At 54.1% G+C, this 57,671-nt stretch carries 48 protein-coding genes; 19 read left to right on the top strand and 29 right to left on the bottom strand.

Translation table 11 applies throughout. From position 1 onward, the window contains the following. The first annotated feature begins 29 nt into the window (after positions 1-29). The 5 genes from ACFO6X_RS13815 to ACFO6X_RS13795 all read left to right on the top strand — a co-directional run bounded on the left by ACFO6X_RS13815 (position 30) and on the right by ACFO6X_RS13795 (position 8,244). Positions 30-896, top strand: a complete 867-nt coding sequence (locus ACFO6X_RS13815) for a phosphate/phosphite/phosphonate ABC transporter substrate-binding protein (protein ID WP_382434045.1) — start codon at positions 30-32, stop codon at positions 894-896. 6 nt (positions 897-902) lie between these two features. Next, positions 903-3,206, top strand: coding sequence for a PAS domain-containing sensor histidine kinase (locus ACFO6X_RS13810; RefSeq protein WP_382434043.1), 2,304 nt, complete (start codon positions 903-905; stop codon positions 3,204-3,206). Beyond that, positions 3,206-3,994, top strand: a complete 789-nt coding sequence (locus ACFO6X_RS13805) for a phytochelatin synthase family protein (RefSeq protein ID WP_382434041.1) — start codon at positions 3,206-3,208, stop codon at positions 3,992-3,994. The genes ACFO6X_RS13810 and ACFO6X_RS13805 overlap by 1 nt, the downstream gene beginning before the upstream one ends. Before the next feature lie 261 nt (positions 3,995-4,255). Then, positions 4,256-5,416 carry an ABC transporter substrate-binding protein gene (locus ACFO6X_RS13800; RefSeq protein WP_382434039.1) on the top strand — a complete coding sequence of 387 codons (1,161 nt, stop codon included), beginning with the start codon at positions 4,256-4,258 and terminating at the stop codon, positions 5,414-5,416. Between the two features lie 17 nt (positions 5,417-5,433). Next, a complete protein-coding gene (locus tag ACFO6X_RS13795; protein ID WP_382434037.1) occupies positions 5,434-8,244 on the top strand; it encodes an EAL domain-containing protein in 2,811 nt (936 codons plus the stop codon). 6 nt (positions 8,245-8,250) lie between these two features. On the opposite strand, the gene ACFO6X_RS13790 is transcribed toward ACFO6X_RS13795, so the two are convergent. The 5 genes from ACFO6X_RS13790 to ACFO6X_RS13770 form a co-directional block, all read right to left on the bottom strand. Further along, entirely contained in the window at positions 8,251-8,502 is a 252-nt protein-coding gene (locus tag ACFO6X_RS13790; RefSeq protein ID WP_382434035.1) for a hypothetical protein, read from the bottom strand. 28 nt (positions 8,503-8,530) lie between these two features. Then, positions 8,531-9,400, bottom strand: a complete 870-nt coding sequence (locus tag ACFO6X_RS13785; RefSeq protein WP_382434033.1) for a DNA/RNA non-specific endonuclease — start codon at positions 9,398-9,400, stop codon at positions 8,531-8,533. Positions 9,401-9,462: 62 nt separating this feature from the next. Further along, positions 9,463-12,021: a chemotaxis protein CheW gene (locus tag ACFO6X_RS13780; RefSeq protein ID WP_382434031.1), complete on the bottom strand. Its 2,559-nt coding sequence runs from the start codon at positions 12,019-12,021 to the stop codon at positions 9,463-9,465. 66 nt (positions 12,022-12,087) lie between these two features. Then, entirely contained in the window at positions 12,088-14,970 is a 2,883-nt protein-coding gene (locus ACFO6X_RS13775) for a sensor domain-containing protein (RefSeq protein WP_382434029.1), read from the bottom strand. 60 nt (positions 14,971-15,030) lie between these two features. After that, positions 15,031-15,564, bottom strand: coding sequence for a methylated-DNA--[protein]-cysteine S-methyltransferase (locus ACFO6X_RS13770; RefSeq protein WP_382434027.1), 534 nt, complete (start codon positions 15,562-15,564; stop codon positions 15,031-15,033). Positions 15,565-15,690: 126 nt separating this feature from the next. Between ACFO6X_RS13770 and ACFO6X_RS13765 the strand changes: the two genes are divergently transcribed. From ACFO6X_RS13765 to ACFO6X_RS13755, 3 genes are all read left to right on the top strand, one after another. Then, complete coding sequence (locus tag ACFO6X_RS13765; RefSeq protein WP_382434025.1) at positions 15,691-17,079, top strand: phosphomannomutase/phosphoglucomutase; 1,389 nt, start codon at positions 15,691-15,693, stop codon at positions 17,077-17,079. A gap of 21 nt (positions 17,080-17,100) precedes the next feature. Then, positions 17,101-18,408 (top strand): 3-deoxy-D-manno-octulosonic acid transferase, encoded by a 1,308-nt coding sequence (locus ACFO6X_RS13760; protein ID WP_382434114.1) that lies wholly within the window; start codon positions 17,101-17,103, stop codon positions 18,406-18,408. Between the two features lie 85 nt (positions 18,409-18,493). Further along, positions 18,494-18,736 (top strand): hypothetical protein, encoded by a 243-nt coding sequence (locus ACFO6X_RS13755; RefSeq protein ID WP_382434023.1) that lies wholly within the window; start codon positions 18,494-18,496, stop codon positions 18,734-18,736. Positions 18,737-18,774: 38 nt separating this feature from the next. On the opposite strand, the gene ACFO6X_RS13750 is transcribed toward ACFO6X_RS13755, so the two are convergent. The 18 genes from ACFO6X_RS13750 to ACFO6X_RS13665 all read right to left on the bottom strand — a co-directional run bounded on the left by ACFO6X_RS13750 (position 18,775) and on the right by ACFO6X_RS13665 (position 38,546). After that, positions 18,775-19,506: a type II secretion system protein gene (locus ACFO6X_RS13750; RefSeq protein ID WP_382434021.1), complete on the bottom strand. Its 732-nt coding sequence runs from the start codon at positions 19,504-19,506 to the stop codon at positions 18,775-18,777. 14 nt (positions 19,507-19,520) lie between these two features. Next, on the bottom strand, positions 19,521-20,837 hold the full coding sequence (locus ACFO6X_RS13745) for a type II secretion system protein (RefSeq protein ID WP_382434019.1): 1,317 nt from the start codon (positions 20,835-20,837) through the stop codon (positions 19,521-19,523). Then, positions 20,834-22,054 (bottom strand): type II secretion system protein, encoded by a 1,221-nt coding sequence (locus tag ACFO6X_RS13740; RefSeq protein ID WP_382434017.1) that lies wholly within the window; start codon positions 22,052-22,054, stop codon positions 20,834-20,836. Before ACFO6X_RS13740 ends, ACFO6X_RS13745 begins: the two co-directional genes overlap by 4 nt. Further along, positions 22,051-24,054, bottom strand: coding sequence for a hypothetical protein (locus tag ACFO6X_RS13735; protein ID WP_382434015.1), 2,004 nt, complete (start codon positions 24,052-24,054; stop codon positions 22,051-22,053). The genes ACFO6X_RS13740 and ACFO6X_RS13735 overlap by 4 nt, the downstream gene beginning before the upstream one ends. A 231-nt stretch (positions 24,055-24,285) precedes the next feature. After that, on the bottom strand, positions 24,286-25,068 hold the full coding sequence (locus ACFO6X_RS13730; RefSeq protein WP_382434013.1) for a type II secretion system protein: 783 nt from the start codon (positions 25,066-25,068) through the stop codon (positions 24,286-24,288). Then, positions 25,065-25,616, bottom strand: coding sequence for a hypothetical protein (locus ACFO6X_RS13725; protein WP_382434011.1), 552 nt, complete (start codon positions 25,614-25,616; stop codon positions 25,065-25,067). Before ACFO6X_RS13725 ends, ACFO6X_RS13730 begins: the two co-directional genes overlap by 4 nt. A gap of 3 nt (positions 25,617-25,619) precedes the next feature. After that, the gene (locus ACFO6X_RS13720) at positions 25,620-26,885 is read right to left on the bottom strand and encodes a type II secretion system F family protein (protein ID WP_382434009.1); all 1,266 of its coding nucleotides are present in this window, start codon (positions 26,883-26,885) and stop codon (positions 25,620-25,622) included. 23 nt (positions 26,886-26,908) lie between these two features. After that, complete coding sequence (locus ACFO6X_RS13715; protein WP_382434007.1) at positions 26,909-28,651, bottom strand: GspE/PulE family protein; 1,743 nt, start codon at positions 28,649-28,651, stop codon at positions 26,909-26,911. Continuing rightward, a complete protein-coding gene (locus tag ACFO6X_RS13710; protein ID WP_382434005.1) occupies positions 28,635-30,116 on the bottom strand; it encodes an ExeA family protein in 1,482 nt (493 codons plus the stop codon). The genes ACFO6X_RS13715 and ACFO6X_RS13710 overlap by 17 nt, the downstream gene beginning before the upstream one ends. Beyond that, positions 30,106-30,951 (bottom strand): tetratricopeptide repeat protein, encoded by an 846-nt coding sequence (locus ACFO6X_RS13705; RefSeq protein ID WP_382434003.1) that lies wholly within the window; start codon positions 30,949-30,951, stop codon positions 30,106-30,108. The genes ACFO6X_RS13710 and ACFO6X_RS13705 overlap by 11 nt, the downstream gene beginning before the upstream one ends. Then, on the bottom strand, positions 30,948-32,705 hold the full coding sequence (gene mshL / locus ACFO6X_RS13700) for a pilus (MSHA type) biogenesis protein MshL (RefSeq protein ID WP_382434001.1): 1,758 nt from the start codon (positions 32,703-32,705) through the stop codon (positions 30,948-30,950). The genes ACFO6X_RS13705 and mshL overlap by 4 nt, the downstream gene beginning before the upstream one ends. Positions 32,706-32,870: 165 nt before the next feature. Then, positions 32,871-33,470, bottom strand: coding sequence for a hypothetical protein (locus ACFO6X_RS13695; protein WP_382433999.1), 600 nt, complete (start codon positions 33,468-33,470; stop codon positions 32,871-32,873). Next, complete coding sequence (locus ACFO6X_RS13690) at positions 33,467-34,054, bottom strand: hypothetical protein (protein ID WP_382433997.1); 588 nt, start codon at positions 34,052-34,054, stop codon at positions 33,467-33,469. Before ACFO6X_RS13690 ends, ACFO6X_RS13695 begins: the two co-directional genes overlap by 4 nt. 4 nt (positions 34,055-34,058) lie before the next feature. Next, positions 34,059-35,348 carry a hypothetical protein gene (locus tag ACFO6X_RS13685; RefSeq protein WP_382433995.1) on the bottom strand — a complete coding sequence of 430 codons (1,290 nt, stop codon included), beginning with the start codon at positions 35,346-35,348 and terminating at the stop codon, positions 34,059-34,061. Next, on the bottom strand, positions 35,345-35,848 hold the full coding sequence (locus ACFO6X_RS13680; RefSeq protein WP_382433993.1) for a hypothetical protein: 504 nt from the start codon (positions 35,846-35,848) through the stop codon (positions 35,345-35,347). The genes ACFO6X_RS13685 and ACFO6X_RS13680 overlap by 4 nt, the downstream gene beginning before the upstream one ends. Then, positions 35,849-36,775 (bottom strand): type II secretion system protein, encoded by a 927-nt coding sequence (locus ACFO6X_RS13675; RefSeq protein ID WP_382433991.1) that lies wholly within the window; start codon positions 36,773-36,775, stop codon positions 35,849-35,851. A gap of 39 nt (positions 36,776-36,814) precedes the next feature. Beyond that, entirely contained in the window at positions 36,815-37,678 is an 864-nt protein-coding gene (locus tag ACFO6X_RS13670; protein ID WP_382433989.1) for a type II secretion system protein, read from the bottom strand. 22 nt (positions 37,679-37,700) lie between these two features. Next, positions 37,701-38,546, bottom strand: coding sequence for a type II secretion system protein (locus ACFO6X_RS13665; RefSeq protein WP_382433987.1), 846 nt, complete (start codon positions 38,544-38,546; stop codon positions 37,701-37,703). Between the two features lie 457 nt (positions 38,547-39,003). Here ACFO6X_RS13665 and ACFO6X_RS13660 point away from each other — a divergent pair, with 457 nt between their 5' ends. Beyond that, positions 39,004-42,342, top strand: coding sequence for an AAA family ATPase (locus tag ACFO6X_RS13660; protein WP_382433985.1), 3,339 nt, complete (start codon positions 39,004-39,006; stop codon positions 42,340-42,342). A gap of 19 nt (positions 42,343-42,361) precedes the next feature. Here ACFO6X_RS13660 and ACFO6X_RS13655 read toward each other — a convergent pair whose 3' ends face one another. The 4 genes from ACFO6X_RS13655 to ACFO6X_RS13640 are packed head-to-tail and all read right to left on the bottom strand — an operon-like array spanning position 42,362 to position 45,514. Next, positions 42,362-43,693 (bottom strand): TolC family outer membrane protein, encoded by a 1,332-nt coding sequence (locus tag ACFO6X_RS13655; RefSeq protein WP_382433983.1) that lies wholly within the window; start codon positions 43,691-43,693, stop codon positions 42,362-42,364. A 19-nt stretch (positions 43,694-43,712) separates the two neighbouring features. Beyond that, positions 43,713-44,054: a rhodanese-like domain-containing protein gene (locus tag ACFO6X_RS13650; RefSeq protein WP_382433981.1), complete on the bottom strand. Its 342-nt coding sequence runs from the start codon at positions 44,052-44,054 to the stop codon at positions 43,713-43,715. Positions 44,055-44,077: 23 nt separating this feature from the next. Beyond that, positions 44,078-44,791, bottom strand: a complete 714-nt coding sequence (locus ACFO6X_RS13645) for a protein-L-isoaspartate O-methyltransferase family protein (protein WP_382433979.1) — start codon at positions 44,789-44,791, stop codon at positions 44,078-44,080. A gap of 30 nt (positions 44,792-44,821) precedes the next feature. Further along, positions 44,822-45,514 (bottom strand): TetR/AcrR family transcriptional regulator, encoded by a 693-nt coding sequence (locus ACFO6X_RS13640; protein WP_382433977.1) that lies wholly within the window; start codon positions 45,512-45,514, stop codon positions 44,822-44,824. Between the two features lie 86 nt (positions 45,515-45,600). Here ACFO6X_RS13640 and msrA point away from each other — a divergent pair, with 86 nt between their 5' ends. The 10 genes from msrA to ACFO6X_RS13590 all read left to right on the top strand — a co-directional run bounded on the left by msrA (position 45,601) and on the right by ACFO6X_RS13590 (position 55,609). Then, entirely contained in the window at positions 45,601-46,137 is a 537-nt protein-coding gene (gene msrA / locus ACFO6X_RS13635) for a peptide-methionine (S)-S-oxide reductase MsrA (protein WP_382433975.1), read from the top strand. Positions 46,138-46,264: 127 nt separating this feature from the next. Then, positions 46,265-46,465: a hypothetical protein gene (locus ACFO6X_RS13630; RefSeq protein ID WP_382434112.1), complete on the top strand. Its 201-nt coding sequence runs from the start codon at positions 46,265-46,267 to the stop codon at positions 46,463-46,465. Between the two features lie 2 nt (positions 46,466-46,467). Further along, positions 46,468-46,866 carry a hypothetical protein gene (locus ACFO6X_RS13625; RefSeq protein ID WP_382433973.1) on the top strand — a complete coding sequence of 133 codons (399 nt, stop codon included), beginning with the start codon at positions 46,468-46,470 and terminating at the stop codon, positions 46,864-46,866. A 194-nt stretch (positions 46,867-47,060) separates the two neighbouring features. Continuing rightward, positions 47,061-49,121 (top strand): TonB-dependent receptor domain-containing protein, encoded by a 2,061-nt coding sequence (locus ACFO6X_RS13620; RefSeq protein ID WP_382433971.1) that lies wholly within the window; start codon positions 47,061-47,063, stop codon positions 49,119-49,121. 121 nt (positions 49,122-49,242) lie between these two features. Continuing rightward, positions 49,243-50,400, top strand: a complete 1,158-nt coding sequence (locus ACFO6X_RS13615; RefSeq protein ID WP_382433969.1) for an imelysin family protein — start codon at positions 49,243-49,245, stop codon at positions 50,398-50,400. A 35-nt stretch (positions 50,401-50,435) separates the two neighbouring features. After that, positions 50,436-51,902 (top strand): di-heme oxidoreductase family protein, encoded by a 1,467-nt coding sequence (locus ACFO6X_RS13610; protein ID WP_382433967.1) that lies wholly within the window; start codon positions 50,436-50,438, stop codon positions 51,900-51,902. After that, positions 51,899-52,966 carry an imelysin family protein gene (locus ACFO6X_RS13605; RefSeq protein WP_382433965.1) on the top strand — a complete coding sequence of 356 codons (1,068 nt, stop codon included), beginning with the start codon at positions 51,899-51,901 and terminating at the stop codon, positions 52,964-52,966. Before ACFO6X_RS13610 ends, ACFO6X_RS13605 begins: the two co-directional genes overlap by 4 nt. After that, positions 52,950-54,059, top strand: coding sequence for a DUF1513 domain-containing protein (locus ACFO6X_RS13600; protein ID WP_382433963.1), 1,110 nt, complete (start codon positions 52,950-52,952; stop codon positions 54,057-54,059). The genes ACFO6X_RS13605 and ACFO6X_RS13600 overlap by 17 nt, the downstream gene beginning before the upstream one ends. A 153-nt stretch (positions 54,060-54,212) precedes the next feature. Continuing rightward, positions 54,213-54,725, top strand: a complete 513-nt coding sequence (locus ACFO6X_RS13595) for a GNAT family N-acetyltransferase (protein WP_382434110.1) — start codon at positions 54,213-54,215, stop codon at positions 54,723-54,725. Between the two features lie 98 nt (positions 54,726-54,823). Next, positions 54,824-55,609, top strand: coding sequence for a MetQ/NlpA family ABC transporter substrate-binding protein (locus ACFO6X_RS13590; protein WP_382433961.1), 786 nt, complete (start codon positions 54,824-54,826; stop codon positions 55,607-55,609). A 23-nt stretch (positions 55,610-55,632) separates the two neighbouring features. Here the strand turns inward: ACFO6X_RS13590 and ACFO6X_RS13585 are convergent, their stop codons facing one another. Next, positions 55,633-56,298: a methionine ABC transporter permease gene (locus ACFO6X_RS13585; RefSeq protein WP_382433959.1), complete on the bottom strand. Its 666-nt coding sequence runs from the start codon at positions 56,296-56,298 to the stop codon at positions 55,633-55,635. Positions 56,299-56,302: 4 nt separating this feature from the next. Next, positions 56,303-57,346 (bottom strand): methionine ABC transporter ATP-binding protein, encoded by a 1,044-nt coding sequence (locus ACFO6X_RS13580; protein ID WP_382433957.1) that lies wholly within the window; start codon positions 57,344-57,346, stop codon positions 56,303-56,305. Between the last annotated feature and the right edge of the window lie 325 nt (positions 57,347-57,671).

The following is a 57,671-nucleotide window of genomic DNA, read 5'->3' as shown; positions in this document are numbered from 1 at the left end:
TGCCTGTAGTGAAGAAAAGGCCAAAGCTTATGCAACATTTTTTGATCTCTCGTCGGCATTGGGGTGTGGGGCTGCTGGCCTCTGTCATGTGGGTAGGGGCGGCTTGGGCCCAATCTCCCAGCCACACGGCGTATCGTTTTTCACCAGTCAACCAGTATGGTATTCAGCTCACGGCTTCCTACTGGAATCCCATCATCGCGTATGTGTCAGAAAAAAGCGGTGTCAAGCTCGAACTCAAGATCGGGCGCACCTCTGCAGATACCACTGCTTATGTGCTGGCGCAGGAGGTCGAATTCGTCTTCAGCAACCATCTTTTCAGTCCAGAGCGTGAACAATTGGGCTGGAAGGTGTTGAGCCGGCGCCAAACTCCCCCTATTCATGGTCAGATCATTGTGCCTGCCGATTCACCCATCACCAAACTGGCACAGTTACAGGGCCAAGAGGTAGCCTTTCCAGGGCCAGAAGCCTTGGTGGCGTACAAATTTCCTGCGGCGCAGTTGATGGCCCAGAAAGTCAATGCCAAATTTGTCTTTGGAGGCAATATGGATGGTGCTTTGGCACAGCTTTTTAGCGGCAAAGTGGCTGCAGTGGGTGCCAACTCACAGTTGGCCGAGGGTTACGCTCGGCGTGAAGGAAAAAAATACCGTGTGCTGTGGTCGTCTCCCCCTTTGCACGACTTGGCCCTGATGGCATCTTCCAAGGTGCCAGACAAAACACAAAAGGCGGTGGCACAGGCTTTTACTGGCATGCACAAAGACCCAGTGGGGCGCGAGATTTTGCAAAAAGTCTCTGAGCAGGTCGGTCTCAGTGATCAAGCGTATTTCATACCATCAGACGGCAGCGAATACGCGCCCTACCGCGATTTTTATCGTACCGCTCCGGCTGCACTGCGCTGAAATTTCATGGCATGGTTGTCGCCGTTGTTGCCCCGGTCTTTGGTCGGGCGGGTGTTCATGCTCTACACCATCACGCTGGCAGGGTTTGTGTTGGCGGGGTTGGGCCTGTTCTACCACTACCAATTGGTGGTGCAGCTCGAGCATGAACAAACCTTGGCCGACAGCCTGGGGCGCATGATCGCTCCGACCATCCTCGACAGTGCGGTGATTGGTGACTACGACACCATTTTGCGCACCTTGCAGAGTGCCGTAGAACATTCTGATTTGGCATCGGCACGTTTCATTGATTTGGCTGGTGGCATGGTACATGCCCCCCACAACAACCGGCCCGACACCCAGCCGCCTACTTGGTTGCGCAATCAGGTGGCGGCACGCTTGTACGACAACAACACCGCCATCCAAGTGGGCGGTAAAGACTATGGCATTTTGCGTCTGAGTTTTGATGCTGATGCCATTGCGGGGCGTTTGTGGGAGCAGATGCGTTTTGCACTGGTGCTGGGGCTGGTCGCCATTGGGGGGGGGTTGGCGCTCATCCGTTATCCCTTGGTGCGTTGGTTGGGCAATCTGAGCCGTATCCAAAGTATTGAGCAGGCCGTGCAAAGTGGCGATGCTTCCCAAGCATGGCGGGCTGCCGAAGATGCACCCTCTGAATTCCGCGAAACCTTTGCTGTGCTAGGCCGTGCCGCTGCCAGCTTACAGTCGCAGCGGGTGCAGGCAGCCGTCACCCTAGGGTCGATTGCCGATGGCGTTCTCACCCTGAACGTGCAAAAACAGGTGGTGTTGGTCAATCCTGCGGCTTGCGAGATCTTGGGGCTGCCGATTCAAACCGTACTGGGCGAGACCATCAGCACATTATTTCCAGCCCTACTGCCAACCCAAGAACAGCCGGTGTCGTCGTGGACAGGCCGCCGCTATACCCTGCACAATTCCCATAAGCAATGCACTGTGGTGCTAGATACCACCCTATCGCAGATTTGTGCGCCCGATGGCCAAGTAGCTGGTTACGTGTTGGCTTGTAGAGATGTGAGTGAGCAACACGCACTGGATCAGCGCCTACATACAGAACTGGCCGCACGGGAGCGGGCGATGGTCTCATTGCGTACGGTGCTAGAGGAGTTGAGCAGTGAAACCGCTGCGACCCATATCACCGCAGACACCGACGACCTGGCTGCCATATCCGCCATGATTTCGGCTTTGGTGGAGCGTTTGCGTACCCGCAATGAGCAGCTCAATGCCATTTTTGCCCTGAGCCCAGATGGCTTTGTCTCTTTTGATGCACAGTGTCGGGCCAACTATGTCAGTCCGGGTTTTATTCGCCTGACGGGTGTGAGCAAAGTGCAGGTGCTAGGCGCCAGCGAAGGGGATATAGAGGCACTGCTGCACCGGCAGTGCAGCCAGAACCTGCCGTGGCGCAGCTTTGAGGCATTGCGCCAAGACTTACAACACCAGAGCGAACAAGGCCATGGGCCCAGACACGACCGCATCGAGTTGTTGCGCCCGGTTCGGCGTGTGCTTGAAATTGGGTTGCATGAAAGTGCTTCAGACGTGATCTCACAGGTGTTGTCATTGCGCGATGTGACACATGAGTCAGAGGTCGAGCAGATGAAGAGTGAGTTTCTCAGCACGGCTGCCCATGAGCTGCGCACGCCCATGACCAGCATCTTTGGTTTCATGGAGTTGATGCAGATGCGGCCCATGACACCTGAGCAATACCAACCCTTGCTCGCCACCATGCGCCGTCAGGCTGAACTCATGATTGCTATCCTCAACGAGTTGCTGGATTTATCACGGATCGAAGCCCGTAGGGGCAAAGACTTTATCTTAGAGACCTTGGATCTGCGTTGGCTGGTACAAGATCTGCTGCATGACTTTAAGCCACCTAACGGGCGCACACCGGCAACGCTGACACTAGAGATGGAGCCAGCTTGGGTACAGGTTGACCGCAACAAGATATCGCAGGCCGTCCTGAATGTGTTGTCCAATGCCTATAAATACTCACCTGCTGGAGGGGCGGTGTTGGTGCGTTTGGTGCGGCAAGGAGATGCCAATGCCCTAATGGTGGGTATCGAGGTACAAGATCATGGCATAGGCCTAAGCCCTGCACAGTTGGCTCGGGTGAGTGAGCGGTTTTATCGAGCCGATGAGTCAGGCACGATTCCTGGCACAGGATTGGGCATGAGTATCGTCAAAGAAATTATCGAATTGTTGGGCGGTTATCTGGCCTTGGCCAGTACACAGGGCAGTGGAACCACCGTGACCTTGTGGCTGCCTCAAAGCCATGCCCCATCAGAACCAACCCCTATACCCTGATGAAAAATATTGCTTCTTGGTTTGAGCCAGTACGCTGGTGCAGTGGTCTGCTGACAGTGGCCGCCGTAGTGGCTCTGCCCCAGCCATTGATGGCACGGGAGTTGATTGCACCACCTGCCACGGTGGTGGCAGCCGGGCAACCGCTAGAAATTCCCAATCGTCTGTTTGCGTTGTCACACCCGATTGGGCAGCAGCGCCTGCTCCAGAGCGATTATCGCCAAGCCTATTGGCCGCTGGCAACCTACTTTGAAACCCAGCGCAACCAAGCCTATTGCTCGGTAGCTACCTCTGTCATGGCGCTCAATGCCTTGGGGGTGCCTCGTCCGGCCACTGTGTTGTATCCAGATTTTCCTTTCTTCACACAGGAAGACTTCTTTGCCAATGTAGACCGGCGTATCGCCGACCCCGAGGTGGTGGCTAGAAAAGGAATGACACTGGAACAGTTAGAGGCTGTTCTAGGCCACTATACAGTGACAGTCGAGAAAGTGGTTGCCGATACATTGGATGCCAGTCAGTTGCGTGAGCTGCTCAAAAAACATTTGCGCGAGCAAGACCGTTTTGTGCTTCTCAACTTCAACCGTCGTTTGATTGGTCAAGCGGGAGGCGGCCATTGGTCGCCGTTGGCCGCATACCATGAAGCGAGTGATTCGGTGCTGTTGATGGATGTGGCACGGTACAAATATCCACCAGTTTGGGTGCCACTGGTTGATTTGTTGCAAGGCGCACAAAACCATGACAGCGTCAGTGGGAAGGCACGGGGATTGCTGATCGTCACTAAGAAAAATTGATGCAATATGAATGCAGACTGTGTCCTGTTCTGATGCAATCAATGTAACTTACATAATTTTTAAGACAAGTAAAAATAATTACCTTTCAAAAACATTTGATCAGATAACCATGCTTGTAAAATGGTAAATTAAGCTATACACACAGAACACATGAATCTGAATCCAAGAAGACTTGGAGCCTTTCAAATGTCAGCATGGACGCATGTCTTCACGTTGTTCTGGCTTTTATGGCTCCCATATTCAGCATGGGCTGCAGAACCTTTGCTCATTGCCCACGTTGCCCCTTCTAGTGGGCGCTTTGCTTTGCACGCCGAAGCCGACCGGCGAGGCGTAGAGATGGCCGTCGAAGAATTCAATACCCGTGGCGGTGTGCTGGGTCGTGAAATCATTCTCATCTCCCGCGACCCCACCTTAGATGCGCAACAAGCAGCACAGGTAGCCAAGACTCTCATTCGTGACAACCAAATTGGCTTGATGATAGGCGCCATTGCTTCTAACGTAGCAGCCAGCATGTCAGAAGTGTGCCAACAACATGGCGTGCTCTTCATCAATACCAATTCATCAGCCCCCTCCGAGGCGGTAGAAAATGCCCACCGCACCAAATTCGTCTTCGACGCCAACGGAGCCAATTTCAATCGGGCACTGTTTCGCCATGCTTTAGCCCAACGTGCATCACGCCGCGTACTCTTATTGATCGAAGACAATGAAGCTGGGCATAGCAATGCAACGGCAATGCGCCCTTACATCAGCCGCTATGGTGGTCAAGTAGTGGCAGAAATCCTAGCCCCTGAGAACCTCACAGACCCTCTAGGCATTTTGAAACAAGTTGCCGCAGTGTCTGCTGATGTGGTGGCTGTTGTCATCAGCGGTGGCAATCAAATCAAACTTTTTTCTCAAATTGATCCCGAAATATTTGAGCGCCAACTTTGGTTGATTGGTGAAGTAGATTGGGAAGAGCTCTATCCGGCACCAGGAACTGCCCGTCCTTTGTTTGGCACAACTTGGGCTTGGAATCTTGACACCCCAGGAACCTCTGATTTTGTAGCACGCTACCGTAAGCGGTATGCACACACCAAATTGAATTACCCAGGTGATGTCACCCATGCAGCGTACTTGGCAACCAAGGCACTATTACAGGCGATCATACGGGCTGGCACTACCGACAACCATGCAGTCATTGCCCAGTTAGAGCAATACCAAGCAACGGCCAAAGAACGCATGCAGCACCACACTGCCAAGATGAACCCGCGCAGTCACCATGTGCAGCAAACCATTTATATTGCCCGCTGGAATCCACACATTTCGGCACCAGAACAGCGTATTGAGATCGTAGCCATTGTGCCCCCAGAAGAAGCAGAGTACGAGCTAGAACGCCAGACTAAATTGGAATCTCTGGCACAGACCCCTCGCCACCGTCCTTAATAAAAAACTGTACCACCATGCCCAGCATTGGTTTAATTCCACGTATTGCCTTGCTGGTGGTGTTGGTCGAACTGGTTTCGTTCAGCGTCTTGGTCTGGTATTACACAGATCGGTTCAGCCATTCTGCTGATCAACGTTTGCGCGATGGCCTGCAACAGGTAGTACGCATGATAGAGAGTGAAGAAATCTCTATCAGTGCGGTAGCTCGCCAAAATCTAATGGGTGATTTATTAGGGGCACCTTATATCGATGGATTGGTGATTGGTGGCAATCGCCGCGTGATCGTATCGCACGATCCACGCCATTTGGGGCGCCAAGTATCAGAATTACCAACTTACGACAATCGTTGGTTCCAGACTAATGAACTTAGGCAAGGAATATTTGTAGCAGATCAAGATCGGCTGACTTGGGTTCAGCCCTTTAAGCACCATGCAGATGGTAGCCCCTTGTACACCATAGTATTAACAATTAGCACAGTAGAAATTCAGGCTGAAAAACAAGCAATTTTTCGTTGGGGTTTGGCAGTATCCACACTGTTTATTTTGCTTAGCTCAGCTTGTTTGGTATTGGTAGCTCAACGGATTGTGGCACGCCGTGTAGAAGCTTCGCTGCGTATGTTAGAACAGGTGGCACATGGGCAACTAGATGCCAGAATTGATGTATTGTCCAACGATGAACTGGGGCAGTTGCAGCATGGAATCAATGCCATGACCCAAAAATTGGGGCTGTTGCTGCAACAACAAGTCCAAGATGCCAAACAACAGCAAGCGCATAAAGAACTATTGCAATCCGTCCTAGAGCATGCACCGTTTCGGGTTTTTTGGAAAGATCGTGATTTACGCTACCAAGGGTGCAATAGTTTATTTGCCGCAGATGCTGGATATACCCAACCACATGAGTTGACAGGGCGTCATGAAGACGAATTGCACTGGCGCCACGAGCTTAATCAAGAGTTAGCACAAGAACAGAATTTGCTGGCAGCAGGTGTTCCCTTGCTAGAACATGAAATCAACCTGACATTGGCCAATGGTCAAAAGATGGTTGCCAATGTTTCCAAAGTGCCACTGCGCAATGCGCAGCAGGAGGTTGTGGGTTTGCTAGGACTGTACAGTGATATCACTGCCCGAAAGCAGACAGAAAGTGAATTGCGGCTATATGCCAGCATCTTCTCGTACAGTGCAGAGGCGCAATTGATATGCGATCCTGAACGGCGCATCCTCGCAGTAAACCGTGCATTTACTCAATTGACAGGATATACATTAGAAGATGTACGGGGTAAAAATCCAGGAATACTTTCGTCAGGACAAAATACACCAGATACTTATAAAGCCATGTGGGCTGATCTGAACCATAGTGACCATTGGCAAGGAGAAATTGTAGATCGTCGCAAAGATGGCTCTGTGTATCCTAAGTGGCTATCCATCTCCGTAGTGCGTGATTCAGAAGGAAATTTAACGCACTATGTAGGTGGATTTATGGATATTTCTGAACGCAAAAAAGCAGAGAATCACATTGCCTATCTCGCCCACCATGATACGCTCACTGGATTGCAAAATCGCTACAGCCTGCTGAACAAGCTTGAACAGGCCTTAGCCACAGCACGTCGGGCTGGTCGCATGCTGGCTGTCATGTTTATTGACCTAGATCGATTTAAAACGATCAATGATACGCTCGGCCACGCATGTGGTGATGCCTTGCTGCAACAGGTGGCCGACCGTCTACGTGCCAATGTGCGAGACAGCGATATTGTGGCCCGTTTTGGTGGTGATGAATTTGTGGTGGTTCTCAGTGATGTAGAAGATGCAGCCGCTACCTCGCGGGTAGCCAATAAACTTCTCGAAATTTTACGTGTTCCCTATCTCATCAGTCCTCATGAGTTGCATTCCAGTCCGAGTATCGGGATTGCGTTATTTCCTTCTGATGGAAATGAACCTGATATTTTGATGAAGAATGCCGATGTGGCGATGTACCATGCTAAGCGTGAAGGGCGCAACAACACCCAATTTTTTACTGCTGCACTGAATGAATCTACGGCAGAGCGGTTGGAATTAGAGCGTGAATTACGTTTAGCGATTGACAATGGTTTGCTTCAATTGCATTATCAACCTCAAATTTGTGCAGCCGATGGCAAAGTACATGGTGTAGAAGCATTGGTTCGCTGGGCACATCCAACTTTAGGGGCAGTTTCTCCTGCCAAGTTTATTCCAATCGCTGAAGAATCAGGATTAATTTTGCCATTGGGAAGCTGGGTGCTCGATACTGCCTGCCGCCAGGCTGCACGCTGGAAGGCCGAAGGAATTGAAGGGCTGACAGTAGCCGTCAATTTATCGGCACACCAGTTGCGCCAGCCAGAGTTGATCGAACAGGTGCAAACTATACTATGCCGCTATGCACTGCACGGATCAGATCTAGAGTTAGAGATTACCGAATCAGTCGCTATGGAAGATCCCCAGTACGCTATCAAACAGTTGCAAGCTTTGCGGGGTTTGGATGTGCAGCTTTCTATTGATGATTTTGGTACAGGGTATTCATCGTTGGCATACCTCAAACTGCTGCCTATTCAAACCCTCAAATTAGACCGTGCCTTTGTGCGCGACATTGAAACCGACCCCAATGATGCTGCGATTAGTACCGCAACGTTGGCATTGGCGCATAGCCTAGGTTTACAGGTGGTCGCTGAGGGGGTAGAAAACGAAGCACAGCGCAGCTTTTTGGCTGCACATGGCTGTGACCGTTTACAGGGCTATTTGTTTAGCCGCCCTGAACCAGCTGAAGTATTGAGCCAACGCTGGAAACAAGAGGCCATTGCAGTAAAAACGGGAGTGTGAAAAATCTCAAATAAATGGATTTTTTACTACTTTGGCAGCTTTTTCTTCTATAGATTTTGGAAGTTTTTTTTCTTTTTCCAAAATTTTAACGATGCGCCCAGCTAGAATTCGTAAATCATTAGCCAGTGCCAGCCCATTTTGATCTTTGGTTAATACTAAATCGCCTGTGATAGCCACCCTGTCTAGGCGGTTCTCAATTTCGAAACCGCCAATGCGAATGACATCTTTCTCATTGCTGTAAGGCTTGAATTCTTGCATGGTAACCTTGTTCCAAAAAGTACGTTGTTTATTTTTGGATTACACGCTGAATAAAATCTCGTACACCGTGTAGTAAATCTTTGAGTTGATACTCATCTTCAGGGGGTTGGTTTTTGTTCTGTGAATTACCGCCGCGCTGTGACACTGGTTTTGGAAGATTCATTCCGCTTTCACGTACTTTGCTTGGCAAAGTGGGCAATACATTGATGCCAACCATTTTTTCAAGATCCGCCATGCTGATCATGGCATAGTCTTTGGTGTCATCATTGGTGATCAGATAGGCGCCTGCCCGTTGCTGTTTGGGGCTGTAGATTGCTTTCCAAAGGTGGGTTGGTACCAACACATTACCGATTTTCCGAATGTCGTTACCCACAAAAGCGGGGCCACTGATCACATAGAGTTCACCTTCCTCTATAGCCAGCTGCCGTGCAGCCGCTTCAATGCCTGCCCATACCCCCGCATTGTTGGCATGGACTTGAGGAACCATATTGGCTAACGAGAAAGAGTCCCTCTGAGACTCACGGGTAGGCATGTCTGCATTGGGTGCCAGATGGCCCCGGTCATAACCGCTGCGTTGGTAATCTTCTAACTCTGCACGGTCTGAGGGGGGCAGCGCCGACTCGGCACGAAACGAATCCTTGCGCGATAGCTTCTTTGCCAATGCCAAATTGTCGCGTGTTAAGTGCTCTGCCGCATAGAGAGGTGTTCGGCTGACGCCCGAATGCAGCACAGCGAATGAAATAAAACACAGTTCTTGGGTGCGTGGCTTGAGCTTGGCCTGGACGAGCACGGGCGGCTGTCCCCCCACAAAATGTTCAGGACAAGCGGTGGAAGCCGCCAAGGCCGACCCCGACACCACCAGCAGCGCCAGTGCCAAGCCACTAGAGGAAATAGACATAAACATAGGCCCACATTGTGCCCCTTGGCGTGCAATAGTGGGTGTCTTTCTGCACACAAGGGCTATGCGGCCAAGACGTCTATGGTTCCTGTAGCATGGCGATAAAGCAGGGCCATCAGTTGGCTCACATCCAAGCATTGGATCAGCATTTGTCCCGGATGGGCTTTGATCAAGTGGGTGATCAGTTTGCCAGCCACACCAGATAATGCAGGTGCTTTGACAATGCGTTGGTGTGCAAATGTGCCAACACCATGCAATTCACTGACCAGCAAACCAACGCATTGCTGACCATGCTCCAACACAATGACTTGGCTTTGTTGCGTCCAGACAGAGGCTTGCCCAGAGAGCAGGTGGCCCAAATCAAACACCCAGACATACCCAGAGATACTGCCTTGGGCTTTGCGTGCCAAGGTGCCTACGCAATAGGGCCGTCGTCCAGCAGATACCGGGGCAATGGCGCTGGCCGGTAATGCTTCCAGTACGGTTTTGGCCTCCAGTGCCATGAGCGAGGAACCCACAAAAAATGTGGCCATCTCTACCCCTTCGGTGGCAGGCACTTCGGTCAGCAATGCGGCCCGTTGTCGGTGTACTGCATCGACCGCTGTGCTTTGCAAGGCACCCAGACGCTCAAAAGACACTGCCAGCACGTCCTCGCGATAGCCATCGCTGCGTTTGAATTCGCGATAACCCGATGATGCCGAACAACCAACGATGCAATAGTGCCCATCCATGACCATCACCCGCGACAGGCTTTGTCCGCGCTCAAGTTGCAAGAGGTCTGGGGGCAAACCCAAGCTACTGCCCGTTGGATAACTGGCGTGGGTGCTGGAAAGAACGTGCCCTTGGCGGTTGATGAAGGCGGCTTGAATCCCCGGCTTGTCTAATGTGCTGCCATGCAGCATGGCAACAAATTCTTGAGGTGCGTTAAACACAATCCCAATACCCCCCACCACTGCTGCATGGGAGCCTGGCGCCCGAATGGCCGCATGGTAGGTATAGGTAGCTTGCCCATCACACAGTGCCGAAACATGCCACGGGCTGACATGGTAGGCTTGGGTGTTGGGCAGCGCCAGCACTGCGGACAGTGCTTCTGCTTCAATCTGCATGTCGAGCACACTGCTGCCATCGGCCAAATGGGGGCGGCTGGCCGCCACAATACGGCCTTGCCGGTCGTACACCACTAAGCGGGCATAAACGGTATAGAGAGCATGGATGTGCTCAAGTATGGCCGTGATGCGTGCCAAGGCGTCTTTTCCGGGCTGTGGATGGGCCAGCAAAGTGCCTAATTCTGGGGTCTGCGCCCACCACCGGCAGTCGTTGGCCCGCTCGTAAAGGTTGCGATCCAGCAGATCCACCAGCAAATGGGTTAGCAATTCACTGTCGCGGGTACGGGAGCTGAGCACCGTGCCATACAAATCACGGATAGATTGGTTGAAAACTTCATTGGTTCGGGCGCCAGTTTGACCAATCTGTTCTAGTACGGCCTTGAGTTTTTGCTCACTGCCCCGTTCGGTGGCTGTCATGACCTGACCGTTCCACACCACACGCCGGATGGTTTGTGCTGCCAATACAATTTCATTCAGCGGCGGGCAAAACGTTTGAGCATGGGCCAACAATCCCAGTGCGACCGATGGTTCAAGGCGGTCGATGGTCTGGCTTGGTTGGGTGGAGAAAGCCAACTCAATAGGAACCATGACTTGTCCTGCCCAACCTTGGGGCCCAGGATAGCCTTGGTAGCCTTGGGCTACCGCTGTTTGCACCAGATAGGTGCGGCCACCACACACCATTGGTTTTGGCGCACCACTATGGTTCACAGGGACAGGGGCACCCACCGGAATCCATAAAGGGTCGCTGCTGGCAATCACCCGTTGCTGGGCATCTAGTAGCAAGGCAATGCTGTGGTGATCTTGGTGTTGATGGGCTTGAAAGATACCTTCCATCTCGCTACCAAAGGCAAAGCTCAGGCAAAGCACGCCCACGGCTTCTCCGTTGCGGGGATCTAACATCCGATGGGAATACAGCAGTGCATGGGTTTTGCTGGGACGCAAATTGCTTGCCCGAAAAGTCTCGATGTAACCTCGGCCTTGCAAGGTCTGGGCAATCAACGGGTCGTGACTGCCTTCGATGCGGGAGTCGGCATCTGTGTGAACTAGCACGGTGCCTTGTGCATCAAGCAGCAAAATCTCGTCATATACCGTGTATTTGTTGCGATATTCCTGCAAACGCTCAAGAACGGGTTCTGGGTCGGTGTCAATACCGGCCACAAATCTGCACAAGTTCTGATCGGTAGCCAAGAAGCCCACATCGGCAGTGCGCTCGTACAGGTTGCGCACCACAATATCAATCACATGGCGCGCACTGGTGCCAATCTCGGCCATCACTTCCTGAATGGATTCTTGTACCAGTGAAGTCACCAGTTCGCTCTCGAGCCGCTGGAAACCTTCACGGGTGGCACTCATCATGGGCAATAGGCTTCGGGCTTCCTCAGGGCAGTTCATTTTGGCGGAAGCCTCAATCAGCCGCCACATCAGGTTGAGTTCGCGCAGTGCATTTTCACAACGTGCAACATCGCGCATGAAGGGGATGAAGGTGTCCGTGTGGACAGTGGCACTTGAGGACATGGCGGACTTCGCTTTCTGGACAGGGCTGTGAAACAGAATGCAAAAGCTGGGCCATGTCTCAGCGTGTCATGGTTGTTGCCAAGGCAGTGGCGCTTGCCAGCGCCCCACCCATTCAATGAACTCCTCTATAGGCATGGCTTGGGCAATGCAATACCCTTGTGCGAGATTGCAACCCATTTGCAGCAACATGCTGCCTTGGGCTACCGTCTCTACACCCTCGGCAATCACGCGGTAGTCGAATGACCGTGCCAATCCAATGACACCCTGCACGATAGCCAGATCACCAGCATCATCGGCCATGCCTCGCACGAAGCTTTGGTCGATCTTGATGGTCTCTAGGGGCAAACGGCGCAGGTAGGTCAGGGAGGAGTAGCCTGTGCCAAAATCATCCAATGCAGTACATACGCCCATTTCCCGCAGCTGTAAGAGGGTTTGTGCCACAGGCTCTAGGTTGTAAAGGGCGGCCGTCTCAGTGATTTCGATGCGTAAGCTGCCTTTGGGGAGTTGGGGATAACAGGCCATCCGCTGGGCCAACCAATCAGCAAAGTCTGCCTGCTGCAAATGCGGTGCCGCAATATTGATACTCACGGGCAGCAGCAAGCCGTGGTTGTGCAGTGTCACCGCCATATCGAGCGCGGTGTCTACCACCCAGGCACCAAATATGGTTTCTAAGGCGGTGCCTTGCATTTGCGGCAAAAAACTGCCAGGGGCCAACAGTCCCTTTTCAGGATGATTCCAGCGCACCAAGGCTTCGGCACCAATCACCGTGCCTTGGCGCATATCAACCTTGGGTTGCAGGTAGAGCACAAACTGGTGTTGGGTCAGGGCTGTGTGTAGGCGAGCGGTATGGGCCAGCACTTGCTGTGCCGCGCGTTCAGAAGCTGCATCAAACTGAAAGAAGCGATTGCGCCCCGCTTGTTTGGCGTGGTACATCGCCTGATCGGCATGGCGCAGCAAGGTGTCGGCATCGGCATCATCTTGTGGATACAAGGTGTAGCCAATGCTGGCGGTGACGGTGACTGATTCATGGCCAAGACTGTACGGTGCAGCCAGACCTTCCATGACATGGTGTAGGGTTTGTTCACAATCGATGCTGCTGTGTAGACCGGGCAGCAAAATAATGAACTCATCTCCTCCCAATCGGGCCACACAATCGGTGGCACGCAATGCATGGGTGAGGCGATTGGCAGCCACCACCAATAAGTGGTCTCCTGCTTCGTGTCCGTGTTGGTCATTGACGGGTTTAAAGCCGTCCAGATCCAGGTAGGCTACTCCAAGGAGGGTGCCCAAGGTGCGGGCCTGTTCCATGGCTTGCGTGAGGCAACGAGCTAACAACACACGGTTGGGCAGGCCCGTGAGTGCATCGTGGTGTGCCAGCCGGTGCAGTTGTTGTTCGTGTTCGTGTTGGGGCGTGACGTCCATCGACACCCCCAACATCCGCACGGGATGACCACTGACATCGTGGGCCACACTTTTACCGAGGTTGCGAATCCAGCGCATACCACCACTGTGTTGGGGGACACGCCAGGTGGCATCAAAGTGCGTGACCGAATGTCGGGTATGCCGATCCAGTTCTCGTGCAATTTTGGGTACATCTTCAGCCACCGTGCATTGCTGCCACGGCACTGGTTCACTGGCCCCTTCTTCATTGGGATGCAGTCCCCGCATGGCCCGCCAGCGGACGTCACCTTGGATGAGGCCGGTTTGCATGTCCCAATCCCAACGCCCTAGGGAGGCAGCCGCCATAGTGAGTGAGAGCAGTGCCTCGCGCTCACGTACCTGTGCCTCGGCCCGTTTGGATGCATCAATGTCTTGCATAACCCCACGGATACGCACTACCCGGCCCTCTTCCACGACAGGCTCACCCAGCGCACGCATCCAAACCAAGCGGCCATCAGCCCTGACGATCTCAATTTCTAAATTCCACTCCACCCGCTGGCGGATGCACTGGCGCAGCGCATTGCGAAACGTGTCGTGCCAAGTAGGCGCCACATGGCGCTGGACATAATCGCGCGGCAGTGGACTGCCCGGCGGCAAACCATGAATTTCGTAACAAACGTCTGACCAGTACACGGGCCCACGACCCGGCAAGTCCTCCCAGACGCCCAAACGTGCTAAACGTCCGGCTTGTTGCAACAGACTATTGCTGGCTTGCAACTCCTCGTAGATGCGTTGCTCACGCGTGATGTCGTGAAACACAAAGACAAAACATTCTTCATCGGCAGTAGGCACCGGGTAGGCCGACATTAGACCATGCACTTTGGTGCCATCAGGGCGCTGTGCCACCATGGGTAATTTGTCTACCTTGCCGTGGCGCTGATAGAGCTGCATCAACCGGGAGCGTTCATGGGGAGTGGCCCATATTTTCAGTGCTGCCGAGGTGTGCCCCACGATGGACTCGCGGGGCAGGCCCATTAAAGTGCAAAACGCTGGATTGACTTCTACAAAGCAGCCATCGGCCACGCGGGCCATCCCTGCTGGATCTGGCAGGGCTTGGTAGATCGTGTTGTATTTGGCCTCTGAGGCCCGCAGTGCTTCTTCTGTGGCACGCTGTTCGGTAACGTCGGTGATGATGCCAACAATACGCAGTGCCCGGCCCCGGTGTTCTTGTGCGGTGGTACAACCACGCACCCGCACCCAGCGCCAGCTACCAACGGTGTTGCGCACCCTGAATTCGACTTCGTAGTTTTTGGTCTTTCCGCTCAGCACAGGCCGCAGCTGTGCTGCTGTGACAGCCATATCGTCAGGATGTTGCAGGCTGCGCCAATAGGCCGTACGCTGGCGCTCGGGCAACTCCAACAAACCATAAGGACGGTAGAAATCACCATGAAATGAAAGCTGGTGGTTACGCAAGTCCCAAGTCCAGCGTCCGCCGCCAGTGGCCTCCAAGGTGGTCAGCAGTTCTTGCTCACGCTGGCTCAGAGCCTGGAGCGGATCCATCGCGTTCATGTGTCAGTGTTCCTGTGTGTCGGCGTGGAGTATCGTTGCACCAGCGCCGTCTGTCGCTGGTCAAAGAGCAGGGGTTAACCCGATTGACATGCTTTGGCACTGTGCAGATTCGAGCTGCAACAAAGCAGACTTGCGTTCTAACCCACCGGCATAGCCAGTCAGGCTGCCATCTTGGCCCAGCACTCTATGGCAAGGAATGATCACGCTGATCGGATTGCGGCCTACGGCAGCCGCCACGGCACGCACTGCAGAGGGTTTACCCAAATGCTTGGCCAGCGCCGAATAGCTGCATGTTTGGCCGTAACGGATGTGGCGCAACGCCTGCCACACCGATTGTTGGAAGGGCGTGCCACTGGAACAATCCAGCGGCAGGTCAAATGTGGTTCGTTGGCCTTCCCAATAGGTTTGTAATTGTTCCAAGGTAGCATGCACATACGGGTTGTCGGCATGGTGTGGCCACGCATCTAGACATGTTGGCATGTGGCGCTGACCGACAAACCACAGACCACACAAACCCTGCGGTGATGCAGCCAAGGCCAGCTCCCCCCACGGGCTGTGGGCACGGTACTGAACGGTGTTGGGATGAAAGGGCATGTGTTTCCTACAAAGGATGGAATACAAAAAGACTTATAGCAAGGGATGTAGGCATTTTCCTGACAATGGCCTGCCGCCTACAATGCCGCCGACTTTTTCTTTTCCCTTTCCTGAAAGTTCCAACCTGTGCAGCCCTCTCCCTCTATCTTCAAGGCTTATGACGTTCGCGGTATCGTGCCTGCCACATTAAACGAAGAGGTGGCACGGGGGCTGGGCCGGGCCTTTGGCACTGCGGCGCGGGCCGAAGGGCAAACCACCGTTGCCGTAGGGCGTGATGGTCGTTTGTCTGGGCCTGCATTGAGTGCTGCCTTGATTGCCGGTTTGATCGACGTGGGCATTGACGTGATTGACGTGGGCATGGTCACTACACCGCTGCTGTATTTTGCGGCCCACACCTTGTGCCAGTCGGGTATTCAAGTCACAGGCAGCCACAACCCTAAAGATTACAACGGCTTCAAAATGGTGCTGGCGGGGCGGGCCATTCATGGTGAAGAAATTCAAGCATTGCGCCACACCATGGAGACGGAAAGCTGGCAATTGGTTCCGGGCGGACAGGTGCGTCAAGCAGACGTTCTGGCTGCTTACCAAGCGCGTATTTGCAATGATGTGCATTTGGCCCGTCCAATGAAGATCGTGGTCGACTGTGGCAACGGGATTGCTGGTGCTTCGGCTCCAGCGATTTTTCGGGCATTGGGTTGCGAAGTGATTGAGCTGTTCTCCGAAGTAGACGGCAATTTTCCTAACCACCACCCTGACCCGAGCAAGCCCGAAAATCTGCGCGATCTGATCGCCGCTTTGCACACCAGTGGTGCTGAATTGGGATTGGCCTTTGATGGCGATGGAGACCGCTTAGGCATCGTCACCAAAGATGGACAGAACATCTTTCCCGATCGCCAAATGATGTTGTTTGCACAAGACGTGCTCAGCCGTGTGCCAGGGGGACATATCGTGTTCGATGTCAAATGCACACAGCGGCTGGCACCGGCCATTGTGGCCGCAGGCGGCATACCAGTGATGTACAAGACAGGCCATTCACTGATCAAGGCAGAAATGAAGCAACTCGCGGCCCCGCTGGGTGGCGAGATGAGCGGCCATATCTTCTTTAAGGAGCGTTGGTTTGGGTTTGATGATGGCACCTATGCCGGTTGCCGCTTGCTGGAAATCCTGAGCCGCCATGTCGATCCCAGTGCTGTGCTCAATGCCCTGCCCTGCAGCCACTCCACCCCCGAACTGAATGTGCCCTGTGTTGAAGGGGAGCCGCACCGCCTCAGTGCCCAATTACAGGCTTTGGCCGCCCAAACTTTCGCTGCTCCAGCCCAAGTGAGCACGATTGATGGTTTGCGGGTGGATTGGCCAGATGGTTTTGGGCTGATTCGGGCCAGCAACACCACACCAGTACTGGTTTTGCGTTTTGAGGGACAAACCCCCGAGGCTCTACAGCGTATTGAAGCGACCATGTTAGCCCTGCTGCAGCGTGTTAAGCCAGATGCCCAGCTGGGCCATGCTGCACACTGATTGCGTTGACGCCTGATGCTGATGCCCTCCTTGGCCCGTGCTCTCTATAGCACCCTGATCTATTTGGCACAACCTTTACTACGGTACAAGTTGCGCCGTCGGGCTGTGGCCGAGCCAGGGTATGGGCTGGCTGTGGAAGAACGGTTCGGGCATTACGGAAATCACCATAGCGCAGCAACACCCGAACAAGATGCTAAGGCTGGTTGGATTTGGATTCATGCGGTATCACTGGGTGAAACCCGTGCGGCCGCTATCTTGTTGACGGCGCTGCGCCAACAGCGGCCCCATTTGCGCTTGCTGCTAACGCACAGTACCGCCACAGGCCGCACTGAAGGCCAGAAGCTGCTGCAACCCGGAGATCGGCAGGTTTGGCTGCCTTGGGACACGCCGGGGGCTGTCCAGCGTTTTTTGCGCCGATTCAGACCAATGTTGGGTATTTTGCTGGAAACAGAAATTTGGCCTAACCTGATCGCCATGTGCCAGCAGCACCATGTGCCCTTGGTACTGGCCAATGCCAGATTGAATGAAAAGTCGTACCAACAAGCACGGCGCCTCGGTTGGCTAGCCCGTCCAGCCTATGCAGGACTGACCGCAGTTTATGCCCAGAGTGATGCGGATGCCAAACGCTTGTGTGCACTGGGCGCTCCCGTGCAAGGGGTGTTTGGCAACCTGAAATTTGATGCCATACCCGATGCAGCGCAAATCACCCAAGGCCGACTTTGGCGTAGCCATATCAACAAACCAGTATTGCTGTTAGCCAGCAGCCGTGAAGGAGAAGAGGAGCTGTGGTTGCAGGCATGGCAAACATGGGCGGCACAGGCTCAAACCCACCGCAATGTGCAGTGGCTCATTGTGCCCCGCCATCCACAACGTTTTGATGCAGTGGCCACTGTGCTGGAGCAGGCAGGATTGCGCGTGTCACGGCGTAGCCAGTGGAAAGACTATCCTGAGCCTGCAGATGTCTGGATAGGAGACACCATTGGCGAAATGGCTTTCTACTACAGCTTGGCTACGGTGGCATTGCTGGGGGGGAGTTTTGCCCCCTTGGGTGGACAGAATCTGATTGAAGCGGTAGCCTGTGGCTGTCCTCTTGTGTTGGGCCCGCATACTTTCAACTTTGCCGAGGCGGCCACACTGGCACTCAGGCAAGAAGTGGCCCGCCCTGCTGCCGATATGGCACAAGCCATTGCGATTGCTGAGACTTGGATTCAGGAGGGGGCTTTGTTGGAAAAAGCGCAAGCGGCTGCCCTCTTGCTCAGCCAAGAACACCGGGGTGCCGCCCAAGCAACCGCAACCGCGGTGGAGTCGGTACTGTCCAAAGTAGGTTGATCAAAATCACTTTCAGATTAGAAATGCGTCCCATTAACGATTTGAAACTGGAAAAACCCCATCATCTGCCCGATGATGCCCCGCCATGCTGAAAGAAAACATTCACTTCAACACCATCAACAGTGCCTATCCCCACATTGGCGATAAGCTAGAGATGTTCTGGGGCCATTTGGATTTTGTTCGCTATGTGGACAGACTCATCTACGACACCCGCGATGGAGGCCGTAAGGGGTTTCCGCCCGCGGTGTTTATGGCCTTGCACCATCTGTCTGAAGACCATCTTGATGCCTACCCCCACCTGCGTACCTTGGCGAAAAAAGACTTTTGAATGCAGGGTGCCGTTGGTTGCAGATGGGCCGTGCTGCATTAGCGCATCATTTTGAAGTAAGCAGTGGTCACGGCAATTTGGGACTCATCCAGCGAAGTTGCTGTAGAGCTGCCAAAGGCCATGCGCTCATCCACCGGCCAATCAGCGCCAGTGGTTGTTGCGGTGGTGTCGTTGGCTAGTGATTGGGCACGCAACCGGCCAAAACGAGCGTCGCCGTGACCATCAATTTGTTGATCCAACATGGCCGCCAACGAATAGGTAACGCCACGGACTACCATCACATTGCGCGGACGTGAGTCGTATGCTGCGACTGATGCGCCAGGCTCAGCCCAATTTACACTTTGGAAGCACACTTGCACTTCTTGTGGATTGCCGTTGCTGTCGAGATAAGCATACCGATCTGCTTGCCCTTCAGCTCTGCCCTCTGGTAACCGAACACCGGCAGCTAAAAAAGCGTTGATCATGGCATTGCCACACAACTCGGTGCCTGCCGTTGCACTGCTGCCATTGACACGGCCTGTGGGATTGGTTGGGCTGTCTGCTGGGGGATACCCCACTCCATTGACAAAGGTTTCATAGGCCAGTTGCCAGCCTTGGATGAAATCGGTGGACAGGCGCTGATTGGCTGCGGTACGTTGCAGGTCACGCCCAATGGCTACTGCCCCTAGCAACAAGCCAATCACGACCAAAGTAACGCTCAGTTCCAGCAACGAGAAGCCTTTTTGGCGGCGGATTATGGTACCAATAGGATGTGATGTTGATGGGGTCATGGTGGGTAGAAAATTCAAAAACCGAGGGCATCAGCCGTCAAGGTATTGCGGTTGACAGAGATCGCCAAGTTGGTCATGGCCGTAGTGCGGGTGGCAAAGTCGCTGTGTACATCCTCCGCTTCAGCCAATGAGGAAATGCTGTCGGCCATTGCCAGCCCTGCAGCAACGCCCCCTGCGGCGGCAGCCACAATACCGGCTGCGGCCAAGCCGATTTGGAAAGAGCGTGCCCCTACAGACATGGTGGTGTCTGCAGTGGCTGAGAGCATTTCTTTTGCTGCGTCCAATACGCCACTGGCAGCCCCTGCCACCCCTGCGCCAGCGGCAGCCACATCCGCTTCTGCCAATTTGACACTGACATACAGTTGGTCTCGGTAGTCATACAGCGCCCGCTCCAGCACAAAGGCACCAGTGGCGGCGTTAAAGTGGGCATGGGAGGCTGCAGACAACGCACCCGCACATTGCAACTCTGAAAAAAGCTCAGCATGGCTGGCAGCCAGCACCACATCATCATAGGCGTTGGAAACGGCCATCCCAGGCGCCTCAAAGGTAGGCGCACTGCTGCTGGCGCTGGCATTGGCGCCATCAAAATTTTGGCCGTTGCCATCGGCATCCAACAAACCAGGTGCTGCAATTAAAAACGCCACAGGCCGACGGCCTGCAAGCATGTTTACCGCCAGTTGCCCTGCTGGTGCAACCAGAGCTTCGCTGGCCGTATTCAAGGCCAAACACACATCTATCTGATTGACGGATTGTGCTCCCCCCAGTGGGCACGGAGGGCTGTTGGCAGCATTGCAGGCCGTATTGAGGGGATTGGCTGGATCACCAGACTGGGTAGCCCCCAATAAACCCGCAGCGACAGAAGGCACAGGTGGTGCGTTCGCATTAGGGGCATTACCGTTTTGGGGCGTTGGATTTGGTGTGCGCACCCGCAATGGATTCATGCGGTCTTTGATCGCGGCCAAATCACGATCTTCGTGTGCCACAGCCGAATCTTCTCGGTAGACCCCATAACGCAATGCCCCCGCTTCTGGCCGGGGCAGTCCTAGCGTGCGCCAAGGCACAAACCCCACTTGGCGCAACCCTGTGCCTTCAGTACAAGACTCCACCCCCAGAGCGTCTGCTGCCGGACAGGGTAAACGGTAGTTGGCGTGCAAAAAACCAACCACAGCATCCCGTGCCTGCTGTTGCACATTGGCTTGTGAGGCAGATACACGTTGCCGTTCAGAAAGTTGCCAATAAACCACCGCACCGGGCAGAATCAAACCCAAAGCCAGCAGAGCTACAGATATCTCCACCAAGGTAAAGCCCGCCATTCGACGCCGCATTTTCATGGGTTCAATCCCTTTGTATCCAGCCGGATGGCTTGGGTCAGTGCCTGAGTGAAGGTGTCGTAGACCTGAACGGCGTACGTGTCGGCTGCTGCCAACTTGTCTTTAGAGTCCTCTAAGGCCTCTTGGGCATCGGTCAGGTCTTGGGCGGCAAGTACCGTTTCAGCCACGGCTACACCCACATTGACCGCCGCCATCGCCACAATAAACGCTGTGACACCTTCGGTATTGGCGGCAGAGGCAATACTCAAAACGGCACTGGTGGTTGCCAAGGCCAAACCCATGGCAGCCATCGTGACCCCAGCCTCCGCAGACTCTAAAGCTGATTCTGCTGTGGCAATGTCAAATACCCGCAAAGACCAGTACTGTTGCATCACCCGTGCATTGTCATAGGCAGCATAGGCGCCTTGGGCGCTGGCTTGCATGGCCCCCAAGCGGCCCACACAGCCCAAACGGGTGCCAAGGTCGGCTGGCCCCACCGCCAAAGCTATATCGTCAAAATCATGTTGTTGTGCCTGCCCCGGAAGGTCAAATCGCCAAGTGCCACTGGCTCCAATGGCGTTGTTTCCCTCAAATTGGTTATTGCTTCCGGGGTGGACAAGCACATAAGCAACGGGCAAGCTGCTAGACACATTGCCTGCTGTGAGTGCGCCTGCCGCAGAAAGGTTGGCGGCATACCCGCGCAAGGTGCGGCACCAGTCCAAGCCGTTGACTGCAGCACGGCGGGTGTTGGCTTGGGTGATGGCCGCTTGTGCTCTGGCCGCTGCGGCGGTGACTGCTGCCGAGGCAGACAGGGAGCCTGTGTAGGTGGGCAACACCGGCATATCGGTGAAATTAATATTCAAGTCGGGTGATACCGATGCAGAGGGCAATGCTGCCAAATCCATACCAGCACCACGATTGACCCCATAATGCAGTTGCCCCAATTCACTGCTCATACCCAAGGTTCGCCAAGGAAAATGTACGGCTGCAGCATCTACACAAGATTCATTGCCATTGGTGGTAGTGGCAGAGCATGGAAGCCGATGGTGGGCCAACAAGAACCCTTCTAATGCAGCCTGCGCTTCATTGAGCTGTCGTTGCATTTCTGGTCTCTCCATGGGGGCTCGGGTGGTTTCTACCCAGCGCCAAACAAAGATGCCCATCATGCCCATGACGGCCATTGCCACGCCCAATTCAACCAATGAAAACCCGCGTTGGGAGCGGAAGATATTTTTCATCTTGTACCTCCCTTTTGATCTACTGTTTTCAAGATGTTTTCGGCAGCATTGGGTGACATGGGCGTAACACCGGAACCAGTGATATTGCACGGTGGTGGATTGTCGGCCTGTGCTTTGAGCGTGTCATATTGGCTTTTGGCATTGGTTTCACGATCAGAAGCTTTGTCTAGTTGGGCCTGTAAGGCTGCGATTTCTTTCTCAATTTTGGATGGCAAAAGATACTTCCCATCTGGATCGGGGCTGGTGGTGGATGTGCCAAATAAATCACGCAATGCAGCATTAATTCCAGAGTAGGTGCTGGTATCGCCTGCTTGACAAATACCACTTGATGAGGTGCTGCACCCTGTAGCAATGACTGCGCCTGATGCATTGAGAATACTGTATCGGCCGGCATTGAGCAGGCTATTGTAAGCAGATTGATAGCTCGTTTGTGCAGAACCAAGGCTGGATTGGGCCGCAATCAAATCGCTTTGTGCCGTATTCAGATTGTTCTGGGCATTTGTTTTTTCAACCACTGCCTTGTTGTATTCAGATTGCAATGTGGCAGGATCATTCAGCAGAGTTAACTCTGATGTTTTTTCCAGTCGTTGTTTTTGCAATGATTCTTTGGTTGATGGGTTGGTAGTGGCGGCAATTTGGGCATCCAAGGTGGCGATCTCACCTTGAAGTTGGGTGATCATGGTGGTTCGATTGGCTATTTTGTTAGTATAGGATGTGATTTGGTTGTCCCAACTGGTTACAGCCGTCTGATAATTCGTCACTCGCAACGAAGCAGCACTTACACTAGAAGATTGGGTTTGCCAATTAGATGCAGCATCAAAAACAGTTTGAATACGATTATCAATCGTTGTAGTCGATCCAAACGACCGAACTTGTGCCCATAGCGTGTTCATCGCATTGGTTTTGGCTGTATTGGCTATGGCCAAATCCGTTTGCTTTTGGGTGATTTTTGTGCTGATGGTTTGTTTGTCTGTTTTGGCGGTATCCCATTCGGCCTTGGCGGCATTGACTGCCTGTGACATATCCACAGCAGGACAACTTAAGGAGGAAGCAGGTTTTGAACTATCGGCCAGTGCCAAGGCATTGCCCGCCATCACGGCTGCCGTCACATTCAGACCAATCGAGACTACATTGGCCGCAATAACTCCAGCCGTTAGTACCGTGGCTGTAGTTGTATGCTGGGGAGCGGCGGCACAGGCATTCACGGCCAAACCCAAACTGGCAGCACAGGTAGCCCATTCAGCCGCAGCATTGCCGCCATCTGACCCAGCTTCCATGGCGGTGGAAGTGGTTTCAATCGCTGTAATGCCTGCGCCCAATGCTGCAAAAGCCACTGCCCGTTTAGCGGAGTCAATATTATCTTGGCGTAAATCTTCTACTTGTTGCACAACATCCAAGCCCAATGCAACAGTATTGATAGAGTCGATCAGCGTTTGACAGTGGAAAGTGGAATACAAATTGGCAAACGATTTTTCCAATACGATATCGTTATAACTTGCCAGCAGAGGTCTGCGGATGGGGTCTTCTACTGCACTGTCTGCACTGGCATTGACGCCATCAAACAGCGAACCATCCCCATCGGCATCATTGATTCCAGGGTGTACCAAGGCATAGGCCACAGTCCGTACGGGGGTTGAGCGCACCTCTGCCATACCTGCGGTATAGCTGGCTTTCCCGCCTTCATTGAGGCGCTGGCATAAATCAGCCAAGGTGAGAGCACCATTGGAGGCACTCATAGAGGCAAAAGTCTTGCCTGTGTCATCGTATTCCAATGGACGCCAAGCATCATCCAACACTGTCAAATCAAAAGCACCGCCACCGCGTTGAATCAGATATCTGAGTTGGCCTACATCCACTCCAGCATCTGCACCCGCTAGACTCAAAGTGAGAGAAGGGAGCCAACCCTTTTGCGTACCACCGCCACAGTCTTCCAGACCATCGCGGTTGGTGTCAGGGCATGGCAGCCGTTTCAGGACGGTGGCAAAAGTCAGAATGGCCAAATCTGCTTGTGCCAGTGCTTGGCGCTCTTGCTGAGAAGCATCGATGGCAGAGCGTTCGCGCCATTGGAGATAGCCCATAGTGGCAAGGCCACTGAGTACCGCAATCAATAGCAGCACTTGGACCAAGCCAAATCCAAAGGATGGTCGATGAACGGAATGCGGCATCATTTATGGAAAAACCTCAGCAAGAGGGACAAAAGACAGAACGGTGCTCACCATGGGTGCCACCAATCACGGCATACTTTTGCGTAACCACCCCGCCAGTTGTGCTGGAGATTCTGCCAGCACGATGTCATCGGAGTGGACGCGTAAAGGTGCAGCAGGGTTGGCAGCACACAGGCCAGATGTTGTCTGTGGTGTATCAAGGCGGTTGTTGTCTGCGTCCTTGTCTTGTAGTGGAATCACCAGCCAATAGGCCGCCGCCATGACAGGATTAGCGCCACAGTCGATTGCTCCAGACGGCCCGCCATCGCCTGTCAGGTAGGGATGACTTGTGGACAAAGACAATTTGGATGCGTTGTTCAAACCAACGACCAGATCTGTGACATCCAGATAATCTGGCTCGCTGGGCGAATCGTCTGTGCGCTCCTTAATCACTGCCAAATCTGCGTCTTGCAGTGGATCTGCATGCGCAGAGCGAAAAACGGCATACCGTGCACGGTGCAGCGGCGGTGGAATATCTAACCCTAGGCTAATATATGGAAACCATCCTAGTTGATTACCGGCAGTGCATGCCCCAGAAGTCATGGATTCGTAACCGTTGGCTGTTGCATTGGTGTCTGGGCAAGGCAACCGGCCATGTCGCATAGAAAAGGCTCGCAGCATGGATTGAAGTTGTTGTCCCACTGCCTGTGCTCTTTCTCGCTCTTGCTGGGCTGACACTGTTTCGTAGCCACTGAAGGTAGCCCATGATAATAGCCCAGCAACAACCAAGGCTACAGCAACCTCCAGCAGAGAAAATCCAGTCTGTGCTGTACGGGCAGGACAGGATATGCTGGCTACAGTGCATTTCATGGTATTTTTTTACCTGGCAATGGCGCTGAAGCATAGGTTTTTAGCAGCATCGCCTCATGATTAATACGTTGACTGGCTGCACGAATCTCATCAAGCACAGCCTGTGTACGGGCAACGTCCTGTGGTGCAGTGCTGCTGGAAAGCTTTTGAAGCTCAAGGTTGAGTGTCTGAACCGTGATACTCTCATTCAGGATATTGCGTAAAGTCTGAAAATACCGGGGATCAACTTCTCCCTGAGACAGTTGTTCTAGCTCGTTTAATAAGGCCAAAGATTTTTGAGGAGACGCACGATGGCCTTGTGCCAAAACAGCGGACATCTCTGTACGCAGCTGCGTTAATTTTTTACGACGATCTTCTTTGCTCCATGAGGCTACTGGAGTTTTTGCAGCAATAGACTCGGTAGAAGGGCTTGTGGGTGTTGATCTTTTTGGTATCACCCCTGTGGATACCGGGGGGTTATTGGCTTTGAGGGTGGGCACCACAAACCCTGTGGCCCCTAGCAAACCAAGCAAAAGTACCCCACCGCCTACCAATAATGGTTTTTCCATGATTTACCCCATAGTCTGGCTGACAGATTGCCGAACCAAGTCATAAATTGGCAGAAGCAGCGCAACTATCAAAAATAGGAATAAACCACCTGCCACTAAAATAATGACAGGCTTCAGAATTTCTGCCAGCGATTTTACCAATACTTCCAAGCGTTTACGGTATTCAGCAGCCAAATGCGATAGCTGGTCATCTAAACTACCAGATTCCTCCCCTACAGCAATCATGCGTACGGCCATTGCCGGAAACCCACCTACACGGCGCATGGATGATGATACCGATTCACCTCTGGACACTGATTCAGAGATTTGTAGCAAACGCACTCGGTAGTAACGATCTTTGGTGGCACGTCCTAAAATACGCAAGCTGGAAACCAAATCTACCCCCGCACGTACCAAGATAGACAAATGCTCTGTCATGTGCGCCATACCAGAGGATACCAACAATGTACGGGCAATCGGCAAGCGATGCAAAAATGAATAAGTGCCCACCTGAAACCGCTCAGATCGCTTGAATAATATGGTCACAGCTATACTCAAGACGACCAAAACCAATACTACCCAAGGAAGATGATTGGATAAAGCATCGGCAAATGATACCAACCATTCAGTCAAAGGTGGCAATTTGGCTTGTAATTGCTTGAAAAGCCGTGCCATATTGGGCACGACATAATAAATCCAGAAGCCTGCCACACCAAAAATAGTGGCAAAAACAAATGCTGGGTAAATTAGTGCAGTTTTAATGTCACGTTTGATATTCATCATACGTTCTACATGGTCTGCACATTCTCCTAGCATTCGATCTAATGTGCCAGACTGGTCACCAATCGCCACCAGATTGCGCACTGTTTCAGGAAATATATTGGGGTGGCGGTTAAAGGCTTCCGTCATGCTCACACCAGCATTGAGGTCATCGCACATGTGACGCGCCACCGTGGCGACGGCCTGATTACCTCCCACATCACTTTCGTCAATGAGGGTTTTTAAACCCTCCAAGGCCGGCACACCCGCCCGCATCATCAAACCGAGATCGCGCAAGAATCCAGCCAAATCCTCGGTACGCACCTGATGGCGAAACAAGCGCAACACCATGTCTGTTGCACCAGCCAACCATGCGGGCAAACGCCACAGATGAACGACTGTGCCATCTGTTTCTGCCTCTAAGCGCAAACGCGCCGAGAGGTCTCGTTCTACTGCCAAACGCAGCAGACCAGACTTCAAGGCACCATGTGGTAACAACACACGGTAGTAATAAGTGTTGAGAGTAGCCATCTTGTGCTTTGTCTAGGCGAGGTTCAGTCTTCACCCACGGTGCGCAGGATTTCTTCCATCGTGGTTTCACCAGCCAATACACGGTGTCGGGCCAGCGTCAGAATCGGGCGCATTCCTGCGGCCAATGCCCGCTGGCGTGTTTCTGCTCGGTTGGAATCCGATGCAATGGCATCGGCCAAGTCGCGGCTGACAACCAGCATTTCATACACAGGCAAACGACCGAGATAACCCGTATCACGGCAGTGGTGACAACCGGTGCCGTGGTAAACATGCAAAGCTTCGTCGGGTTCTACCTGTCCTAACCACCGGCGCTCCTCGGTAGTAGCCAAGCGTGGTGCCGCACAGTGTGGACAAATACGCCGCACCAGCCGTTGGTTAATGACGGCGACCAAGTTTTCTGCAATGGTTTCTGCATCTACCCCCAGCAGCTTCAGTCGGGGCATGACCCCGAAAATACTGCCTACGTGCAATGTGGACAGCACCAAGTGCCCTGTGGAGGAGGCGTCCAATGCCGCTCTGGCCGTTTCAGGGTCTCGAATTTCCCCCACCAAAATAATGTCGGGGTCATGGCGCAGAAAGTGGCGCATGGCATTGGCAAACTCGTAACCGGCACGGCGATTGACTTCTGTTTGGCAAGCCACAGGAACCCGGTATTCCACAGGATCTTCTACGGTGAGCACATTGCGCTCAATCAAAGGCTGCATACGCAGGGCAGCATGTAGTGTGGTGCTTTTGCCAGAGCCGGTGGGCCCGGTAATCAGGATCAGTCCATGCGGTTTGGAGAATGCCTTGGACATGGCGGCCACGTCTTCAGGCAAAAAGCCGAGGTCATCGAGTTTGTCCAGACTACTGCGCTCGGGCAACATACGCAGCACCATCCGCTCGCCAAACTCTGAAATCAGCGTAGAGACCCGAATAGTGAAGTTTTGCTCCATCACCTGGGCTGTAAAGCTGCCGTCTTGTGGCAATCGTTGCTCACTGGCATCCATATCTGCCTGCAACTTCACATAGACCACCAACCGATCCAGCGCGGGTGACAACGCAAAGATGGGGCGCAGCACACCATCGACCCGCATCAATACCGAACGGCTGCGGGCAGTGGGTGCCAAATGGACATCGGTAGCCCGTTCGCGCACAGCCAAGTGCAGCATGTGTTCCAGCAGACGTGCTGGACTGTAAGCCCGGTCAATGTCGGCCTCGAGTTTGCGCACTTCACTTTCGATCAACCGGGCCGGTGGGTTGTCTGCAAAGTAATAGTGCTGTTGGATAGCCTGCGCCACCCGGTCAAACTCACCCTGAAAGAAACGGCAGTCTTTGCCCAGTTTGCGCCGCACCAGCTCCGTGACCACGTCTGGCTGTGCATCGCCCAGCACCACTTCAATCAGCCCATCGGCTTCTCGCACTGGCAAGAAGCCGTATGTCAGGCACAGCGCACGGTTGAAAACGCCTGCTACTGCCGTATCAGGTTCGGGCATTTCATTGGGGTTCACAAAACTCAAACCCCGTTGACCGGCCAAGTGCAAGGCCACCTCTCTGGCGCTGGCAAACCCCAGTTCTACCAGCAAGTTACCCATAGGCACTTTTTCAATTTTCTGCTTCTGGAGTACGTAATCGATGGCGACGTGAGACACCACCCCGGCTTGTACCAATGCCGCACCCAGTGAAGGACTCTTGTCTTTCAGAACGGCCAATCGATCTGTGCTGGGATCTACAGCATGCTGTGGGCGCAGCGAAGTCGCCAACACGGATTCAGCGGGCTGGTACATTTAAATTCTCCAAAAGCAAGAAAGTCAGTTCGTCTGGTTGTCCTGTTGGGGCCAGACGGTGTTGCTGCTGAAAACGGGACAAAGCCTCTCCCGTTTTGGGGCCGAAAAGGCCATCAGGGGCAGGAATATCAAGCAGGCCTTGGCTTTTGAGCACACTTTGCACGCTGCGAGTGGCCTGCTGGGCGGTCAGAATGTGGCGCACTTGATTACGACTGAGCCAAGCTGCCCAAGTCTCTTCGTCTGCCTTGAAAGAACACACCCGATTGGAAGGGCGCAACATGTCTGCAACACCGGTGGGCAGGCGTTGCACTTGCAGCACATCATCCGCTTCGGCAACGGCCTTCAATTTTTGTTCGCATACTTGACGCGGAGAAAGGGCCACATCTTGTGGATGGCTTTGGGGCGTTGTTTGCTCGGACGGTTCTGGGGTTACTGCCTTGGGGGGCTCAGTCCATGCCTGTGTGGCTGGAGCTGCTGGGGCTGCCGGAGCTGGAACTGTGTTGGCAGGCGCTGCAGGCAAAGGTTCTGCTTGTTGTGCAGTCCAGTACCAGCCTGCGGCGGCTACTGTGGCTGTACCTGCCAGTAAACCCGCGGCAAGCCAGGCCCGCTGCGTGCGATGTTCTGGTGCTGTTGCGCCTGGTGCCATTCCCAGATCCGGGAGGTCGGCCACCGCACGGCCAATCAGGGCCACATCAATCACCGATTGGCGATGACTGGCTAAACCATAAAGACAGCGATCCAACACCAAGTGAACCTGTCGTAAATTACCTTGCGTGACTTGGTACAGTTTTTCTACAGCGGCGGGGTGGATCGATAAGCGTCCCGACGCATTGGCAGCATTGACACGAAAATCAAAATACCGAGTCAACTCGTCTTTTTTCAGACCCGTCAGACGGGTGTGTTTCACAATGCGGCTTTTGAGTTGGCGCAGTTGTGGCGATGCCAAGGTTTGTTCCAGCTCTGGCTGTCCTACCAGAAGAATCTGCAACAGTTTTTCTTGCCCTGTTTCTAAATTGCACAGTAACCGCACCAGCTCCAGAGATTCCACGGTCAGGTTTTGTGCATCGTCGATGACCAGCAGACTGATTTGATCGGCTTGGTGCTGAGCGATCAAAAACTCTGTCAATTGCGTCAAACCTTGCCCCACTGATTCGGCGGGAGGCAGGCCAAAATCTGTTTGAATGGCCGACAACAGCGCCTCACCTTGCAAAAAGGTGTTCAGAATCAGGGCGGAATGGCATTTCCCCGGTGGCAAGGTGTCCAACAAACGCCGCACCATGGTGCTTTTGCCCAGCCCTACCTCCCCCGTCAACAGGGCAAAGCCCTTGCGCGTCTCAATGCAATGGCGGATTTCTGTGAACTCCTCCTCCAACCGTGGGGTGAAGAAGTAAGAGCCTGCATCTGGCGTGGGTGGAAAAGGGTTGCGCACCAGCCCCAGAGCGGCGTACACCGTGCTAGCGGTCATGGCGAATGGCAGGGGTAAAGTGGCTCAGGGCAGCACGCAGTGCAGTGGAGTCGGGTTGCAGCCGTGCAGCCGCATCCAGGGTGGCCCGAGCTTCTTCGGATTGGTGTTGCCGACTTTGAATACTGGCCAGATTGATAGCCGCCTCTTCATCACCAGGCATACGATCCAGAATGGTGCGGTAGCCTTCGGCAGCAGCCGTGTCCCGCCCTGCTTGAAGATCAAACCAGGCTTGCGCGCGTACCAACCCAATGGCACCCGCAGGAAGTTGTTGCTTCAATGCGGCCAATGCCTGTTCTGCATCGGTCTGCTGCCCGCTTTTCATAGCAGCCACAAAACGGGCAAAAAGCAACTCCACCGGGGTCTCCGCTACGGAGGGAGCAGAATGTGCAGCGTCTTTGGTTGCACTCACGGCTGCTGGGGCACGCCGTGGTGATGCCTGCATAGGCTTGGCCACGGCGGCTGTCACTACAGCGGGAGCCGCCGGAGGGGCTGTCTCTGCCACGCGCACCGGGGCCGGTGCTTGTGCTGCTGGTGGTGCAGGTGCAACAGCCACTGGCGGCGCAGTGAGCGTTGTAGGTGCCTCTGCCGTGGCGGGTACAGCTAGTGGCGCCACGGGGGGAGACTGCACCATGGCCTGTGGCGGGATGTTGATGTTGTCTGACAGTTGATCCTGCCACAACATCCAGCCAACACCGCCTGCACCAAGCACACTGACAAAAGCCAATACCCCTCCCAACCAAGCGGGGCGGGCAGCAGTGGTGGCAGGGCGTGACGCCACGGGGGTAGACACAGCAGGGGTGTCCATCGATTTCAGTGCATCATGGATCAGGCTCATAGGACACGCACCCGCAAGACGATGACCAACTCACGGCTGCCATGCACTTTGTTCTCATTGCTGAACAGCTTGCCGAGCAGGGGCACATCAGAGACCCCTGGAGCCCCCCGGTCGTTGGTAGAGCTGCGCTGATCAATCAGACCGCCCACCACGACCACATCGCCATCGGCCACATTCAAAGTGGTAGTGAGCCCCTTGTAACTGACCTTGGGTAAGGACACCAGGTTTTCTCCACCCACGGCCACCAGTTGCAAGCTGCTGGGATCGACATCGCTCTGCATGGGGTTGACCAACAGTTCAATGCGCCCATCATCCCGAACCATGGGCAAGACCCCCACCATCACCCCAGAGAAAACCGTATCGGTTTGCACGCTGGAGGACGTGGTGGTAGCACCTCCGCCCGGTGCGGTTTGCGTGGACGAAGACTGAGACACATAGCGGGTGCTGCTGCCAACCGATAGCAGGGCCGGGGTGCCGTTGCGCACTTGCACGTTCGGGTTGGAGAGCACCTTGAGGTTGCCAAAGGAGCGCAAGGCGTTGATCACCACACCATAGTTGCTGCCTTGGTAGGACAGGCCCGCCGCTGGCCCCGAAACACTGCCAATCAATGCGGCTGGAATAGAAAGGGCTCTGGCTGCATAGCCCGTACTGGCATTGGGCAAAGTGGCTGTGCTACCTGACAGTTGCATGGGAGAGGCACCAAACCCAGCCGCCAGACGGCTGCGCAACGTGGTCCAATCTACGCCAAATTCAAAGTTGTCTGCCAGTTGCACATCGATCAGCTGTGCCTCGACGTACACCTGTTTGCCCAGTACCTTGTGTACTTGGGCTAGCATTTTCTCTACCGCCCTCATTTTCGAGGGCCGGGCTTTGACATAGAGCGTGCCCGTCATCTTGTTCAGGGTAAAGCCTGTGTCATCCCCCATAGTGGGCGTGACTGCCAAGGGGGCATTGGATGCTGTTGCCGAAGAGTTCCCTGACATGCCAGCAGAAAAGGCTGTCGGGGCCGCAGCGGGCGAAGGGTTTGACGAGGAAGGCGATTGCTGCGGCGAACGGGCCTGGGTGTTTTCACCCAGCACCGATTTCAAGGCGTTTTCCAGTTCTAGGTATGGATCACTGTTGCTGCCGCCTCCACCAGAGAGGGTGAGGCTGCCTTGTTGGGCGCCCGAATTACCACCCGTAGTGCTGCCAAAAACGTTGCCACCGGAGCCCATCTGAATACTCGTCTTGGTGTTCAGAAAGTTGAGGGCAAAGAACTTTTCTTCTGTCAAGTTCACCCGCAGGGTGTTGCCACGAAACTCACCCGCCACGTCGTAGGTGCGTAATACTTCGTTAAAACCTTCGCGCAAGGTGATGTGGCGCAGGTGCATGTCTGCGAGCTGCCCCCCTTTGAGGACGGCGGGATCAACAATCAGATTGAGTTTTCCTGCATCGGCAAATGCTTCCAGTATCTGACTGATCGTGGCCTTGGACATGGCAATATTGATCAATTTGCCTTCCAGCGGATCAAACACTGGGGCCACTGGGGCAATGACCGGCGCAGGCGCTGGTTTGTTCAGCCCCTCTTGCAAGGATTGCTGATGGGCCAGCAGGCGCTGCGATTCCAGCACCATGTGCTCTCGCAGCTGATCGGCCGCCACAGCATCTGGCGGTGGGAGGCTGCTGGCACTGCGTGGTGGCTGACCAGCGCAGCCCCCCAGCACCAATACGGCACAGGCCATCACCAAGGGCTTAAGAAAGGGTTGTTTGTTCATGGAACTGTCCTTGGCGCTGCTAAGGTGAGTCTTGAAATTCGTCATGAGGAAGATGTCGTTCCGGCAAATCGCACAGTAATCCGGCGGACTGTTAGCCCATCAGGGCAACGCAGGCAGAAGCCCGAATAGGCAGGGAAAAATCGCAGGTCTTAGTCATCATGGTGATCACTTTGGGGCCAATACGTCTGTGCGCAACGCGCCTTGCACTTGCTGAATCTCGGCCACCAGCAGTTGAAGTTTTTGGTTGTTTTCAACCGTAGGGTTTTGGGCCAGGGGCAGTAGCTGTTGCGTTAAAGCATGCAGGCGGGCAGTGGCTTGTAGGTTGTGGCGCAGGGTGTTCACATCCACCGCACCCAAGGCCTCTTTACCTTGGCTTTGCTGGAGCTTTGCCAACCACTGATCCATTTCTAATGGACTGGGGTGCCGGCCTGGTGCCGATAAACCATCAAGTTGGGCTTTGAGCACTGTGTCATTGGTTTGGTTGGGCACGGCCGTGCCCGCCGAAGCCTGTGCCGCCGTATAGGCCACAGCAGAGGGTGCGCCAGATATGGTTTCTTGGCCTGTCGTGGTGGTGGGGTTGGTGGTGGTCTTGTCGGGGGCTGTGTAGGTGGTGTCTGCCATCGGGGTTGGTACGACAGCCATACCTTCTACCCGGTGCGCAGGGACAGACACACCTCGCAGACCCGGTTGTCCTTGTTGCCAAACGCCCAAGGCACACAGCACCAAGACGCCAGCGCCGGCCCCCACCCCAATGGCTTTGCTCATGGGGTCACCTTGACGGCTGATGGTGCACTGCCAGCCAAACCCGAGCGGAACTGTTGTGTGTTGACACTGGCTGGAGAGCCATCCGCCCATCTGAGAGTGCCTACCCGCAGCTCAGACAGTGGGAGCGACAGCGTTTGGCGCCCCAACTGTTCTGTCACTACCACCTCGCTAGGTTGTACCTGTGAGACCCGGCCACCGTGGTGGAGACGGGTGCCGCGTTGCGCGAGTCGCCCATCAATCATCACCGACTGGGTGTTTACGGCCAGATTTTCCAGATGCACCGACAAAGAGCGTGTAGGCATTTGCACACTGCCCACCACATCGCTGCCTGGCGTGGGCAAGGCCAGCAGATTCTCGGCCCCAGCGTGGGAGCTGAAGGACTGCGTTTGCAGGCGCGACATAGCACCCAACGCCTCCATCATGCGGGTTTGATCCCCTTGTAGTGCGGTGGGTAATGGCGCGAGCTCCACCATGATAGGCCGTACCACCGGCCCACGGGCTTGCACCAATTGGGCCACCCCATACGTACCCCAACCCAACAATAAGACGGCCAAACCGTTCAACAGTAAAGCAGCGTATTTCATGGCCTCAAGTTCCCGATGGAGTTGCCATAGCAACCAGTTCGTATGAGAAGGCACCTGGGGCAGGATTGGCAGGCTCTAACGCCTTCAGTTTCCAACCGGCAGCACTCATTTGGTTGCTCCAGCGCACCATAGATGCCGATGCCCCGACAGCGACGGTGCCATCCACGCGGAAAGACCGCTGGCGGGACTGTCCTGCCAGCTCCAAACGCACACGATGGATGTAAATATCACTGCCTGCTGCCGCTTTGAGAGTGGTCAGAAAGGCCACGGGATCGTGCCGTGCGCCTTCATCCAATTGCCGGGCAAAATCGGCCAGAGGTAAAAGTTGCTTGGGAGCATCTACAGAAGACACCGATTGGATACGCTCCTGCAATTTGGACAACTCTGCCCGGGATGCTTGGCTGGCAGCATGTTGCTGCTGTGCCTTTTGGCTCGTGAGCATTCCAACGCCCGCCAAACCCACCCCTGCGATGGCGGTGATGGCAGTGATGACTGAAACCCAACGCTCTGCCTTCCAAGCCACCCGCCCCAACAAAGGATTGAGTGCGTGCTGGCTGGCGGATTGAACTGCCAGCAAAGGCAATACGGTTTGTATCCGTTCACCCACACCAGACAACTCTACCGCAGGCAGGGTGCGTGGTGCATTGCCTAACACGGCCTCTAAGATGGTCAGACAATCGTTGGTGTCGGTGGTGTTGGTACTCCAGAGTGCGCCCCATTCGACGGCACCGGCACCCAAACGGGTCAACAACTCGCTGTGGTTCGCCACCAAAACCCGCGCGGCACCGCTCATCACAGACATGCCCTGACCCAGTGCCTGGGTGGAGCTAAACACCATGCCAGCATCTGTCTGGGCAAAACAGGTCAGTCGCCGTTGTGACAAGAGCAATCGTGCTTTGCCTATCGACACCCCCTGCGACAACAATCCAGCCACTGTCATGATCAGACAGTGGTCGGACTGTTCCTCTGCCCATTGACTGACCCGTTGCCAAAAATCCAACGGAATGGCCGAGAAAAATACCTGAAAGCCACGCGGAACTTTGACCAATCGATGAATGACGATATGCGCTGTACCTTCAACCAGTCCTTCTGTGCGGATACGCTTTTCAATCAGTGCTGAAGCATATTCAGGTTTGCCTTCAAACCGCCACACATCGGTAGGAATGTCATCCAGATCCAGCACCACCAGTGCGCTGTGTTTCAAACTAGGCCAAGCAGGCACATCTTGCACCTGATGACCATGACAGTGCACCCACCCAGCATCGGTGATGCGGTATACGTGTTCAACATTCATGGCAGCACCTTGGGAGTCGGCGACGCAGAGGCCGTATGAAAATGCAAAGTGCCGCTGATGCCAAATGTCAGGCCCAGATCCCCCGGTTGGGGGGGGTGGAACAGCCCTGCATTGTTTGTCACAGTCGCAATTTCAAAAACATCGGCCACAAACCATGTGCGCTCAGTGCCGCGCCCCAGTTCAGCCAAGAATTGCGTGGCCTCCAAACGGGTGGCTGGCCCCGGCAATCGGCGCAACCGGCGTTCACGCCACTGTGAAGGGTCAAACCCCATGCGATCCACCTGCCGGGCCATGTCTTGTACTGAGCGCACCAATCGTTCGCGCTTTTCCACTTCAGGCATCAGCCTGCGGGCATTGTCCAGTTCGGACTGCAACTGGGCTGACTGCTGGCGTTCCATGGCCAGTTGTGTCAGCCCGCGCTGGGCCAGCCATGCCCCTCCCCCCAACAGTACAGTTGCACAGGTTAGGGCCAAAAGTTTGAAGGTGCGCAGGCCGTTCAATTACTGCTCCATGATCCAGTGGGCAGTCAACAGAATCACACGATCTTCATCAAAGGTGCGTCCTGTGCTCGTCCCGGCTGTATTACCGCTGGTGTTGTCAATGGTCTGGCGGGTGTCGCTGCCCCCCATAGCACTGTTAGCGGCGGTTGTCGCAATATTGTTGCCTTGGGTATTGTTGGCTTCCCATTGTGTGCCTGGCGCATTGGCTTCAGTGGCCGCTGCATGCGAGGGACGACTTTGGATACGGAACCGGCCTTCACGCGAATCGGGCTTGCCATCAATGACTTGATCCATGAAGCGTGCCAGATCAGGCGTCAGCCCACGCACCACCATCACATTGCCCGCCCCACTGGCCGTGCCCGAAGTGTTCCACTGGAAACACACTTGCAATTCGGCGGCATTTCCGTTGGAGTCAATGTAGACAAAACGGTCTTCATGCCCTTCACCACGGCCTGGGGGCATACGCACACCAGCACGGGTCATCAAAGCACGCAGGTTTTGGGTGGCCAGTGTGGCATCGCCCAAGCCCACCTGACCTGCTGCATAGCCTTGTCCGTTGCAGATTTTCAGACCACGGTTGGCAAAATTCTCAGGAATGCCAGCCGTGCCCGAGCCACCAGGGCGCGTGCAAGCATTGGTTCCGGTCGGAATCTCGGTTTCAGCACCATTGACCATATAGGTTGGTGCTTGCTGACAGTCACCCAGCACAACGCCCGTACGTTGGTAATACTGGTCATAGGCCATTTTCCACTGGTAGGCAAACTTGTTCACTGCCTTTTGGTACTCGGCATTGCGCTGTACATCCTTGGCAATGGCTACTGCGCCGATGATCAGGCCAATGACTGCCAGCACAATCGCCAGCTCAATCAGGGTAAAGCCCTGTTGCACTTGGCGGTGCAGTCTGTGGATGGAATGTGGTTTGCTCATGAAGAAATCTCCTGCAATGGGGTACTGCGCATCAGGCGCTTATTGGTTCATCTTGTAGATGGCGGTCACGATGGCGACTTGGTCTTCGTCAAAAGTGCGGCCATCGCCACCGGCTGCATTGGCCGTGATTTGCTGGCGGTTGTTGGCATGCCATTCAGAACCGGGGGCGTTGGCTGTACCACTGTTACCACCTGCCGAGTCGGCATTGTTGGCAATGCCCTGCTGACGGAAACGGCCTTCGCGGGCGTCAGGCTTACCATCAATCATCTGGTCGAGTGAACGGGCCAAGTCGGGGGTCAATCCGGTAATGACCATAACGTTCCCAGCACCATCACCCAGGCTGTTGTCTGAACCGTTAGCCAATGGCCGGTTCCATTGGAAGCAAACCTGCACTTCTTGCGGGTTGCCATTGCTGTCTAGGTATACATAGCGGTCTTCAAAACCTTCGGCACGGCCTGGGGGCATACGGATACCCACCCGGTTCATCAATACACGCAAATCGGGATCGGTGCCAGCAGTAAAGCCACGGGGCATGCCCTGCCCTGCAGCCGCCCGGCAAATAGCGTTGGGCGGTGTGACACCAGTCATGTCACGGCCAGAACGGTTAGCGGCATCTGCTGCCAGAAACCGTGCGCCATTGACCATGTTTTGGGGCGCGGTTTGGCTGTCTCCCAGCACGACACCAGTACGCTGGTAGTACTGGTTGTAGGCCTGTTCCCACTGGTCAATGAACTTGTTCTTGATCTTGGTGTATTCGGCATTGCGTTGTACGTCTTTGCCAATGGCCACTGCACCAATGATGAGACCAATGACCGCCAGCACAATGGCCAGCTCCACCAAAGTAAAGCCTTGTTGGCGCAGCGTACGGGCCCGATGCCGGGGCTGTTGAAGTAGAGAGTTCATGATGGAGTTCCCCGAAGCGGATTTACTGGTTCATTTTGTAAATGGCGGTCAGGGTGATGACCTGTTCTTCGTCGCGGGTGTTGCCAGCACCAACGTCTGTTGTGCCAGTGGCACCACGGCCATAACTGTTGTTGGCTGACCATTCAACACCGGGGCCATTGGCTGTATCGTTGCCAATGCCCCGCAACCGGAAACGGCCTTCGCGGGCGTCGGGCTTGCCATCAATCATTTGATCGAGCATGCGGGCCAAATCGGGGGTCAAACCGGCAATCACCATGACGTTTCCGGCACCTTCAGGCACTGTGGGGCGATTCCACTGGAAACACACCTGAACTTCTTGTGGTGAGCCATTGGTATCGGTATAGACATACAAATCTTCTTGTCCTTCGGCCCGGCCAGGCGGCATACGAACCCCCACTCTGGTCATCAGATTGCGCAGATCGGTGCGTGGTGCATCGGAGCGCATCACACCAGTTTCTGGATTGCGTTCGCAGACAGGAATGGGCTCACTACCAGCAGCGATCAGTGTGGCCATGTTGCCACCAGAGATGGGGTTGTTGCCAGTGGCTGTATAGGCAGTACCATTGACCATCAACCGTGGTTGTGTTTGAGAGTCTCCCACCACGACGCCGGTACGCTGGTAGTACTGGTTGTAGGCCTGTTCCCACTGGTCAATGAACTTGTTCTTGATCTTGGTGTATTCGGCATTGCGTTGTACGTCTTTGCCAATGGCTACTGCACCAATGATGAGACCAATGACCGCCAGCACAATGGCCAGCTCCACCAGTGTGAAACCACCTTGTGCAGCACGAGAGCCAGCGAAACGAGGCAACCGCCGTACTGGCAGCCTAGGAATGAAAGATCGCATGATTACCTCAAGCGGTGAGAAGTTGTACATGCCCATAACGGGCGATGGGCATACTCTATTCAGCAATCGTTAGAGAATCGTTAGAAGACAATCAGAGCTGCCACCTCGATACATCTTAGCTATGGTTCGTGCTTGTGTGGCCCAAGCGCCAAGGTGCTGTGGAGTGGGGGCTTGACGTCTGGTGGTGAGGCAGGTGGGTGCCTCTGCATGGCACCAATTGAAATAAATTGCAATCTTCGTGAGATCGCGTTTTATAGAATTAGCTTGGGAAGCTGTGTGGAAATTTTTTGCTTGCTTAAAAAATTTGCTTGGACAAAACTGGTCATTTTTTATCATCAAGTATGGCCTCAAAATGATTTAAAACCATGTTTTTTTAAAAAATAGATTTTTAATGTTGAATTATTACGCCGTTCTTTAGCTAAAAATCACTCAGAAGAAATAAAAATAAATCAGAGCCATGAATAATAGAGACTATTCGCCAGAAATAATACTGAGTTTCTTTGGGTTGGTTGGGGTTATTTGTGAAAATAAAAAAACAGCCATTAAATTCAAATATAAAAAATCTGTGGCTATTTTGGCGTTTTTAGCCTATCAGCCAGGGCGGCTCGTTTCTAGAGATGCTTTGGCCAGATATTTCTGGCCCCACCAAGATGCGTCATCAGCCAAGGCCAATTTGCGTGTTGTTATCTCCGATATTACAAAAACATGGCAATCAATCGGATTGCCGCCAGCCATTCAGATTGATAGAGAAAACGTTGCATTTATTCCGTTGGGAAAAGTAGCGTCAGATTTTTTTGTATTGAAATCTATCTTTCATGGGGAGACTAAAAAATCATCAAATCTTGTACAAGTTTTGATGAGGGATGCGATGGAGGAGTCTTGGCTTGCTGGCTTTGATGATGTGGTATCAGAAGATTTCAATGATTGGATTTCTTTAAGAAGAAAAGCGATTGATGAATTTATTGTTGTAGCACAGAAAAATAATTTAAATGACATTGATAGTGCAGCAAGATGGGTTAATCTATCTGCTCATTATGAATTCAATGAAGTAGCAACCCTAGGGTTGCTGCGTATAGAGAGAAATGAGTTTGAGGTCTTTCATCAACAGCAAAATAAAGACCCCGAAGAAGTCATTCTCGAGGTGCAAAAAATATTGCGCTCATTGGGTGGAGAAATCATAGAAACCGATGATATTGGATGCACCATAATCTTTGGGCATCTTGATGTTCACACCGGGGCGCGGCGTCAGATTCTTCAGGCTGTCGCTATTTTGTGGCAGCGTTTTGGCGATATTTTGCCGTTGCGCATGGGGGCAACAGCAGGAAAAGTACATGTATTTTTCTCAAAGGGTCAATGGCGTATTCAAGGGTGGCGTACAAGATTGGTTTATCGGTTGGCCTTGTATGCAGATGTGGGTCAATTTGTTTGCTGTAAAAGTTTTTCCGATATTTTGCACGATAAAGAAAAGCCAGCAAAAGGCCCCATTCGTTTTCGGGGCATAAAGCATGATTTTATGTTGCATGTAATGAATTTACATTCGTTTCGTGCAAATTTTCCACCTGTGTCGGTACCATTTTCTGGGTTTGTTGGGCATAGTAAATTATTGGAGGTGGCAGATCAAAAAATATGTCATGCCATGCAAGGCGAGTGCCAATCAATTTCCATTATTGGAAACGACGGTTTTGGTAAAAGTCGTTCTGCTTGGGAGATTGCACATCGGGCACAGAAGGCTGGGCTACATGTCTGGTGGTTTGCAGGCAAGCCAGAAAGTCAGCACACTCGTGGGCAAGGGTTAAGAGAGATGCTTTTTATCAGTGCTTTAGAGCATTCAGTATGTGGAAACATAGCTGGTGGATTGCATTTTTTAATGGCGCAAGCAGGTGAATTTTTAGAGGAAAAGCACCGTCAGATAATTACGAAGTTCATTGAATTAGAAGAAGTGGATTCATCTGCGTTGATGGAATCCATGTTAATTTTTGCTTCATTTTTATCTCTGCAAAAGAAAGCTATTTGTTTTGTGGTAGATGACTGGGATTGGCTAGACGATGTTACCAAGAGTGTTGTCAGTAAAATTTCCTCCTGCATGCAGGGGTCTCTCTTGGTTTCTACTAGGCGTACTAATAACACAACAAGTAAGCCGCTGATAGATGCTTATAGGCATAGCAATCATTATGATTACATCATGTCGCCCCTTGGTGAGAGTGATGCTTTTGAAATTATCAATGCTTTAAATAAAAATGGTGATGAAGATTCCAAAAAAATCAAAGGCAAGATATTAAATTCGCGGGGCATTCCTTTATATCTTATTGCTGATTTTTGGGGTGAAGATCAATTGCACCCCCACTTTGCTGAATACTGCAACGCCACACTTAATCGTATGCAATCATCCAAATTGGCGCTGCAATTTGCTGCCATGCAGGGGATGAGTTTTCAATATCAGAATCTTGTTTTTCTTTGCGGTGAATTGAAGGCGGCGCAAGTTATTGATCTTGGAAAGTCTGCTGGATTTCTATTGGATAGAGGAAATGGATATTTTGCCTTTCATCATCCTTTGGTGCGTGACTATGTTCTCTCTACACTTTCTGCATCTGACTTTTTAGATCATGCTAAGCAATGTGCAGAACTATTGCAATCCCAAGAAAATTATACCGCTGCAGCAGACATTTGGTTGCAGGCCAAAAATATCGAGATGGCACGCCATTGTTGGCTGATGGCGGCACAAGGTGCTTTAAAGCAAGATGATATATCTACCGCCTGTAGTTATTTTGAAAAAATAAGCCAAATAGGCTATGGTGCTGATGCTGAAGGAATGCGTGCCCGCGCACAGCATGTCCGTTGTCTGATTGCACTGCAAGGCTATGGAAGTCGGCAGGCCCATCGCCTGACGCGTATTATTTGCCAAAATATTGCGCATTTGCCAGAGCATCCCGATGTGGCTTTTGATGCGCTGTTTCTTTCTTACCTTCATGCCAGTGCACAATCCAACACCAAGGGTAAAGCACATGCACTGCGTATGGTGCATCGGGCTACCGATGCAGAAAGCTATCACACCGTGTGTTGGGCCATGATCAATTCATCATTTTGGTTAGGCCAGCGTGATGAAGCAAGGGTGTGGTTTAAGCATTTGCTCGGGTCTGGTCAGCGGCTCAGTGCGGAGCGCCGCAGGCGCTATTTTCTTTCTGATCCGCTGGTCATGGGCTGTTGTCAGATGGCCTGCCTAGAGTGGTTGCATGGCAATTGGGATTTGTCTATGCAGGCATTGCATGAGGCAGAACGCTATGCCCAAGCCTCTTCGACCCGACAAGACCGAGCGATCTTTCATGCAATGGCCGGTTTGCTCAATTGGCTAGGCGGTCAATCGGGTTTGGCACATGCACAGCAATCTGCCCATATTGCCAACACAGAAGGATTGTCTTTATGGGGTAGTTTTGCCTCTTTGCTTTGTATGCTAGAACAACCAGTTCATGCACCCAACCTGGAATGGACACACATCACCCATCAGGTGGATGCCCTTTTAAAAGCTTGTCCTGCTGCTGAACCCATTGCCAAGTGGCTTGCTGCCGAAGCCTTGGTGCTGTGTGGAAACTTTGAAATGGCGCTTCGTTTAGCCGACCAATCATTGCAAACGATGGTGGGCAATACAGATGCAATGTGGCAGATGGAATTGATGCGCGTCAAGGCACTGGCATTGCGATCCATGAACCAGCATGGCACAGCATGTAAAACCCTGAAACAGGCACTGATGCAGGGTCACCACATGAAGGGTTGGTTATACCACCGTGGGCGATTGGACTGACCTATCCAGTGGATGGGCCTTATCGGGCCAACAGGGCGTCAATGGCGTCTATGTCTGCTGTGCTCAAGCTGCCACTGGCCTGACGCAATTTGAGTGTGCCCATCAGTACGTTGTAACGGGCTGCTGCCAGATCGCGTTTGGTCTGGTACAACTGGCTTTGGGCGTTGAGCACATCCATATTGATGCGAACTCCTACCTGATAGCCTAACTGGTTGGCTTCTAGCGCACTTTGGCTAGAGGCTTCAGCCGCTTCCAGTGCCTTCACCTGCCCCCAACCTGATTGCACGCCGTAAAAGGCTGCACGGGCATTTTGGGCCACTGTCCGGCGCAAGTGGTCTAGGTCAGCGCGCGCCTTTTCTTCCAGTGCCAAGGTTTCTTTGACCCGATTTTGTACGGCAAAACCGGCAAATAAGGGCCAGTTGAGTGCCACCCCGATGCTGGTGCTGTGGGTGCGACTTGAAATTCCAGGCGCGTTGACAGTCCCGCTGGGCGAGCGTTGCACGTTGTAGCCCAACTGTGCATCCAATGTGGGCAAGTGCCCTGTGGCGGCCTTTCGGGTTTCGAGTTGGGCCACTTCCAAGGCGATGGCTGCCTGACGCACCAAAGGCTGCTCTGCCTCGGCTTTTTCTACCCAAGGCAAGGGGTTGTTGTCTAGGGGCAAACTGGGCAACGCCAAAGGTTGCGCTAAAGGCAATGGTTGCGTGTGGTTTAAGCCGACCAATTGGTCGAGTGCCAGATTTTTGACGCGCAGGTCATTTTCTGCGGCGATTTCTTGGGCAACCACCAAGTCATAACGGGCTTGGGCTTCGCGTGTGTCGGTGATTGTGGATGTCCCCACCTCAAAATTGCGCTTGGCCGCTGCCAATTGTTCTGACACGGCTGCTTTTTGTGCTTGTACGAAGGTGAGGGTATCTTGGGCTGCCAAGACATCAAAGTAACCTTGGCTCACACGTATCAGCAATTCTTGTGCTACCGCATCTGACTGGGCCTGTGCAGCATCCACATTGCGCAAGCCTTGCTCTAAAGTGATCCGATTGGCAGGACGGTATAGCGGCTGGGATGCGTTAATGCCCATGGTTTGTGTGCTCAGGCTGACATCGCGTGGAAGCTGGCTGGCACCAGTTTGTGCCCGTGATGCTCCTGCAGACAAACCGGCACTGGGCAATAGCCCAGACCGTGCTTGGTCGGCTCGCCGCTGTGCTGCCTCTAACTGGGCTTGTGCTGATTGCCACTGTGCATCGTATTGGCGCGCCGACTCTACCAACGCGCGCAGGCTTTGGGCTTGTGCGGGCGCAGCCAATGCGGCCCCGAGGGCCAGAGTAAGAGGCAGGAGCCTGGGAAAAATGGGCATGGCAGGTTGTGCAGAAGTTTCAATACTGTGGCACCGATGGGTCAACGGTTTGTGACCAAGCATCGATGCCGCCGGAAATATTGGCCACATGCTGGAACCCTTGTTGCTCCAGAAAGGTGGCTACCCGTAAACTCCGAACCCCGTGATGGCACAGGCAGGCGATGGGGCGCTCAGGGTTCAGGCGGCTCAGATGCGCGGGCACAAGGCCCATGGGAATCGCCAATAGCTCCAGAGGCTCTGTGGCAATGCAAGCTGTCTGAAGCTCCCAAGGTTCGCGCACATCCAGTACCAGCGGCGCATGACTGCTACTCAACGATGCGAACCAAGCCGGTAGAGCCTTGGGGCGTACATGATCGACCATGCCGTGCTGCTCTTTCAGGTGCTTCAGAACTTGAAACTGGAGGGCTGGGTAAAGCCCTGCAAGCGGGGTGAAGTGGTGTCCCACGGCTGGGTGGTTTCAAAGCGGGCGCCTTTGCGTTGCACAATCGTCATGCGCATGACTGGGAAATCGCCCACGATGGCAGCCAGACGGCCCCCGTCATTGAGTTTGGCCAGCAGTTCTTGTGGTACTTCTGATACCGAGCCACTGAGCACGATCACATCGAACGGCCCTTCGGGCAGGGGATCGCGGGAGCCATCGGCTTGGCGCACGGTCACATTGTTGATGCCTGCACGCTGCAAGTTGATGCGTGCCATCTCTGCCAGTGCTGGTTGGATTTCCAGTGCCAACACCTGCGCACCACAGCGAGCCAATAGGGCCGCCATGTAGCCAGAACCGGAACCAATTTCTAGCACCTTTTCATGCTTGCGCACTTGCAGGTCATTGAGCAGACGGGCCTCAATCTTGGGGGCCAACATGCACTGGCCGGTGCGGATGCCTTCTTCTGGGGTGCCACACAGCGGAATTTCGATATCCATGAACGCCAGATGGCGGTATGCCGAAGGCGCAAAATCTTCACGGCGCAGGCTGTGCAGCAGCTCCAGCACATCGGGGTCATACACATTCCACGGCCGGATTTGCTGCTCAACCATGTTGTAGCGGGCTTGCTCAATCGGGTCGTTGGTGTGGATGGAAGACGTGTTCAGGGGCATGTTCATGGAAAGGTTCTCCGCAAGGGCAGTTCAGGGTCAAGCCTGCGATTTTAGGATGCCCGGCCCTGCTTCCGGCTGAAGCAGTCCGTGCAGCAGCATATTGATCTGATTTTCCAGGTACAGCGGTGGCGACACCGTCAAAGAGCCGGGGACGCAAGCCAGACTGGCATGTTGTGACAAGGTGAGAAACATGAGCGGCGAAACAACGGCATGGACGGCATAGTCCAAATCCACAGATCGGAATTCACCACTGTCTATGCCCCGTTGCAAAATGCGCCGGATCAGGGCGTGGCCGGGCTCACTGACCTCACGCTGGTAAAACAAGGCAATCTCAGGAAAGTTGCCCGCCTCGCACAGCATGAGTTTGGTGATGCCCGATGCCTTGGTGGCTCCCACATGTTCCCACCAAGAGTGGTAGCAATAGCGCAGCATGTCGGCAGTGCTGCCCTGAAAAGCTTCAAATTCTTGGTTCCATTGCCTAAAGCGGATGCCGATGTTTTCTCGCACCACGGCATTGAAAAGGTCGGCTTTGCTAGGGAAATATAAAAACAAAGTCCCTTTGGACACACCAGCCCGAGCCGCCACAGTCTCCACCTTGGTGGCGGCATAACCTTTCTCAACGAACAAATCCAATGCCGCATCCAACAATTCGGCAGGACGCGCCTGTTTGCGGCGCACACGAATCCGTGTCGTCTTCAAGGGCAAAGAATCGGAAGGGGTAGAGGGCACGCGGTAACTGCTTTTAATGACTGACTGGTTAGTAATGTAATCACCTACAGTCACAGCGTCAATCGGTAGGCATGGACAATGGTGCTATGACTCTTCAACACATCACCTTGGCTGGCGGCTGCTTCTGGTGCACCGAGGCGGTTTTTAGCCGTTTGTGCGGCATTACAGCCGTGCAAAGTGGTTATGCCAATGGCCACACCCCCCATCCCCAGTATGAACAGGTATGCAGTGGCACTACAGGCCATGCAGAGGCTGTGCAGTTGGCGTTTGATCCTGACACCATAGGGTTGGCGCAGATTCTGGAGGTTTTCTTTGCTACCCACGACCCCACCACCTTGAATCGCCAAGGTCATGATGTGGGTACGCAATACCGCAGCGGCATTTATTGCCACAGCCCAGAACAAGAGCAACAGGTGAGGCAGTGGTTGGCAGAAATCGATGCCCCATCACTATGGGATGCACCCATCGTGACGGAAGTAGCTCCTTTGGATTGTTTTTGGCCCGCAGAAGCCTACCACCACCAATACTATGCCCGTCATCCAGAGCAAGGGTATTGCGCGGCCATCATTGCGCCAAAGTTGACCAAATTTCGCCAAACTTTTGCCCAGTGGTTACGGCCCTGATATCTAGCAGGGCACTGTTTGGGTGCGCGACTCCACTACACTGGTGGGTTTTTTGGGCTTTGCAAAAAGGTTGGCTATGCGTAGTTTTTGGCTTCGTTGCACTTTGACTCTCCTGTGCGCTCCAGTGATGTTGGCACAGGCACAAACCCATTCGGAGCAAGAAAAACAGGCAGATATTGAACGCCACCGCGCAATGGCGGCTGCACATACTGCGGCTGCACAATGTTTGGCCTCTGGTAAAGACGCTGAGCAGTGCATGAAAGAACTGCAATCGGCCTGCAAGGGTTTGGCGATTGGCAAGTACTGTGGCATGAAACACGCCCACTGAGAATGCGTTTGCAGGCCCGCAAGCATCTGCGACAGACCCACCACACGGTGCTGTGGTGGGTCTGTGGCTTGCTGCTGGCGCTGGCCCCTGCTTTGGGGCAAATGCACCGTGTCCTGCATGGCGGGCATGGTGTGGTGGCCCCTCTTTCCGCTGCTGCACCCCATCTGCAACAGCACCACCGTGGTGATGATGAAGGCCTGCCACGGCTGTTTGGCGTACACAGTTCGGCAGACTGTTTGTTGCTCGATCAATGGACTTGGGTACAGCCAAACATACACCTCCCCACGCTGCCCCCACTGGCACCTGTTGCGCCCGTCCCTGCACCGCCTTATTGGCACACAGGGATGGTTCAGGTGGCAGCGTTTCAGGCCCGCGCACCACCAGTCTTCTGGTTGGGCTAAATCCCCCGCTCCAAACCTTCTCTTCAATGGCTGGTATTGACCTTGTCTGATCCAGACAGGTGTTGACCTGCTGTTGGTGCTTGTTTTTTGCATTCCAGACGTCCCGACTCCCTACGACAGCGGAGTTGGGTGGTGGTGTGCCTGTTTCTTTCTTTGCTATGTCTTCTTCGGCTTTTTTTAAGTTTTCTCCCCCCATGCGTTTGCAACCATTGGCTTGTGCTGTGGCTTGGATGGTGGGGGCTGTGGGCACAGCACATGCCCAATCCCAGCCTGTGTCTACCCCGCCTGCGGCGGTGTTGCCCGATGTAACGGTATCGGCCAGTGGGCTGCAACAAACCAGCAGTGATATGACCATGCCCGTGAGCGTGCTGGAAGGCGATGCACTGGTTCAGCAGCGCCAGTCCAACTTGGGTGAAACGCTGGATGGCGAGCCGGGTATTCACTCCAGCCATTTTGGTGCAGGCGCTAGTCGCCCCATTATTCGTGGGATGGATGGGCCGCGTGTTCGGTTGTTGTCCGATGGAGCACCTATCCACGATGCGTCCACCATCAGCCCAGACCATGCGGTCGTGGCCGATCCTTTGCTAGCCACACAAATTGAAGTGTTGCGTGGCCCAGCGGCGCTGATCCACGGAGGCGGGGCCATCGGTGGGGTGGTCAATGTGTTGGATGGTAAAGTGCCTACGGCTGTTCCCGCCAAAGGCTACGAAGGCAGTGCCGAACTGCGGGCCAGCAGTGCTACCCATGAACGGGCGGGCGCTTTCTCACTGACAGGGGGAGCGGGCAATATCGCCATCCACCTTGAAGGTAGTCAGGGCCAGGCCGATGATTACCGTGTGGGTCGGGGCTGGTCTTCTGGGCGCAAGGTTGAGGGCAGTTTCAATGACACAGACAGCGCCAGCCTAGGGGTTTCTTGGGTGGGTGAGCGTGGTTACTTGGGGTTAGCCTATAGCCGTCAGAATGCATATTACGGTCTGCCGGGCCATAACCACAGTGACGAGGGGTGCCATGTTCACGGGTTGCATCTGCACTGCGGCAGCCACGGTGCAGCACTGGAGCATGACGACGAACATGACCATGATCACGGTGAAGAACATGGTGTCCCTGTCGTTGATTTGCGCAGCGAACGGGTAGATGTGCGTGGTGAATTGCGTAACCCCTTGCCAGGCTTTAGTGCCTTGCGTCTGCGGGCGGGTAAAACCGACTACCGGCACCATGAGGTGGAAGAAGGCACGATTGCCACGACCTTTCGTAACCAAGCCCATGATGCCCGAGTGGAACTGCAGCACTTGCCCATCGCTGGCTGGCGGGGGCTGTTGGGCATGCAGGTATCTCAGCGGCGCTTTGAGGCCGAGGGTGAAGAAGCCTACATTCAGCCCACCGATACCCGCACCCAAGGGGTGTTTTTGTTGGAGGAATACCGCTGGGATCGCTGGCGTTTTGAGGCAGCATTGCGCCACGAACGGCAAACCGTGCTGGCCGCTGGCAGCGGCCTGGACGCATCGCACCACGGCACATCGGTGGCTTTGGGCGCTGTCTGGAAACTGGTGCCGGGCTACCAACTGACGGCTTCATGGAGCCATGCCAAGCGCCTTCCTACCGCAGAAGAGTTGTACGCACGCGGCCTGCACATGGCCACCCGCACTTACGAACTGGGCAATGCGTCACTGCGCACTGAAACGGCACAGAACATCGATTTAGGACTGCGCAAAACAGCCGGCGACACCACATTCGATGTGAGCATTTTTCACAATCGGGTCAAAAACTATATCTATGGCCGTACGGTGGATGAACTCGACGGTTTGCAATTGCTGCAATACAGTCAACAAGATGCCACTTTGACGGGCTTGGAAGGGCGCTTGCACCAACGCCTGCATCGCCATTGGGGAGTCACGTTGTTTGGCGATGTGGTTCGCGCCCGCTTGGAGGGGGGCAATCTCTTGCCACGCATTCCTGCAGCCCGCCTTGGCGCACGTTTGGAGGGCCAATGGCAGGCATGGCAAGGCCATGCCGAGTGGGTACAGGTGGCCCGACAAACGCGGGTAGCAGCGTTTGAAAGCCCAACGCCAGGCTACGGCATGCTCCATCTGGGCCTTTCTTACCATGCCCGCACCAGCAGTGGTCAGCCTTGGCAGGTGTATCTGCGGGCGCGCAACCTGAATGACCGGCTGGCCTATGCCCACACCTCTTTTATCAAAGAGGCGGCTCCTTTGGCAGGCCGTAATGTCACGGTGGGTGTGCGCATGGATTTTTAAGCAGCTACATCGCGTCCGATGCCAAGGGTGGCAGTGCTATTGTATAGTGTTGATAATGATTTGCATTTATGCAGAGCTTATCGAGAAAAACCAGTTCCTCATCTACCTGGAGCACTTGTCCATGCGCATTCACTCTGCCATTTCTTCTGCCATCTTGGCATTTGCCATTGCCGCGCCCATTGCAGCCTTTGCTGACGTAGGGCACACCGATGTGGCAAAACACTATGCAACACTGGTGCATGCCAACTACAGCGATACGCTGACTGCAGCCCAAGACCTGCAAACCAGCATTGCTGTGTTGGTGGCTGCACCATCGGCAGATCATTTGCAACAAGCGCGCAAAGCATGGCTGGCAGCCCGCGAGTTCTATGGTCAGACAGAGGCTTTTCGCTTCTATGCTGGCCCTATCGATGACGACCGTGGCCCCGAAGGGCAGATCAATGCTTGGCCCCTTGATGAGGCCTATGTGGACTACGTAGAAGGCAAGGCCAGCAGTGGGTTGATCAATAACCCAAAGTTCAAGATCAGCAAGGCCAATCTGCGCAAGTTCAATGAGCGCGGGGGTGAAGAAAACATCAGCGCAGGTTGGCATGCCATTGAGTTTCTGCTCTGGGGCCAAGACCGCAGCGAGACTGGCCCCGGAGAGCGTTCTTTTGAAGATTTTGTCGATGGCAAAAAGGCCCATGCCGACCGCCGCCGCCAATTTCTGACGGTGGCTACAGCGTTGTTGGTGGACGATCTGTCTTTTCTGGTCAAGTCTTGGGAACCCCAGCAAAAAAATTACCGGGCCCAATTTGAGAAAGGCGGCAAAGAATCGGTACGAAAAATCATTGTCGGTTTGGGGTCACTCTCTCGTGGCGAGCTGGCCGGAGAGCGCATGGAGGTGGCATTGAACTCACAAGACCAGGAAGATGAGCATTCTTGCTTTTCTGACAACACCCACCGCGATATCGTTACCAATGCCGTTGGCATTCGCAATGTGTGGCTGGGGCAGTACCAACGCCGTGACGGTTCCATCTTGCAAGGCCCAGGGCTGCGAGAACTGGTAGCAGCCAAAGACCAAGCACTGGCAGACAAAACCCAACAACAGATTGACCAATCGGTGCAGGCGGCACAAGCCATCCAAGCCCCTTTTGACCGCGAAATCATGGGAGATAACCAAGCTCCAGGCCGCCAACGGGTACAAGCCACTATCCACAGCTTGGTAGAACAATCCAAATTGCTGGTCAACACGGCCAATGCCATTGGCATCTCCAAACTGACATTGGTGCAGCCATAAACGCCTGGGGTGCAAACGCGATGCTTGCGAAAACGATGGCGTTAACCCTGGTGGGGTTGGGGTGCCTAAGCTATGCGGTATGGCCGTCGGCCAGCGAAAATGCCGATCCACTGGGGGAAAAAACTGGGGGAGAAACCACGGTCTATGCCACTGGACGCAATGCGTTTTCGTTTCCATTGGCTAACTTGGATGATGCGGAGCGTACCCGGTTTGCTATCGGCAATTCGTTCTTCAAACGCAATTGGGTAGAGGCACCAGCTTCTACCACCGCCCGTGACGGATTGGGGCCACACTTTATTGCCCGCTCTTGTGCAGGCTGCCATGTGATGGATGGACGTGGGGCTCCGCCCATTTATGAAAAAACGTGGGGGCCAGAGCCCGATGCCGCTGTGGCACTGTTGATCAGGCTGTCTATAGCAGGGACGCCGGCAGCAGGCGCTGGTGTCGTGCCAGAGCCGGTGTATGGAGACCAATTCAACAACGCAGCCATTCAAGGGGTAAAGCCCGAAGGGACGGTGCTTATTCGCACCAAGCCTGTCCGAGGCCGGTTTGCCGATGGCACACCCTACACCCTGTTACAGCCCCACTATGAACTGAGCGATCTGGGCTATGGGCCGTTGTCACCCCATACGCTGATCAGCCCCCGTATTGCCCCACACTTGGCCGGTGTTGGTTTGCTGGAGGCGATTGACGAGGCGGACATTTTAGAGAATGCCCGCATCCAAGCCCACGCACCTGGGCCCATCAAAGGCCAGCCCAATCGGGTGTGGGACGCTTATGCCCAAGCAGAACGCATTGGGCGCTTTGGCTGGAAGGCCAATGTGGCCAGCTTGGCACACCAAACCGCCGGTGCATTTTTGGGTGATATTGGAATCACTTCTACGGTATTTCCGCAGGAGGCCTGCACGCCTGCTCAGACAGATTGTGGTGCTGCGCCCCACGGCGGAGGCAAGACAAGTGGCCGGGATGGATTGATGCCTGCCCGAAGCGCCACAGCGAACCAGCCAGAAATTGATGACCAAACGCTGGCGCACACGGTGTTTTATCAAGCCACATTGGCCCCAGCCGCTCGACGCCACCCGACAGAGGCACAGGTCTTGCGTGGGCAGGCCTTGTTTCACCAAGCCCAGTGCGCGCAATGCCACCGTCCCCAGTATGTGACCAAAGAGGGGCCATTCCCCTTGCTCACCAGCCCCCAACTGAAAGGACAAAAGATCTGGCCTTATACAGATTTGCTGTTGCACGATATGGGGCCCTTGCTGGCCGATGGGCGCCCCGACTTTCTTGCCAACGGACGCCAGTGGAAAACGCCGCCATTGTGGGGAATCGGTCTATTCAAAGATGTGAACGGCCATCAACGCTTGCTGCACGATGGGCGTGCGCAGAATGTGCTGGAGGCTATTTTGTGGCACGGTGGAGAAGCGGAGCACAGCAAACAACAGGTGCTGAAAATGAACAAGGCAGAACGTGCTGCGCTGGTGAAATTTGTGGAGTCGCTATGAACCCCGTGTCACCGGCACGTCGTCAAGTGCTGAAGGCTTCGCTGCTTGGCTTGGCCCCTTGGGGTGTGGTGTCTGCACAGCCCGCCCCGCTGGTTTTTCCTTATTACAGTGCAGCACAGGCATTGCAAGGGCTTTACTGTATTCATCTCCCCCAATTGGCCCAAGATTTTGCCGTGCAGGCACAGAGGCTGGTGGGGGCAGCCTCGGACTATTGCACCCAACCAGATGCGCCAGAGCGATTGCATCGGCAATGGGCCAAGGCATTGATGTCATGGCAAACGTTGGCCACTCCTGCATTGGGGCCCGTATTGCAGCGCCGCTCTCAGCGCCAGATCGACTTTTGGCCCACACGTCCTGCCCTTTTGGACAAGGCATTGGCACGCAAACCCCAAACCTTGGCAGAGCTGGCATCTATCGGCTCTCCTGCCAAGGGGTTTCCTGCACTAGAAATCCTGTTGCGTGACCAGAGTGTGGCACCCACCACCCGATGTGCCTACATGGTGTTGCTGGCGCAGGGCATTGAGGCGGAGGCGATAGCCTTGCGTGAAGAATTTGCCCAGTGGGCCACCCGCGACTGGACAAGCTCTGAACAAACCACGCAAACCAGCATGGCCGAATGGATCAACCAATGGCTGGGGGGCTGGGAGCGTTTGCGTTGGATGCACATAGAGCAGCCCCTGCAAAAGGCCCGTACCCGTGCAGCACCTGCTGCATTTGCACGTTATGAGATGGCGCACAACGTGTTGGAATGGCAAACGCAATGGCAAGCCTTACAAACCCAGGCATTGCTTCGTCCAGGACAAAAGCGGCCTCCTCAACCGGAGGAGCAACTGATTCCAATAGAAGCCCTTCTGCGCGGAAAAGGGCATCTTGTCATTGCCAACCGTTGGAGCGCCCTGCTGGGCGAGGTGGGTAAGGCCATAGAGCATCTGACAGCCCAGAGCAGCCTTGCCGAATGTTTGGCTGTTGCCAAAAAAATGAAAGTCGTCACCTTGTGGTACCAAAACGAGGTGGCACAGGCACTCGATATTCCTTTGGGGTTTTCGGATGCCGATGGTGACTGAAGGCATGGCCTTGTCGCGCAGGCAAGCCTTGCACATAGTGGCGGCTTGGAGTTTGGCTGCCAAGGCCCAAGCAGCCGTGACACCGCCGACCCGATTACTGGCTGCCTGGCAAGCGCAGGCCCAGTATCACATTGGCATCGTGGCGTTGGACACCCAGCAGTGCTCTATTGCACAGTCTTTGGAGACCCCAACACGTCCCCATGGCCTGCTGATTGAGCCATCCGGCAGTGTGCTGGCCGTGGCCCGCCGACCGGGGGATTGGATATTGCGCTGGAACAGTGCCACCGCTACCACTCAGTGGCACTGGATAGAAGAGGATCGTCAATTCAACGGCCATATCTTGTTATCGCAAGATGGACAACATCTCTGGAGCACCGAGACCAACCAAGAATCTCAGCGCGGATTGTTGGGGCTGCGAGATGCCACCACATTGGAACAGATTCAGGAGTTTGACACCCAAGGCTTAGATCCCCACCAGTTGCTTGCCCTGCCTGTGAGGGTAGGACGCTATCCGGCCGGTACTTTAATGGTCGCCAACGGGGGCGTACGCACCTTGGCGGAGTCTGGCAGACACAAGCAAACGCAACAGCCGTTGGATGCTTCTTTGGTGGCATTGTCACCACTGCGGGGGGAGGTTTTGGGCCAGTGGCGCTTGCGTGATCCTTGGCTCAGCATTCGCCACTTGGCTTGGGACGCATCTTCACAACGCTTGGGCATCGCCCTTCAGGCAGAACATCTGGGTGCCGCAGATCGCCACACCGCACCGGTGTTGGCGGTATGGGACGGCGTGGGGCTGCATACCGCAACCAAGCAACCACCCGTGATGGGTTATGGCGGTGACATCATTGCATTGCCGGGGTCTGGCTTTGCGGTCAGTTGCACTAGAGCGGATGTGATTGCTATTTACACCGCCGATGGCTGCTGGGTTGCCAATGTTGCGCATTCTGGCGCAGGAGCATTGGCCCGAACTGCTACCCGATGGCTGGCTGCTGGGCAAGCAGGAATCTTGCAGCAGACAATTGCGCCGTTGGCCGCTGCACATGGGGTGGCTACGCAATGCCAGTGGGATAACCACTGGCAATCGATACCTTGATTGGACGGGTGAATCGATGAGTGAGTCGATGGGGGATATTACCTATTGGTATATCAATATCTGACTTCTGAAAATGGATAAAAGAATATAAGTATAATTTGCAATAGGCAAGATGGTACACTGTTGTATATTTCTTACCGTTGTGAATGCATCATGAAAATAAAAGATGCCAGCATTGAAGATATTGCTGGAATTTTAGAAATCTACAACCATGCGGTTGTGAATACTACAGCCATTTGGAATGAGAGCACCGTAGATATTGCCAACCGCATTGCATGGATGGAAGGCAGAAGAGCCGCAGGCTACCCGGTGTTGGTGGCGGTCAATGAAGAAAACCAAGTCTTGGGCTATGCCAGTTTTGGTGATTGGCGTGCCTTTGATGGCTATAAGTATACGGTGGAGCATTCTGTCTATGTACACCATGCAATGCAGCGTGGTGGTGTTGGCAAAGCCTTGATGCAAGCACTGGTTGTGCGAGCGCAGCAACTTGGCAAACATGTGATAGTAGCGGCTATTGAGGCTGGCAATGCACCATCTATCCAATTGCATCGGCAGTTGGGTTTTGCAGAGACTGGATATATGAGAGAAGTGGGAACCAAATTCGGACGTTGGCTGGATTTGGTTTTTATGCAACTCATGGTGCCACAAGGCAAAGAATCCCCATGATGGAACGTCGGCTTCTTGCTTTTCTATCACGTCTTTTCGTGCTAGAGTGAATTTTTATCCAATACGCTTTAATCTTCTATTTAAGAAAGTGATTTTCCATGTTCAAAAAGACCCTCTCTGCGTTGGCTATTGCCACCTTGGCGTTCACTGCACATGCAGCGGATGTACTCAAAGTTGCGGCTACGGCTGTGCCCCATGCAGAAATTCTTAACTTCGTTAAACCCCATCTGCAAGCACAGGGGGTAGATTTGCAAGTGCGTGAGTTCAGTGATTATGTGCAGCCCAATGCCGCGGTAGAAGACAAGCAACTAGACGCCAACTTTTTTCAGCACCAGCCTTATCTGGACAGCTACAACAAAGATCGCAAAAGCAGCTTGGTGCAAGTGCCCAATGGCAAAATTCACGTTGAGCCTTTTGGTGCCTACTCACAAAAAATCAAGCAACTGAAAGACCTCAAGGATGGTGCTGTGGTGGCTATTCCAAACGATCCATCCAATGCGGGGCGGGCTTTGTTGTTGCTGCAAAAACAAGGCCTGATTGAATTAAAAGACCCCAAGAACATCACGGCCACACCGATTGATATCGTCAAGAACCCCAAGAAACTCAAATTCCGTGAGTTGGAAGCCGCTTTGCTGCCACGGGCGCTGGCTGATGTGGATTTGGCCCTGATCAATACCAACTATGCCATTGAGGCCAAGTTCAACCCCACCAAGGATGCTTTGTTTATTGAGGGTGCCGAATCACCCTACACCAATATCATTGCGGCCCGTGCTGACCGGGCCAATGATCCCTTGATTCAGAAGTTGGTCAAGACCTTGCGCACACCTGAAGTCAAGAAATTCATTCAGGAAAAATACAAAGGTGCTGTCGTTCCAGCCTTCTGAATGTGACATTGTGGGATGGGTTGTTAGCGATGACTCAAGCGCCGCACAGCCCAATCCCCCAAACTTTGCACTGCCTGCACAAAGAAGATCAGCACCACCACCACCGCCAGCATCACGTCTGGCAAGAAACGCTGATATCCGTAACGGATGCCCAAGTCACCCAGCCCACCGCCGCCAATGGCACCTGCCATGGCAGAGTAGCCGGTCAGGCTGACCAAAGTGATGGTCAGGCCGGCCACAATGCCCGGCATGGCCTCGGGGAGCAGAACCTTGTAGACAATTTGACTGGTAGTCGCGCCCATCGACTGGGCGGCCTCCACCAAGCCGTGGTCTACTTCGCGCAGTGCGGCCTCAACCAGCCGCGCCACAAACGGCGCCGCTGTGAGGGTCAAGGGCACGATGGCCGCTGCGGTGCCAATCGAAGAGCCTGTCAGCAGTCTGGTCAATGGAATGATAGCTACCAACAAGATAATGAAAGGGGTAGAGCGCACCGCGTTCACGATCCAGCCGACGGTCTTGTTGAATACACGGTGTTCCAAGATGCCACTTTGGTCTGTTAGGCGCAAAAAGACGCCCAGTGGAATGCCCAACAAGGCGCCCACCACCCCTGAAACACCGACCATGAGCAGCGTCTCCCACAGCGAAGTGGCAAACAGCTCCAACATCATGGCTGAGAAATTTTCTAGCATTCCATTACCCCTCGGTCTTCACTTCTTCTACCAGCACGCCTTCGGTGCGCAATTGCGCAATGGCCCTTGCGAGGTGTCCCTCCTGACCGCTGACATACACAGCCAAGGAGCCAAAGGTTTGCTCCTGAATTTCGTCCACCTGACCATGCAAGATGGATAAATCCAGTTCATGCTCACGAATCAGCCGTGACAGGATAGGCTGGTAGGCCCGCTCTCCTGCATAAGACAGACGCAAAAGTTGGCCTGCCCCTTCTTGCACTTGATTTTTGAGCTGACGTACATGGTCAAGCACGCTGGCGGGCAAGTCCTGCGGCACGATCTCGTCAATCAGTCGCTTAGTGATGGGCTGTTGTGGGCGGGTAAACACCTCAATCACCCGGCCCTGCTCTACGATACGACCGGCATCGATCACCGCCACCCGATCGGCAATTTGCTTGATGACCTGCATCTGGTGGGTAATCAGCACTACCGTCAACCCCAGCTCTTTGTTGACTTGGCGTAGCAAGTCCAGAATGGAGCGGGTGGTTTCGGGGTCTAGGGCTGAAGTGGCTTCGTCGCTTAACAGCACCTTGGGGCGGTTGGCTAACGCCCGTGCAATGCCCACCCGTTGTTTTTGTCCCCCGCTGATTTGGGCGGGGTAGCGGTCGGCCAGTGCCGTTAGGCCGACCAGCTCCAACAAGGGCTGGACACGCTGACGAATGGCATTTTTTGCCATGCCTGCCAATTCGAGCGGCAATGCCACATTGTCAAACACTGTGCGTGATGACAGCAAGTTGAAATGCTGAAACACCATGCCAATGTCGCGCCGGGCTTCGCGCAGCCGGGCTTCGTTGAGTTGGGCCAGATCGTGTCCTGCCACAATCACTTCCCCTTGGGTGGGACGATTGAGCAGGTTGATCACGCGCACCAAGGAGCTTTTGCCTGCTCCGCTGCGTCCGATGATGCCAAACACTTCGCCTGGCAAGATGCGCAGATCAATGCCGCGCAAGGCTTCTACTGGGCCTTGTGGGCCTGGATAGATTTGGGTGATACCCCGTAAGTCGATCATGAAAAAACCAAGAGCAGAGAAGTAGGGAGGTGCCCTCAAGGGGATGGCGATTGTAGGAGTCGGGGCATTCCCCTGCCTCAGCCTTGACTATGGTTTTTTGCCTTTCTTTGTTCCTAGGCATAGGCTGGCTATTTTGATGGCCCCCTGCACTGGCTTTTGGGCAGGATGGAGAGCCGTTTGACTGATCACCCGGTGCGCGGGAAGCCCCGGAGTTCAGTCCGGGGTTAAGCGCAATCCATAATCTACGTCATGGACTGCACCAAAACCCTGCGTCTGCGCATCAAAGACAAGCACGCCAAAGTGCTGGCGTTGATGGCGCGTGAGG

The sequence above is a fragment of the Giesbergeria sinuosa genome (genome assembly GCF_042652905.1).
In the GTDB taxonomy this organism is placed as follows: Bacteria; Pseudomonadota; Gammaproteobacteria; order Burkholderiales; family Burkholderiaceae_C; genus Simplicispira; species Simplicispira sinuosa.
Note: the sequence above shows the minus strand (reverse complement) of the source record. Positions and strands in the feature narration are given on the sequence as shown.

What these genes read in the sequence shown, in the direction of transcription:
- ACFO6X_RS13815 (WP_382434045.1), top strand. Translation starts at nt 30, where the DNA reads ATGCAACATTTTTTGATCTCTCGTCGGCATTGGGGTGTGGGGCTGCTG.
- ACFO6X_RS13810 (WP_382434043.1), top strand. Translation starts at nt 903, where the DNA reads ATGGCATGGTTGTCGCCGTTGTTGCCCCGGTCTTTGGTCGGGCGGGTG.
- ACFO6X_RS13805 (WP_382434041.1), top strand. Translation starts at nt 3,206, where the DNA reads ATGAAAAATATTGCTTCTTGGTTTGAGCCAGTACGCTGGTGCAGTGGT.
- ACFO6X_RS13795 (WP_382434037.1), top strand. Translation starts at nt 5,434, where the DNA reads ATGCCCAGCATTGGTTTAATTCCACGTATTGCCTTGCTGGTGGTGTTG.
- ACFO6X_RS13790 (WP_382434035.1), bottom strand. Translation starts at nt 8,502, where the DNA reads ATGCAAGAATTCAAGCCTTACAGCAATGAGAAAGATGTCATTCGCATT.
- ACFO6X_RS13785 (WP_382434033.1), bottom strand. Translation starts at nt 9,400, where the DNA reads ATGTCTATTTCCTCTAGTGGCTTGGCACTGGCGCTGCTGGTGGTGTCG.
- ACFO6X_RS13780 (WP_382434031.1), bottom strand. Translation starts at nt 12,021, where the DNA reads ATGTCCTCAAGTGCCACTGTCCACACGGACACCTTCATCCCCTTCATG.
- ACFO6X_RS13775 (WP_382434029.1), bottom strand. Translation starts at nt 14,970, where the DNA reads ATGAACGCGATGGATCCGCTCCAGGCTCTGAGCCAGCGTGAGCAAGAA.
- ACFO6X_RS13770 (WP_382434027.1), bottom strand. Translation starts at nt 15,564, where the DNA reads ATGCCCTTTCATCCCAACACCGTTCAGTACCGTGCCCACAGCCCGTGG.
- ACFO6X_RS13760 (WP_382434114.1), top strand. Translation starts at nt 17,101, where the DNA reads ATGCCCTCCTTGGCCCGTGCTCTCTATAGCACCCTGATCTATTTGGCA.
- ACFO6X_RS13755 (WP_382434023.1), top strand. Translation starts at nt 18,494, where the DNA reads ATGCTGAAAGAAAACATTCACTTCAACACCATCAACAGTGCCTATCCC.
- ACFO6X_RS13750 (WP_382434021.1), bottom strand. Translation starts at nt 19,506, where the DNA reads ATGACCCCATCAACATCACATCCTATTGGTACCATAATCCGCCGCCAA.
- ACFO6X_RS13745 (WP_382434019.1), bottom strand. Translation starts at nt 20,837, where the DNA reads ATGAAAATGCGGCGTCGAATGGCGGGCTTTACCTTGGTGGAGATATCT.
- ACFO6X_RS13740 (WP_382434017.1), bottom strand. Translation starts at nt 22,054, where the DNA reads ATGAAAAATATCTTCCGCTCCCAACGCGGGTTTTCATTGGTTGAATTG.
- ACFO6X_RS13730 (WP_382434013.1), bottom strand. Translation starts at nt 25,068, where the DNA reads ATGAAATGCACTGTAGCCAGCATATCCTGTCCTGCCCGTACAGCACAG.
- ACFO6X_RS13725 (WP_382434011.1), bottom strand. Translation starts at nt 25,616, where the DNA reads ATGGAAAAACCATTATTGGTAGGCGGTGGGGTACTTTTGCTTGGTTTG.
- ACFO6X_RS13720 (WP_382434009.1), bottom strand. Translation starts at nt 26,885, where the DNA reads ATGGCTACTCTCAACACTTATTACTACCGTGTGTTGTTACCACATGGT.
- ACFO6X_RS13715 (WP_382434007.1), bottom strand. Translation starts at nt 28,651, where the DNA reads ATGTACCAGCCCGCTGAATCCGTGTTGGCGACTTCGCTGCGCCCACAG.
- ACFO6X_RS13710 (WP_382434005.1), bottom strand. Translation starts at nt 30,116, where the DNA reads ATGACCGCTAGCACGGTGTACGCCGCTCTGGGGCTGGTGCGCAACCCT.
- ACFO6X_RS13705 (WP_382434003.1), bottom strand. Translation starts at nt 30,951, where the DNA reads ATGAGCCTGATCCATGATGCACTGAAATCGATGGACACCCCTGCTGTG.
- mshL (WP_382434001.1), bottom strand. Translation starts at nt 32,705, where the DNA reads ATGAACAAACAACCCTTTCTTAAGCCCTTGGTGATGGCCTGTGCCGTA.
- ACFO6X_RS13695 (WP_382433999.1), bottom strand. Translation starts at nt 33,470, where the DNA reads ATGAGCAAAGCCATTGGGGTGGGGGCCGGCGCTGGCGTCTTGGTGCTG.
- ACFO6X_RS13690 (WP_382433997.1), bottom strand. Translation starts at nt 34,054, where the DNA reads ATGAAATACGCTGCTTTACTGTTGAACGGTTTGGCCGTCTTATTGTTG.
- ACFO6X_RS13685 (WP_382433995.1), bottom strand. Translation starts at nt 35,348, where the DNA reads ATGAATGTTGAACACGTATACCGCATCACCGATGCTGGGTGGGTGCAC.
- ACFO6X_RS13675 (WP_382433991.1), bottom strand. Translation starts at nt 36,775, where the DNA reads ATGAGCAAACCACATTCCATCCACAGACTGCACCGCCAAGTGCAACAG.
- ACFO6X_RS13670 (WP_382433989.1), bottom strand. Translation starts at nt 37,678, where the DNA reads ATGAACTCTCTACTTCAACAGCCCCGGCATCGGGCCCGTACGCTGCGC.
- ACFO6X_RS13665 (WP_382433987.1), bottom strand. Translation starts at nt 38,546, where the DNA reads ATGCGATCTTTCATTCCTAGGCTGCCAGTACGGCGGTTGCCTCGTTTC.
- ACFO6X_RS13660 (WP_382433985.1), top strand. Translation starts at nt 39,004, where the DNA reads ATGAATAATAGAGACTATTCGCCAGAAATAATACTGAGTTTCTTTGGG.
- ACFO6X_RS13655 (WP_382433983.1), bottom strand. Translation starts at nt 43,693, where the DNA reads ATGCCCATTTTTCCCAGGCTCCTGCCTCTTACTCTGGCCCTCGGGGCC.
- ACFO6X_RS13650 (WP_382433981.1), bottom strand. Translation starts at nt 44,054, where the DNA reads ATGGTCGATCATGTACGCCCCAAGGCTCTACCGGCTTGGTTCGCATCG.
- ACFO6X_RS13645 (WP_382433979.1), bottom strand. Translation starts at nt 44,791, where the DNA reads ATGAACATGCCCCTGAACACGTCTTCCATCCACACCAACGACCCGATT.
- msrA (WP_382433975.1), top strand. Translation starts at nt 45,601, where the DNA reads ATGACTCTTCAACACATCACCTTGGCTGGCGGCTGCTTCTGGTGCACC.
- ACFO6X_RS13630 (WP_382434112.1), top strand. Translation starts at nt 46,265, where the DNA reads ATGTTGGCACAGGCACAAACCCATTCGGAGCAAGAAAAACAGGCAGAT.
- ACFO6X_RS13625 (WP_382433973.1), top strand. Translation starts at nt 46,468, where the DNA reads ATGCGTTTGCAGGCCCGCAAGCATCTGCGACAGACCCACCACACGGTG.
- ACFO6X_RS13620 (WP_382433971.1), top strand. Translation starts at nt 47,061, where the DNA reads ATGCGTTTGCAACCATTGGCTTGTGCTGTGGCTTGGATGGTGGGGGCT.
- ACFO6X_RS13615 (WP_382433969.1), top strand. Translation starts at nt 49,243, where the DNA reads ATGCGCATTCACTCTGCCATTTCTTCTGCCATCTTGGCATTTGCCATT.
- ACFO6X_RS13610 (WP_382433967.1), top strand. Translation starts at nt 50,436, where the DNA reads ATGGCGTTAACCCTGGTGGGGTTGGGGTGCCTAAGCTATGCGGTATGG.
- ACFO6X_RS13605 (WP_382433965.1), top strand. Translation starts at nt 51,899, where the DNA reads ATGAACCCCGTGTCACCGGCACGTCGTCAAGTGCTGAAGGCTTCGCTG.
- ACFO6X_RS13600 (WP_382433963.1), top strand. Translation starts at nt 52,950, where the DNA reads ATGCCGATGGTGACTGAAGGCATGGCCTTGTCGCGCAGGCAAGCCTTG.
- ACFO6X_RS13595 (WP_382434110.1), top strand. Translation starts at nt 54,213, where the DNA reads ATGAAAATAAAAGATGCCAGCATTGAAGATATTGCTGGAATTTTAGAA.
- ACFO6X_RS13590 (WP_382433961.1), top strand. Translation starts at nt 54,824, where the DNA reads ATGTTCAAAAAGACCCTCTCTGCGTTGGCTATTGCCACCTTGGCGTTC.
- ACFO6X_RS13585 (WP_382433959.1), bottom strand. Translation starts at nt 56,298, where the DNA reads ATGCTAGAAAATTTCTCAGCCATGATGTTGGAGCTGTTTGCCACTTCG.
- ACFO6X_RS13580 (WP_382433957.1), bottom strand. Translation starts at nt 57,346, where the DNA reads ATGATCGACTTACGGGGTATCACCCAAATCTATCCAGGCCCACAAGGC.